The following is a 56,726-nucleotide window of genomic DNA, read 5'->3' as shown; positions in this document are numbered from 1 at the left end:
ACACGCCGGACGGCGTGCGCGCGTTGTCCTCCAGCACGTAGAACGCGTTTTCGGCGGTGCGCACGATGTCGACGCCGATGATGTGCGTGTAAACGTTACCGGGCGGCCGGAAATCGATCATCTCCGGGATGAACGCTTCGTTGTGCGCGATCAGGTGCTTCGGCACGATGCCCGCGCGCACGATTTCCTGGCGGTGGTAGATGTCGTCGAGGAACGCATTGAGCGCCATCACGCGCTGCTCGATGCCGAGCGACAGCCGGCTCCATTCGGCGCCCGAGATGATGCGCGGGACGATGTCGAACGGAATCAGCCGCTCGGCGGCCTCCGCGTCGCCGTAGACGGCGAACGTGATGCCCGTCTTGCGGAACACGCCTTCCGCGTCGTGGGCCTTCTGGGCGAGGCTCGCGGGATTCTGCGTGTCGAGCCACTGCTTCAGGCGCGCGTAGGGCGCCCTTACCATGTCGCCGGATTGCAGCATTTCATCGAATGGCTTCATCGATCTTTTCTCCATCGATCGTTTTCCCCGGCATTGCGCATGCCGGACCGGCGTAATGAATGCTTTGCAAGGAACGTGCCTTGCGCGATCCCCTCGATATCCCCCCGTTTTCGCGCCGCGCCGGGCACGCCCGCGCGGCATTGCGCACCATCACGGTGCAGCGCCCGACGCGACGGGCGACGACGGTGCGTCGCCGGCGCGCACGGTTCATGCTGCGCCGCGTCTTTCGAACATAGTTCCCCCGCGTGTCACGAATGTGCAATCTGCACTGCACAAAAAACGGCCCGCCCGGGCCTCGGACCACCGGAACGAAAGGACGGGAAGGCGGGCCGGTACGCGCACGGCGCAACCGGCCCTGGGGGGAAGTACCGTCTGCGGCCGCACCGGCAGTTCGACGCGATGAACTGTCCGGTTAGTCGGGTCCGGCACCTCAACGCTATGCAGCCTTAATCCCGCCGACAACGCCCATGCATATTTCGACTGACACCCATCGAAAAAAAACATCGGGCCGACCGGCGCGATGCGCGGTACGCTAGAACGTTCGTGCAGCAAACGGTGCCGCCGCCTTTCAGGCGCCCGACTATAAAAAGCGAAGATCGAAATGGAAGCAAAGTGGCTGGAAGATTTCCTGAGCCTGGCGGATACCAAGAGCTTTTCCCGGGCCGCGCGTAACCGGCACCTCACGCAATCGGCATTCAGCAGACGAATAGCCGCACTCGAAACCTGGATGGACGCGAAGCTGGTGGACCGGAGCATCAACCCGATCACGCTGACGCCGGCCGGCCAGATGTTCCGCGGGCTCGCCGCGGACATCCTGCGCAGCATGTATGCGGCGCGCAATCTCGTGAACGGCTACGACCAGTTCGCGGCCAGCGATCAGGTCGTGCGTTTCGCGGTGGCCCATACGCTCGTCTTCACGCTGTTTCCCGAATGGCTCAAGCAGCTCAACGGCGAGGTCGGCCACGTCACCGCGCGCGTCAACGCGGTGAACGTGCCGGAAGGCGTGCAGCAGCTCGTCGAAGGGGAATGCGACCTGCTGCTCGGCTATCACCATCCGCAGCTGCCGATCGTGCTCGACCCGAACCACTTCCCGTTCGTCAGCCTCGGCGTCGAACGGATCCTGCCCGTGTCGTCACCCGATGCGCGCGGCAAGCCCGTGTTCCAGCTGCCGGGCACCCCCGACGCGCCACTGCCGCTGCTCGCGTATTCGTCGGGCGCCTTTCTCGGCAATATCGTCGAGATGCTGCTGCTGAACGCCACCGAGCCGTACGTCCTGCACCGATGCTTCGAGACGCACATGTCCGAGGCCCTGAAGGGCATGGTCGTGGCCGGGCACGGGATCGGCTGGCTCCCGGAAAGCTGCGTCGCGAAAGAACTCGCGGAAGGCACGCTCGTGTGCGCGGGTTCCGGCGACTGGATCACCGAGCTCGAAATCCGCCTGTACCGGTCGGCCCGCAAGCGCGGGCTCGCGGCCGAGCAACTGTGGACCTACATCATGAACCGGCCGCGCGCGGCGGTCGAAGGTGCAGCCGGCGCGGCCGAGCCCGCGGCCGCACCGGCGATGCGCATCGCCCGACGCAGCGCGGGCGGCAGCCGCTGATCGTCGCGTTCGCGTCGTTCCCGCGGACGACGCGAACGCAAGCCCGGTTCGCGACAATCCGGTGTGCGCAGGCATTCGCGCCGCGCCGCTTCCCGGCGAACGCGCCCCCTTCTCCGGTAGCAAGCAACGATCCCGCTTTAGCCTGAATAATTACCGCGCCGGACGCGCAATCGATATCAGACGAATCGCAATCGTTTGCATTCCCGGGTTGAACTTTTTACGTCCGGCATAGCACATGGGCATTTTCCGTCTGATTATCTGGGCAGAAATACCCTGTTACAGAACAAATTAAAAGTTTCGATTTACCTGTAACAATCTAAAATACCAACAACGCCTCCCTCGCATTTCATATCGTGCGACCTGTATCTGGATCGATATCAATTCTGCTGGGACACAGTCGCAAAAATTCCTTTTATCAGTCGTTATTTTTCGGCATGAATGTCGATACGTCTGACGTGATTCAATGCGTGCAGGATCATCGCTACCGAGTAGCAATTTTCATATTCGGCAATATCGACTTTCTTCATAGTTAAGAGAAGTCATACGAATCCGTCGTTATCCTATTTAAATAGGATATTTAACGCCGTCCCATTCAGGCCACACGCGGTTGTTCGTTCAAAAACCATCGTGTATCAATAGCGTGTCGCAAAAAGAACGTTGGCAAATCTGACTCGGAATAAATGCTCGCCATTGATTCCGGACGGGAGGTTGCAATGTCTTCCTCGTTTCGACAGCATGCGCGCCCTTTGGTGGGCGTCTTCATCTGCACGCTCTGCATGAATGCAACGGCCCAGACGCTCACGTCCCAGCCACCCGCGTCCGCCGCCGCCACCGCGTCCGGCCCGGGTGCGGATCGCTACGTCATTTCGTATATCTGCGGCGATGCGCGGATCGACGGTACCGCGCCGCTGCCGCCCGACGGGCGGCCGTACAACCTGGGCGTGTCGTTTGCTTCCGCCAAGACGGGGCAGCCGCTCGCCAACGTCCAGGTGCGCCTGCGGCGACATGGCCGCGTACTCGTCGAATTCAATGCCTCGGGGTCGCGTTGCCTGTTCAGCGTGCCCGATGCGAGCTACCGGGTCGAAGGAACCTATGAGGGAGCGACCCAGTTCGCGATCGTCGAAACGGGGGTGCTGACCACGCAGTTGAAATGGTGAGCGCCACCTGAGCGCACCCCATCACGTCTTACAACACAACGTATCGAATCGAGGAGACATGAATGACTCGTGCAGAACGACAGGACGACTCGCCCGCCCACCAGCCGAAACCCTCCTGGGGTCCCGGAAAGAACGCGGCGCTCAGCTTCGTCGCATTCGCCGCGATCTTCGGCATCTTCGCGTACGCCGAACGGGACACGACGGTCGGCCATGCGAGCGTGACGCACGACATCTCCAGCGCGATCGGAACCGCCGTCGGGAAAACCCGCAACGCGGTCATGGCCCTTGCCTCGCGTGCCACCGCAACCGGTACGTCCGGGACATCGGCCGAGCCCGGGCCGGCCCCGACACGCACGCAGGCCGCGCCGCCCGCACCGGCGCCGCAGGTCGCGTCGACGTCGGCTGCGCCCGAGCTATCCACCGTGCCGCCCGTCACGCTCGCGGCCGGACCGGAAGCCGCGCCGCAGCCCGCCCCCCGTGCCGTCGCGAAACACCGGCAGTCGGCGCATGTGCCGCCCGTGACGCTCGCGGCTGGTACGCATCCATCGGCCTACGGTCGCGCCGCCACGCGGCACGGCGCCGCGCACCGTGCGCAGCGTGCCGAAGCGCTGGCTGGCACGAGCCGGCGCATGGACTTCGCGCCCAGGCCCCGGCCGTATGGCACCGACACCATGCGGATGCAGACGGCAAGCATCACGCACGCCGAGCTGGAAAGCGCGCGTGCGCTGGCGAAGGCGCGCTCGTGCGCGGTGATCGACGAATGGGACTGTGTGGAACAAAACGCGAGCCGGGCGCTCGCGATCGACCCCAAGAACAGCGAATCGCGTGCATTGCTCGGTCAGGCGATCCGCAACCGGCTGTAAGCCCGGGTCCGCATCGCCGGGCCCTCGCAGCCCGGCCGCGCGACGTGCGAAGACGTGCGTCGTCAAGCGGCCAACTGATGTGATCGTGCCAACAGGAGACAACTCGTGGACAACAATCGGAAACAACAATTCACCACCGTCGCGCCGTCCAACCGACGGCTCCTCCTGCATGCACCGCTGGTGCTGCTGCTCGTCGCGTCCAGCCCCTGCTTCTCCGCCGACGGCGATCCGGAAGCAGGCCGCGTCAACGAATTCGCCGGAACCCACGGCGCCCCGGATGCGGGGCCGCGCGGTGGACAGCCGACGGTCGTGTCGATCCAGATTGCCCTGGCCGAGGTCGCCCCGCCACCTCATGCGACGACGCCGATCGCGCGGGCTTCGGACGAATCGATGCAGATCGCGCAGGCATCGAACCCGCAGCAGCCGACCATGCCGACCACGGTCGTGGTGGAACCGGAGGCGCCGCGATCGAGCGCCGCGGTGCCGGATGCGCGATCGCCGGATACGGCGGTTACGCCGGCACCGGTCGCGCAGACACCGGCAGCGCCGATGCTGCTTGCGCAGGCCGAGAACGCCAGCCCACCCGAAGCGTCGACGATGTCCGACACTTCCGCCTCCCCTTCGCCGACGCCGATCGCGCCGCCTTCGGACACCCCGCCGAAGATCGAACCAGCCGCACCCGCCACGCCGCCGCTCGCGCCGACGCAAACCGCGCAGGCCTCCGGCACCCCGATGCCGAACTCGCCCACGCCCGTTCCCCAGATGCCTGGCTCGCCGCCGCCGTCGTCCCCGGCGCCGAACTCGCAGACGCCCGGCGCCCAGCTACCCGGCGAGCCGACACAGCGATCGCAGGGACCCGACGTCGAAACGCCGAATGCCCAGGCGCCGAATCTGCGTACCGCCGACGTCGAGACCGTGCGCAATGACGTGTTCGGCCTCGCGGCGAGCGGTGGCGCGGTCAAGGCGCTCGAGGAAGCGAAGGCCCGGCCCGATGCGTTCTCCGCCGTCGACATCGCGCAACTGGAAGAACTGTCGATTCGCCAGCAGGTGCGCGGCGGCCGCGACAAGTCGCGCTCGATGACGAGTTCCGACCGCTTCGACGGGATCGACAACGCGCTGCGCGCGGCGGACGACCTCGACAAGCGGATCCCGGCCACGCCCGAGTACACGCCGGTCAGGACCGCGCTCGCGGGCGACCGGACGATTGCCCTTGCGGCACGCGGCGACATGAAGCAGGCCGTCGCGACGTTCGAGACGATTCCGTCCAACGCGGAAATCTCGATCGACGCGCTGGCAGCCGTGGGGGACGCCTACCTGTACCTGAGCGAACCGGGCAAGGCGAATGCCGTGTACCAGCGCGCGCTGAAGCAGGCGACCGCGTCGCCGACGGATCGCGCGACCCGCGGCTTCCAGTACGGCGAGCGCACGCGTCCGATCGAACTGCGCGAAGGGCTGTTCTGGTCGTACGTCGACCAGGGACGCGCGGCGGACGCAAAGAAGGCGCTCGACGACATGGGCGCGACGCTGCCGCCGGCCAAGCAGGTGACCAACGTCGGTCCGGGAGAAAGCGACTATCTGCGCTACTACCGGCTGCGTGCGCAATACCTGATCTTCACGGGTCACCCCGATGAAGGGATCGCCGCACTCGAAGAGCTCGAGAAGGAGGTGCCGTTCAACGCGGAGGTGCGCGCCGCGCACGCCGACGCGGTGTCCGGCCAGGCGCATCCGCGCCAGGCGATCGCGATGTATCGCGCGTCGCTGACCGACCACCCCGACAGCGTCGAGATGCTCGCGGGCCTCGGTCGCGCATCGCTCACGGCAGACGACTACGCGACCGCGAAGTCCGTCGACCAGACCCTCGACAACACGTTCCCGGACAGCGGCGCCGTGCGGACCTTCAAGCGCGACTACAAGGCGTACCGCAGCCCGGTGTTCACCACCGACCTGAGCTTCGAGCACGGCAACAGCGCACTGGCCGACAACAGCTTCACGTCGGACAGCTACCTCTATTCGCAACCGTTCGGCGACAACTGGCGGGTCTTCGCGCACACGTTCTACGGCCATGCGCAAACCGACAGCGGCAGCGTCAGCCGCACGCGCACGGGCATCGGCGGCGACTACCGGCACGGGCCGCTCACCGTGCTGGGCGAAGTCACGCGCTCGCTCGGCGGGGACGGACGCACGGGCGGCCGCGGATCGATCGCGTACGCGCTGAACGACTACTGGACAGTCTCCGCCGGGCTCGACTCCAACGACAACTCGCTGCCATGGAAGGCGTATGCCGCGCACATCTGGGGCCGCTCGGCGAACATGTCGGTCGTGTTTCGCCAGAACGACCGTCGTGAGGTCAAGCTGAGCTACGGCGTGAGCCGCTACAGCGATTCGAACTTCCATCAGGAGATCGCGGCAACCGCCACGCAGCGCGTGTACACGACCGCCACCCAGCAGGTCAACGTATCGCTGGATCTCGGCACCGACAGCAACACGCGCACGGACGCGCCCTACTTCAGCCCGGGCCGCGACTACGCGGCCGCGGCCACCGTCATGCACCAGCTGACGCTGTGGAAGAAGGGCGACATGGGGCTGCAACAGCGCGTCTCGGTGTCCGGCGGCATGTACAACGAGCGCGGCTTCGGCACCAGCGCCCTGTGGAGCGCGCGCCTCGAGCACGCGTGGACGTTCAAGCACGACATCACGCTGAGTTACGGCGTCGAGGTCAGCAGCCACGCGTACGACGGCCAGCGCGAACGCTCCGAAACCGGCTTCATGTCGGTCAACCTGCCGTTCTAGCAAGGAGATCGAGCAATGCTGCAATCCAGACGGACCTTCATGTGCGGATGCATGGGCGCATTTGCCGCCTGTTCGCTGTTTCCGGGCGTGACCAATGCCAAGATGATCGACCTGCTACCGCCGTCCGATCCGGCCGACGGCAAGACGTTTCGCGTGATCTGCATGCATGACGTGCGTGACAACCTGATGCAGACGTTCAACTCCGGTACGGCGATGGTCGACGCGTTCGCGGTCGATACCGGCACGCTGACCGCCATCTTCTCGTGGCTGCAGACCAACAACTACCACACCATCACGGTCAAGCAGATCGAGGAGTCGCGGCACGGCGGCAAGCCGCTGCCGCCGCGCTCGGTGCTGCTCACGTTCGACGACGGCTTTCGCAGCCACTACACGAAAGTGCTGCCGCTGCTCGAGCGCTTCAAGTATCCGGCCGTGATGGGCCTCGTCACCGCGTGGATCGACACACCGCCGGATACGCCGATCCGCATCAGCGACAAGGTTCAGGTGCCGCGCGACTATTTCCTGTCGTGGGACGAGGTGAAGAAGCTCGGCCAGTCGCCGTACGTCGAGCTCGGTTGCCACACTCACAACCTCCATCACGGCGCGGTCGCGAATCCGCAGGGCAACGAATTGCCGGCGACCACGTCGCATCTCTACCTGCAAGACCAGAAACGCTATGAAACCGACGCCGAATTCCACGCACGCGTGCACGACGACCTGCAGACTTGCGTGCGGCAGATCCGCGAACGCACGGGCATCGTCGCACGCTCGATGGTGTGGCCATACGGCGCGGAAAACCAGCCCGTTCGCCAGATCTCGACGTCGCTCGGGATGGACATCCAGTTCAGCCTCGATGCCGGCCCGAATACGCCGGACGTGCCGCTGGACCGGCTGCGGCGGATCCTGATGATGTACGACGTCGACATCGGCGGGTTCGAGCGATCGATGCGCGAGCCGGCGTCCAACCGCGGCGACGTCGACGTGCCCGAGCGCACCGTGCAGGTCGACCTCGACCAGGTCTACGATCCGGACCCCGCGCGGCAGGAAACGAACCTCGGCAAGCTGATCGAACGCATCTACCGGATGCAGCCGAAATCGGTGTACCTGCAGGCTTATGCGGACCCGAAAGGCACGGGCGTGGCCGAAGCGGTGTATTTCCCGAACCGGCACCTGCCGATGCGCTCCGACCTGTTCTCGCGCGCCGCGTGGCAGCTCAACACGCGCGCCAACGTGCAGGTGTACGCGTGGATGCCGGTGCTCGCGTTCCGGCCGCCGGCCGACAAGCTGCGCGGGCTCGAGGCCGTGAGCGCCTACGGCGGCGCGCCGGCTCGCGAGAACGGCACGCGCACGTTCCGGCTGAGCCCGTTCGATCCGGAAGCACGGCTGACGATCCAGCAGGTCTACGAGGACCTCAGCAAGCACGCGTCGTTCAGCGGCATCCTGTTCAGCGACGACGCGGTGCTCGACGACTACGAGGATGCGGGCCGGCATGCGCTGCGCATCTATTCGCAGTGGGGGCTGCCGGCCGACGTCGGCAAGATTCGCGAGAACCCCGAGCTGCTGAAGCGCTGGACACGCCAGAAGTCGCGCTACCTGATCGACATGACCAAGCAGCTGGAACAGATCGTGCTCGCCCATCAGAACGTGGGCGACGTGCTGACCGCGCGCAACATCTTCGCGATGCCGGTGCTCAAGCCCGAATCGGAAGCGTGGTACGCGCAAAACTACGACGATTTCCTCGCCAGCTACGACTACGTCGCGCTGATGGCGATGCCGTACATGGAGCAGGCGAAGGACCCCGACGGCTGGCTGGACCAGCTCGTGAAAGCCGTGCGCGCGAAGCAGCGCGGGCTGCAGCGCACCGTGTTCGAACTGCAGTCGTACGACTGGCACGCACAGAAGCAGGTGCCGGCCAGCAAGCTGCTCGCGCAGATGCGGCGGCTGCGCAGCGAAGGCGCGGTGAATTTCGGCTACTACCCGGACAACTTCCTGAACGGGCAGCCGGAACTCGACGTGATGCGCGACGTGATGTCGCTGAAGTCCCGCCTCGACCCGACCTCGATCAACGCGCTGATGCAACAGCATACGCAGGGAACCAAGACGCCATGACCACCCACAGCATCATCCAGCGCCTGCAGGATTTCGTCTTCTACTATCCGTTCTTCATGTCGTACCTGTGGATGATCGGCGGCGTCGTGCACTACTTCCTGCTCGAGGAAGGCCGCGAGATGTCCGCGCGGACGATCGCGTCGAGCGGGATCCCGAAGATCTCGATCGTCGTGCCCTGCTTCAACGAAGCCGCGAACGCGCGCAGCGTGATCAGCCACCTGGACCGGATGCAGTATCCGAACTACGACATCATCGCGGTCAACGACGGCAGCAAGGATCGCACCGGCGAGATCCTCAACGAGCTGGCCGTCGAGATCCCGCGGTTGCTCGTGATCCATCACGCGCGCAACGAAGGCAAGGCGGTCGGGCTCACGACCGCGGCGGCCGTGTCGAACGCGGAATACCTGCTGTGCATCGACGGCGACGCGCTGCTCGCGCATGACGCGATCGGCTGGATGCTCGAGCATTTCCTGACCGATCCGGGCGTCGGCGCCGTGACCGGCAACCCGCGCATCCGCACGCGCACGTCACTGCTCGGCCGCATGCAGGTCGGCGAATTCTCGTCGATCGTCGGGCTGATCAAGCGCACGCAGCAGGTGTACGGCCGCATCTTCACGGTATCCGGCGTGATCACGATGTTCCGCAAGACCGCGCTCGCCGACGTCGGCTACTGGAGCTCGGACATGCTGACCGAGGACATCGACATCAGCTGGAAGCTGCAGTGCCGCGACTGGCGCGTCGTGTACGAGCCGCACGCGCTGAGCTGGATCCTGATGCCCGAGACGGTGAAGGGCCTGTACCGGCAGCGGTTGCGCTGGGCGAAGGGCGGCATCCAGGTACTGATGAAGTACGCGGGCTCGCTCGCGCGACCGACGCAGATGATGATGTGGCCGCTGTTCGCCGAGTACCTGATCGGCATCGCATGGGCGTACTCGATGACGTTCATCCTGCTGCTCGCGCTCATCAACGTCGTGTACCCGCTGCCGCAAGACTGGCACGTATCGGTCGTGCCGCACTGGCACGGCATGCTGCTGGTCGCCACCTGCATCCTGCAACTGATCATCGGCAGCATGATCGATCGTCGTTACGACGAAAAACTCCTGATGTATTTCCTGGACACCATCTGGTATCCCGTCGCCTTCTGGCTGATCAGCATGATCACCACCGTCGTCGCCCTGCCTGCCGTCGTGCTGCGGGGCCGCGGCAAGCGGGCCGTATGGGTCAGCCCCGACCGAGGCATTCAACATGAAGAACGCACCGATTATTGACCTTTCCCTGCGCGCACCGCGCGAAATGATCGCCGAGCGCGGCCGCATCATCGGGTCCGTGCTGATCGTCTGGTTCCGGCTCTTGCGGCCGGCGCTGGTGGGGGCCGTGTGGGCATCGATCTGCATCTACACGTACCGCTACCTGCTGCCGTTCAATCCGGCCGAGATGCCGATCGAACAGATGGTGTTCTACGCGACCAGCATCGCGCTCATCGCGGGCACCATCGTCATGTGGCTGATCGCCGGACGCGTCGTGCATCCGCTGGCCTACCGGCTGCGCGTATCGAAGATACTGCGGCGCTCGGCCAGCGCGAAGGTGCGCTCGGTGCCGCCGACCGTGCTGGCAAGCGCCCGCCGGCGCGGCGCGCGGCGCACGACGCGCATTCTCGTCGCGTCGCACGACGCGAACGGTTCGATTTCCGACATCGAATGGGTAGCCCACGCGGGGCCGCAGCCCCGCGAGTAGGTCAGCGGAGCCGCGTCGCTGCGCACGGGATGTCATTCGTGCGACGCGGCGCCACTCCAGATACCGCGCTGCCGCACTTTGCCGGCAGCCCGGCAACCTTTGTGGACGAGGTGAAACATGTGCGGAATCGTCGGAGCAAGCGGCCTGAACAATCAAGTGCCGCAACTGGTCAATGCGCTGAGCAGGCTCGAGTATCGCGGCTACGATTCGTGCGGCATCGCCGTACAGGACGAAGGCCGCCTGCGCAGCGAACGCACGTTGCGGCGCGTGACCGACCTGCAGGCCCGCGTGCTGACGCTGGGTCTCGAAGGGCAGACCTGCATCGCGCATACGCGCTGGGCAACCCACGGCGCACCATCCGAAATGAATGCGCATCCGATCATGTCCGGCGACACGATCGCGGTCGTGCACAACGGCATCATCGAGAACCATGACGCGCTGCGCGTGGAGCTGCGGGAGCGCGGCTATACGTTTCGCGGCCAGACCGACACCGAGGTGATCGCGCACCTGATCCACAGCCTCTATCGCGACGACCTGTTCGACGCGGTCGTGCGCGCCGTCAAGCGGCTGCACGGCGCGTACGCGATCGCGGTACTGAGCGCGAAAGAGCCGCAGCGCCTCGTCGCCGCGCGCGCCGGCTCGCCGCTCGTGATCGGCATCGGCGCCGAACAGAACTACCTCGCGTCGGACTGCGCGGCGCTCGGCGACCTGACCGACCGCTTCGTCTACCTGGAAGACGGCGACGTCGCACTGATCACGCCGGACCGGATCGCCGTGGTCGACTCGGGCGGGCACGAGGCCCAGCGCCCGCTGTGCCATGTGAAGGCGCGCGAAGACGACGCCGCGCTCGGCCCGTACCAGCACTTCATGCAGAAGGAGATCTTCGAGCAGCCGAAGGCGATCGCCAGCACGCTCGACGGCATCGACACGATTTCGCCCGCGTTGTTCGACGCGACCGACGGCACGCGCGCGCAGCTGTCGCGAGTGAGGAACGTGCTGCTGCTCGGCTGCGGCACCAGCTACTACGCGGGGCTGACCGCGAAGTACTGGCTGGAGGCCATCGCGGGTGTGCCCGCCCAGGTCGAGATCGCCAGCGAATTCCGCTACCGCGAGACGGTGGCCGATCCGCGCACGCTCGTCGTCGGCATTTCGCAATCGGGCGAGACGGCCGACACGATCGGCGCGATCGAGCAGGCGCGCGACATGGGCCAGGAACTGTCGATGGCGATCTGCAACGTGGCGACCAGCACGATCGCGCGCAACGCGCCGCTGCGGTTCCTGACGCGAGCCGGCATCGAGCTCGGCGTCGCGTCGACCAAGGCGTTCACGACGCAGCTCGTCGCGCTGTTCGTGCTGACGCTGACGCTCGCGCAGCTGCGCGGCCGGCTCGACGCGAAGCAGGTCGCGCTGCACCTGAAGCAGCTCCATGCGCTGCCCGAGCGCATCGGCCACGCCCTCGCGCTCGAAACGCAGATCATGGGCTGGGCCACGAAGTTCGCACGCACCGAGAACGCGCTGTTCCTCGGGCGCGGCATTCATTTCCCGATCGCGATGGAAGGTGCGCTGAAGCTCAAGGAAGTGTCGTACATCCACGCGGAAGGCTATGCGGCCGGCGAACTGAAGCACGGCCCGCTCGCGCTCGTCACGAGCGCGATGCCGGTCGTCACGATCGCGCCGGACGACCGCCTGTTCCAGAAGCTGAAATCCAACATGGCCGAGGTACGCGCGCGCGGCGGACGGCTCTACGTGCTGGCCGGCGACCAGCTCGGGATCGACGCCGACCGCGACACGCACCTGATCCGCGTGCGCGAATCGGGTGACGTGCTGTCGCCGATCGTCAACGTGATTCCGCTGCAGCTGCTCGCCTATCACGTCGGCTGCGCGCGCGGCGCCGACGTCGACAAGCCGCGCAACCTCGCGAAATCGGTGACCGTCGAATGAGCGGGCGAACGCGCCCGGCACAGGCGGTCGCGCGGTGCGTCGCGACCGCGCTGTGCGGCGCATGCGGCATCGTCACGGCGATGCCGCACGCCTTCGCCGCCACGCCGGCCGTGCATACGGTCACCGTGCAGGGCGACCCTTCATCTCACCCGGCCGTCGATCCGCGCAGCTTCATGCACGGCATCGGCGTGGCCGACGCCGGCAACGGCAAGCGCTGGGTGTTCTTCAGCAGCTCGGGGACCGTGCCGCGCGGCGCGATGCGCGGCGGCAGCTGGCCGCATGACGTGTACGTCGGCGAATGGCTGCCCGGCAAGCCGAACCTGCTGCACGTCCGCACGTTCATCAGCCGCCCCGAGGCGCAGGAGCCCGTGTCGATCGCGCAGAACGCGCGCGGCGACATCTTCGTCACGTTCGAGGACGGCTGGAACGCGCCGCAGGAAGTCAGCCAGCGCTACGGCGTCTACCGCCGTGACCTGAAGCCGATCAAGCCCTATCCGAACGACGTCGAATCGGGCGGCCACTCGGGGCACGTCGCCACGGCGGCCGACCGCTTCGTCGTGTTCTATTCCGCCGACTGGATCGACGGCGGCGGCGTCGACAACCTCGGCACCGGCAACGGCGTGTACGTGAAAACCTATGACGCCGCCGGCCGCATGCTGAACCATGTCGCGGTCGCGCCGCGCCGCCGCGAGTGGTGGCCCGTCGTCGCGGGCTCGCCGCACACCGCGCTGCTCGTCTGGCAGAAATACATCGAAGGGAGCACGGACGCGACGCTCGAATACGCGATGTTCGACCCGGTCACGGCGAAGCTGGACAAGCTGGGGACGCTGAACGACGCGATCCAGTACTACGTGTATTCGTCGGCTTACGTGCCGGAGATCGACCGCTTCATCGTCGTCACGACGACGGCGGACGATCGCGGCGTCGCGATGCTGATCGCGCCGGACGGCCGCCGCACGGCGACGCTCGACTGCCTGCCGGCGTCGGTGCGCGAATCCGGCATCGGGGTGTCGGGCACGCATGCGTACGTACCGATCCGCGACGGGCGGCTGCTGACGCTGGCGCTCGGGCCGGCGGGCATTTCAGTGAGCGGCGTGCAGCGTTCGCCGATTCCGTGGGGTTCGACCGGTATCGCCGGCTTCCCCGGGAACGGCACGGCGATGCATTTCGTGTCGCTGACGCCGTCGGGCACGCGCGAAGCCGATTTCGAACCGGCCCGGGAAACGCCGATGCCGAAGAGCGCCGTGCCTTGCTCGAGCCATTGACGGCGGCGTGGTAACGGGCAGGATCACCGTGAACGCGGCGGGCCTGCATGCTCTCGTCCCCGCCTGCCCGCCGCCCCGCTCCCCGCGCTCCACCCCCCTGCCTCTTCCGCCCCTTCGCGCTCAAACCACGCCGCGCCACGCCACATCCTTCGCGCAGCCCGACTGCAAGGCACGCTGCCGGCGGCTTGCCCGATCAGGAGCGGCCGCTCCCTACCCGCGCAGCAGTCGCCAACGCCGCGCGTACCGGATAGACTGTCGCCCGATTCCTTCCATCGGCCGCGGCCTGCGCCTCCTGTCGCCGCCGGAACGCCCTTTCCCGGAGAACGAATGCTGAAGCGCCGGTGGTTTTCGCTTTTGCTGCTGACGGTTTGCCTGATCGGACAACGCGCGTCGGCCCAGTCCGCGCTCGAACTCGAGACCGACGGCACGGCCCGCGCCCTCACCCGGCAGACGCTGCTCGCGCGCCCCGATGCCGCCGACATCCACGTGCCGCGCGACATCGCGTACGGCCGGCCGATGACGTTCCGCGCGGTGCCGTTCGCCGCGCTGCTCGGCGACAGGCTGCCGGCCGACGGCGTGCTCGAAACCCGTGCGGCCGACGGCTTCGCCGCGCAACTGCCGCTGGAGCTCGTGCGCCGCCGCACGCCGGCCGGCGCCACCCCGTGGCTCGCGATCGAGGATCCGGCGCATCCGTGGCCGAAGCTGCCCGGCAAGCCGGTCAGCGCCGGGCCGTTCTACCTGGTCTGGCTCGGGCCGGACGCGTCGTCGGTGCGCGGCGAGCAGTGGCCGTACCAGATCGTGCGCGTCACGATCGAATCGTCGCCGCTCGCGCGCTGGCCGTCGCTCGCCGTCGATGCCGCGTTGCCCGCGAACGATCCGGCTCGCGCGGGCCAGCACCTGTTCGTCATGCAATGCCTCGCATGCCACCGCCTCGACGGCGCGGGCAGCAGCCATGCCGGCCCCGACCTGAACGCGCCGATGAATCCGGTCGACTACTTCCAGCCCGCCGCGCTGCGCCGCTATATCCGCAACCCGGCTTCGGTGCGCGACTGGCCGGGCCGCAGCATGCCGGCGTTTCCGCCCGATCAGCTGAGCGACCGCGAACTCGACCAGATCGTCGCGTATCTCGCTTTTATGGCGCGGCGCAAGGCCGCTCAGTAACGCGCGGCTGAATCGAATGACTCAAGGAACGTTGATGACGTCAGGCGACACGCTGTTCACCATCGCACCGATCGATGCCGCGCAGACGCACCCGCTCCGCGCGATGATCCTGCTGAATGGCGATCTGGATGCGAGCGCGCTGGCCGGCGACCATGCGCCGACGACGCTGCACGTCGGCGTACACGATGCGTCGGGCATCGTCGCCGTCGCGTCGCTCTGCGAGGAGGTGCGCGACGACGATCCTGCGCGACCGGCATGGCGGCTTCGCGGGATGGCCGTCCACCCTGCCGTCCGTGGCATGGGCTTCGGGCGTGTGCTGGTGCAGGTCTGCGTACGGCACGCGGAAGCACACGGGGCCGCGCTCGTGTGGTGCACGGCACGCGAAACCGCGTACCGGTTTTATGAAAAGCTCGGCTTCACGGCCGATGACGCGACGATCACGATGCCGGGGCGCACCGATATTGCGTTCCATGTGATGCGGCGATACATCGATCGGCAATCGCCGGCGGGCTGACGCGAACCGGGCGTGCGCGACATCAGGCGGAACGCGACGCGGCCCGGTCCGGCCCGGGGAACACCCTCGCGCCGGACCACCACCGCCCCCTCAGGCTCAGCGTTCCTGCGCACTCTGCAGCACCGCACGCAACAGCACGTCGGCGCCCGCCGCCGCCCACTCGGGCGTAATCGCTTCGGCTTCGTTGTGGCTCAGCCCGTCGACGCACGGCACGAAGATCATCCCCGTCGGCGCGACGCGCGCGACATAGCACGCGTCATGGCCGGCGCCGGACACGATATCCATGTGCGACAGCCCGAGCGCCTGCGCCGCATCACGCACCGTCTCGATGCAGCGCGGCGCGAACGGGATCGGCGCATACGTGAAGATCTGCTCGATCTGCGCACCGAGGCCCGTTTCGTCGGCCACACGCGCGAGTTCCGCGCGCAGTGCCGCGTCCAGTTCGTCGAGCACCGCGTCGTCGGGATGACGGAATTCGACCGTGAAGAAGCACCCGCCCGGCACGGTATTACGCGAGTTCGGCCGCGCCTCGATCATCCCGACGGTCGCCCGCGCGTACGGCGCATAACGGCGGCCGAGCACTTCGACGAACGAGATCATCCGTGCGGCGCCGACCAGCGCATCGCGACGGAATTCCATCGGCGTCGTGCCCGCATGTGCGTCGACACCGGTGAGCGTCACCTCGTACCAGCGCTGCCCCTGCCCGGCCGTCACGACGCCGATCGTCTTGCCGGCCCGTTCGAGAATCGCGCCCTGTTCGATATGCAGTTCGTACGCCGCATGCACCGGATAGCCGCCGACGGGCTCGGCGCCCGCGTAGCCGATCCGCGCCAGTTCCTCGCCGATCGTCCTGCCTGCGCCATCGGTGCGCGACAGCCCGTATTCGAGCGTATAGACGCCCGAGAACACGCCGGCCGACACCATCGCCGGCGCGAAGCGCGAGCCTTCCTCGTTGGTCCAGATCACGACGTCGATCGGGCGCTCGGTCTCGATGCCCGCGTCGTTCAGCGCGCGCACGACCTCGAGCCCGCCGAGCACGCCGTAGATGCCGTCGTAGCGGCCGCCCGTCGGCTGCGAATCGGCGTGCGAGCCGGTCATGACCGGCGCGGCGTCGGGGTTGCGCCCCGCGCGGCGCGCGAACACGTTGCCCATCTGGTCCACGCGCACCGTGCAGCCGGCGTCTTGCGCCCATTGCACGAACAGGTCGCGCGACTCGCGATCGAGATCGGTCAGCGCGAGGCGGCAGACGCCGCCCTTCGGGGTTGCACCGATCTGCGCCATCCGGTCGAGCGACGCCCACAGGCGGTCGCCGTCGACGCGCGGCGCGCTCACGCTTTCAGCAATCGTGTTGTCGTCACGCATCGCCGTTCTCCGGCGCGACCTGCAGCGCGTAACGGAAATCGCAGCGCTTGCCGCCCTGCATGATCGTGCTCGTCCGCGTGAGCGCGATGTCCGGCGCATAGCCCTGGATGAAATAGCTGTCGCGCGCGCAGCTCAGCAGGTGCCCGATCTCGCCGAGCCCCATCGCGTGATACATCTCCGCGTAGCTGCAGCGATGCACGTCGTAGTCGTAATGCGCGTCGTCCGCGCGCCGCACCTCGACGTCGAGCGCATCGTCCTTCTCCCACAACACTTGCAGCGCGATGAACGACTTCACGCTCGTGCCATCCGGTTCCTGCGCGGCAAACGTGCGGCCGGCGTCGACCGCCGCGCCACGCACGGCTTCCGCGATCACGGCCTGCGCGCGCTCGGCGCCGAATTCGCGCTTCATGATCTCGTAGATCGGCTTGATGATTTCCGCTTCGATGCGGCGCCGCGCGAGGATCCCGAGGCGCGTGTCCTCGGGTGCGGCGGCGGATGTCTGGGTGGCTTCGGTCATGGGGATCGTCTTCGTCGTTTTATCGCTGGGTCACGCTGGGTCGCACTGTGTCGTTTACTTGGTCGCGGTGCGCGAGCCGCCGAGCACGTCGACGACGCTCCACTTGCCGCCGCGCGCCTGGTAGATCGTGAAGGCCGGATCCTTCAGGTTGCCTTCGGCATCGAACGCGATCCGCCCCGTCACGCCGGGCCGGTCGATCGCACGCACCGCCGCGACCAGTTTCGCCGGCTGCGTCGTACCGGCCTTCTGCGCAGCCGCGATCAGCGTGGCGGCCGCGTCATACGCGAACGGCGCATGCAGTTCGATCGGGGCGCGGAAGCGCGCCTGGTATTGCGTGTCGAACGCCTTGCCGCCCGGCATCCGGTCGAGCGGCAGGCCCGGTTCGAGCGCCGTCACGCCGTCGCCGTCCTTGCCGGCAAGCGACAGGAAGGTCTGGCTCACGAAGCCGCCCGCGCCGAGCAGCGGCGCGTTCACGCCGAGCTGGCGCATCCGGCGCGAGATCGGCGCGGCCTGCGCATCGAGGCCGCCGAAGAACACGAGATCCGCGCGCTTGCCCTTGATCGCCGTCAGCACGCCGCTGAAGTCGGTCGTCTTGTCGTTCACGTACTGGCGATCGACGATCGTGCCGCCGTTCGCCTCCACGCCCTTGATGAACTGGTCGGCGAGCCCCGAGCCGAACGACGTGCGATCGTCGATCACCGCGATGCGCTTCGCCTTCAGCGTCTTCACCGCATACGCGCCGGTGAAATTGCCGCCCGCATCGTCGTGACCCATGATGCGGAAGGCCGTCGCGTAGCCCTGCTGCGTGTATTGATGGCCGGTGGACGCCGGCGCGATCTGCGGGATGCCCGCATCGCGGTAGACGCGCGACGCCGGCACGCTGCAGCCCGTGTTCCAGTGGCCGACGACGCCGATCACGTGCTTGTCGACGAGTTGCTGCGCGACCGCGACGGCCGTGCGCGGATCGGATTGATCATCGGCCGCGACGAGCTTGTAGACGACCGGCTTGCCGCCGATGGTCGGATGCTTCGCGTTCGCGTCGTCGATCGCGAGTTGCGCGCCGTTCTGCAGATCCTTGCCGATCCGCGCGGACGGGCCGGTGAGCGGCGCGGCGAGACCGATCAGGATCGTCTGCGGCGCGGATTGCGCGAACGCGGGAACGGAGGCGACCAGGGCGGCCGCCGAGAATGCGAGACTGGCGTGGATAAAAGCGATTTTCATGTGCGGGGATCGGTGAATCGGATCAAAACATGAAAAATATTAAATATTTAGCACCCAAACCCCAAATATCCAATTGTTGGATGCTTATGCCGTTCCCGACACATTAACCTACATCACTGTAAATGCAGGGCATTTTCATGTTGTCGCTTACCCTGATTTTTCGATAAAATTCGACACATGAAAAATATCGAACAATTGCCGCACGATCCGCCGCTGCGCGCGGTGCGTGCGTTCGAAGCGTTCGCGCGCCTCGGGTCGGTCACGGCGGCGGCGGGCGAGCTCGACATCACGCCGTCGGCGGTCAGCCATCAGCTGCAGCTGCTCGAAGCGTTCATCCAGACGCCGCTGACCGTGCGCGAGGGCCGGCTGCTCGCCCTCACCGACGAAGGCCGCGACTACTACCGCTCGATCAGCGCCGCGTTCTCGGTGCTGCGCAGCGCGACGCGCTTCGTGCGCGACCGCTCGTCGCTGCGGCAGATCACCGTCAGCCTGATTCCGCTGCTCGGCATCGGCTGGTTCATTCCGCGGCTGCACGCATTCCTGGCCGACAACACGGACGTCGACGTGACCGTGCTGTACGCGCATCACCGCAACTACCGCAGCGATGCATCGGACCTGTCGATCCGCTTCGGCACCGGCGACTGGCCCGGCTACCGCTGCGAACGGCTGCTGCCGGGCGCGATGGTGCCGATGTGCAGCCCGTCGTTCCTGAAGCGCCACGGGCCGTTCCGCACGCCGGCCGATCTCGCGCGCGCTCCGCTCGTGCACGACGAGGATCGCAGCACGTGGGTCAACTGGCTGCAGGGCGCGGGCGTGAAGCATGTGTCGCATGCGGTGGGGCCGATGTTCGAGGACGGCCAGCTCACGCTGAGCGCCGCGCGCGCGGATCTCGGCGCGGCCTTGCTGCGCGCGCCGCTGGTCGAGCGCGAGCTGGCGAATGGCGAGCTCGTGAAGCTGTTCGATCACGTGCTCGACGACGGGCGCGATTACTACCTGTGCACGCGGGAGGACGCGGACATGCCGGACGGGGCGAGGCGGCTGGCGGCGTGGTTGAGGAAGATGGCGGGGATTTGAGCTAAGCACGAAGACGCCGCTCCGACAACCGGCCGAATCGGGAAGCCGCATTCGCATCGGACGTGCCGCGCACTTGCAGTTGGCCGACCGGATCGCCACGATGGTCGTGTCCCGTCACGGAGGTTGAAATGAACAGAATTCCGGTCGATCTATCGGATGACCAGCATGCCGCGTTGACCCGCATCGCCACGCACCAGAACAGATCCTCAGCCGAGATCGTCCGGGACGCGATCGACGTCTACATCGCGCTACGGAACCGGACACTTGCTGACAATGTGTTCGGCCTCTGGAAGGGGCGCAATGCCGTCACCCAGGAAGACTTGCGCTCGGAGTGGTGAACGCGCCCCCGGACGACCTTCGGTGCCGCCTGGAGTCGATCCACCGCGGCTTTTGACTTTCGACGCATTCCCGCTCGCCGCATCTCCGCCCGGCAACCGCTCCACGCGTCAATGACCTCCCCCGCACACCCCACCCAATCAAGGGCCGGAAGCAGATAGAAAATCCCGATGCCCCGGATTGAAACAAGCAATTTCACAAGCTCAGGGTGAACCCGGATACTGGCAACACTCCACTCACCACTGACGAAAAGGAATTGTCCAGATGCCGATCATCAACACCCAAATCAAGCCGTTCAAGGCAACCGCTTACCACAATGGCGATTTCGTGCCCGTCTCGGAAGAGAACTTCAAGGGCAAGTGGTCCGTCGTCGTGTTCTACCCGGCCGACTTCACGTTCGTCTGCCCGACCGAGCTGGGCGACCTCGCCGACCGTTACGCGGAATTCCAGAAGCTGGGTGTCGAAATCTACGGCGTGTCGACCGACACGCACTTCACGCACAAGGCATGGCACGACACGTCGGACACGATCGGCAAGATCAAGTACCCGATGATCGGCGACCCGACGCTCACGCTGTCGCGCAACTTCGACGTGCTGATCGAGGAAGAAGGGATGGCCCTGCGCGGCACGTTCGTGATCAACCCGGAAGGCGAGATCAAGCTGTGCGAAATCCACGACAACGGCATCGGCCGCGACGCAGGCGAACTGCTGCGCAAGGTGCAGGCGGCGCAATACATCGCGGCGCACCCGGGTGAAGTGTGCCCGGCCAAGTGGACGCCGGGTGCGGAAACGCTGACCCCGTCGCTCGACCTGATCGGCAAGATCTGACGATCGCGCCGCGCGCCTCGCACGAGGCGCGCGAGCCTCCCGATGACGGGCCGCCGCGACATGCGGCCCGCGCCCTCCTCCGGCACGACGTGCCCGACCAGAATCATTAATACGGAATCCGAAACGCCATGCTCGACGCCAATCTCAAGAACCAACTCAAAGCGTACCTCGAAAAGATCACGCGCCCGATCGAACTCGTCGCCTCGCTCGACGACAGCGCGAAATCGCAGGAACTGCTGGCGCTGCTGAACGAGATTGCGTCGCTGACGGATCGCGTGACCGTGACCGAACGCCGCGACGACGCCGAGCGCAAGCCGTCGTTCTCGATCGGCGAGCCCGGCAAGCCGGCCGGCATCCGCTTCGCCGGCATCCCGATGGGCCATGAATTCACGTCGCTCGTGCTCGCGCTGCTGCAGACGGGCGGCCATCCGATCAAGCTCGACGACGACGTGATCGAACAGATCCGCGCACTCGACGGCGACTACGCGTTCGAGACGTATTTCTCGCTGTCGTGCCAGAACTGCCCGGAAGTCGTGCAGGCGCTGAACGTGATGTCGCTGATCAACCCGCGCATCCGTCACGTCGCGATCGACGGCGCGCTGTTCCAGGGTGAAGTCGAGTCGCGCCAGATCATGGCCGTGCCGACGATGTTCCTGAACGGCGCCTCGTTCGGCCAGGGCCGCAGCAGCGTGAAGGAAATTCTCGCGAAGCTCGATACGGGCGCCAGCGCACGTGCCGCGAAGTCGCTCGAGTCCAAGCCGGTGTTCGACACGCTGATCGTCGGCGGCGGCCCGGCAGGCGCGGCGGCGGCGATCTACTCGGCGCGCAAGGGCATTGCGACGGGCGTCGTCGCCGAGCGTTTCGGCGGCCAGGTGCTCGACACGATGGCGATCGAGAACTTCGTGTCGGTGCAGGAAACCGAAGGGCCGAAGTTCGCGACCGCGCTCGAACAGCACGTGAAGCAGTATGACGTCGACATCATGGACGTGCAGCGCGCCGATGCGCTGATTCCGGGCGACGTGCACCAGATCCGCCTCGCGAACGGCGCGGTGCTGAAGGCGAAGACGATCGTCCTCGCGACCGGTGCGCGCTGGCGTGAAATCAACGTGCCGGGCGAGCGCGAATACCGCAACCGCGGTGTCGCGTACTGCCCGCACTGCGACGGCCCGCTGTTCAAGGGCAAGCGCGTCGCGGTGGTCGGCGGCGGCAACTCGGGTGTCGAGGCCGCGATCGACCTCGCCGGCATCGTGAAGGCCGTCACGCTGATCGAATACGGCGCGCAACTGCGTGCGGACGAAGTGCTGCAGCGCAAACTGCGCAGCCTGCCGAACGTGACGATCGTCACGCAGGCGCAAACGACCGAGCTGACCGGCGACGGCAGCAAGCTGAACGGGCTCGTCTACAAGGATCTGCGCTCGGGTGACACGCAGCGCATCGATCTCGAAGGCGTGTTCGTGCAGATCGGCCTCGTGCCGAACACCGAATGGCTGAAGGGTACGGTCGAACTGTCGAAGCACGGCGAGATCGTCGTCGATGCACGCGGCGCGACGTCGGTACCGGGCGTGTTCGCGGCCGGCGACGTGACGACGGTGCCGTTCAAGCAGATCGTGATCGCCGTGGGTGAAGGCGCGAAGGCATCGCTCGGCGCGTTCGACCACCTGATCCGGCAGGACGTTGCACCGGTTGCCGCCGCGCAGCCGCAGGCCGAGGAAGCGGTCGCCGCGTAACGCGCGTCAACTCGTCGGCACAACAGTTTGTCTCTCTTGGCCCCGCATGCTTTGGTCGGCGTGCGGGGCCCTTTTTATGCCGAAGGCGTTCGCGGTTACTTGGTCGCGGTCGGGCCGCCGTCCGCTGGCGCAGGCGCCGTCGACTTAAAACTGCTCGACTGCCTGACCAGTTGCTCGGTCATCGCGGCCGCCACCGGATTCGCGCCGGACGACGAACCGCCCTGCCGGTACGAACCGGTGCTCGCCGGCATCGACGACACCGATGACATCGACGGCGGCGGCAACGACGGGTCGAGCTTCGCCGATTCCCTGACGAGCGCGGCCGTCTCCGGCGTTTCGGATTTCGTTGCGGAGGGTGCTGCGGCCGCGTGGCGTTCGAGGCCGTCGCGCTTGCGCGACGCGCGTTGCGTGACCTGCGCGGGTGCGGGTGCAGGTGCGGCCTGCTGCACGGGTTTGGCGGCCGGCGGCGGCGCCGGTGGGGTCGAATCCTGCGCATCGACCGTCACGACGTTGACCTTCGGCGGCGGTGCGGCCGGCTTCGTCACCGGTTGCGGCTTGTCGCTGACCACCGGAATGGCGGGAACAGCCGCCGGCGCGGCGTCGACGCGCGCGGTTGCAGCCGGCGCGGGCGTGGGTGCGGGTGAAGGCGGCGCGGCAGCCGCCTGCTTCGTTGCCGTCGCGGCGGCCGATGCCGGCGGCGAAATCGCGCCCTGCACCGCGTGATCGTTGCCCGCGGGTGCCGCGGCAACAGGCGCGGCCGAATCGCCGATGCCGGCATCTTCGATCGCACGGTGGTCCGCGCGCAGCAGCATCACGTACGCGGTGCCCGCCGCGGCGACCAGGAGCCCGCCGGCGATCATCATGGTTTTACGGGTACTTGTCATGCTTGCTCACCGATCATATCCACGTGAACAAGCCATCATACGCGGCCAGCGTCCGTTGATCTCGTCCGAATACATTTGGTTGCATTGATGACGGCGGAGGTCGCCGGTACCGTGCGCAGCCCTATCGTCAGACGAAAAACCGCCCGCCCCACCCGTCAGATGCAGAAGATCGCGACCGCTATCCCGCCGAACAGCAGCCACTTGACGGTGTAGTACACGGTGCGATTCCACGCCTTCAACCGCTTGCCGGCGCGGCGAATCGCATACAGGTATCTGAATGCACGATTGAGCCCGCCGGTACGGTCACCGGTTTCATTCGGCGACGCGGCCGCGCGCATCAGCAGTTGCCCGAACGCGTCGTTGACGCGCTGCGCCCAACGATATTTCATCGGGCGGTCGATGTCACAGAACAGGATCACGCGATCGTGCGCGGTGCGATTTTCGGCCCAGTGCAGGTACGTCTCGTCGAACATCACGGCCTCGCCGTCGCGCCACGCATACGATTCGCCGTCGACGACGATCCGGCATGCGTCGTCGTTCGGCGTATCGAGCCCGAGGTGGTAACGCAGCGAGCCCGCATATGGATCGCGATGCAGCCCGAGCCTCCCGCCCGGCGGCAACTGCGCGAACATCGCCGCCTTGATCGACGGAATCCGCGACAGGATCTCGACCGAGCGCGGACACAACGCCTGCGCGGACGGATGCGGCGCGTCGTACCACTTCAGGTAGAAACGTTTCCAGCCGTGGCGAAAGAACGAATTGAAGCCGATGTCGTTGTACTCGCCCGATGCCTTGATCCGGCTCGCGTCGCGCAACGCGAGCGCTTCGCTGCGGAACGTGCGCCATTCGCGCTGCAGCACCGCGAGTTCCGGAAAGTGGTCCGTGTCGAGAAACGGCGTGGTCGGCACCGACGAGAACGCGTACGAAAAGCAGTTCAGCGGCGCGGTAAAGGTCGAGTGGTCGGATAGTTGCCTGAACAACCGGTGCCGAACCTTGCCGCGCCGATGCGTGTACACGACACACGCAACGAACACGATCAACAGGACCCAGCGCATCGATATTTCCCCCGTAAGCTGTTTGCCAGAATTCTAGGTACGGGGAAAATTTCCTGCGCTGACGCGCAGGTCATGCGGTGTGCGTTGTCACGGCGTAGCGAGATGCCGGATCGCGCCATGCCGAAACGCCGAAAAGCCCGTGAATACGGGCTTTTCGGGCAATCCGGACGCGCGGACGGCCTACCGCCGCCGCACGCGCCGGCAGCGATTATTCCGGAAACGGCAAATCAGTTTGTCCGTCTGCGCGCATGCCGAACGTGTTCAGCGTCATCGCGACGAGCGCGTAGTAGCCGAGCAATGCAACGAGATTGACGACGGTTTCGTGGCCGAAGCGCGCTTGCGCACGCGCGAACGTCGCGTCGCTCACGCGCCGCGTGTCGTACAGCTCGCTCGCGAATGCATGGATCAGCGCATCGTCGTCCGACTCGAATGCGGGTGCGACGCCGCGCCGGATCGCGTCGGCCGTCGCGGCCGGCACGCCCGCCTCGAGTGCGATCGGATGGTGGATGTGCCACTCGGCCTGCGAGCGCCAGCGTGCGGCCGTCACGAGAATCGCGAGTTCCGACAGGCGCAGCGACAGGCCCGTGCGATAGCGGCAGAACGCGCCGAGCTTCTGTGCGTGCTGCGCCAGCTCGGGGCTCGCGATCCAGCCCAGAAACGGCCCGTTCAGGTTGCCGCGCGGGCCACTTAGAATGTCGGCCAGCACGGCCTTTTGCTCATCGGTGGCCGATGCGGGATCGAACGGAGGCAATCTGTTGGTCATGGCGAAGTCCGGACTAGGTTCGATGAATGCGGTCACGCGCCGGCCGACGCGAGCGCCGCACCGATCGCGCCCGACAGCCGCTCGACGATCGTATCGATCTGCTGCGCGGTGCAAATGAACGGCGGCGCGACCAGGATGTGATCGCCGTGAACGCCGTCGATCGTCCCGCCCATCGGATACACCATCAGGCCGCGCTGCATCGCTTCGCGCTTGACCGCCGCATGCAGCTTCAGCGCCGGATCGAACGTCGCCTTGCTGTCGCGATCGCGCACGAGCTCGACGCCGACGAACAGCCCGCGGCCGCGCACGTCGCCGATATGCGGATGCGCGCCGTAATGCTCGCGCAGCGACGCGCGCAGTTGCTCGCCGCGCGCCTTCACGTTGTCGAGCAGTTGCTCTTCGGCGATCACGCGCTGCACTTCGAGCGCGGCCGCGCATGCGGTTGCGTGGCCCAGGTACGTGTGGCCGTGCTGGAAGAAACCCGAGCCGTCGACGATCGTCCGGTAGATGCGGTCGCTGACGAGCGTCGCGCCGATCGGCTGGTAGCCCGCGCCGAGTCCTTTCGCGATCGTCAGCAGGTCGGGCGCGACGCCGTCTTCATCGCATGCGTACAGGTAGCCCGTGCGGCCCATCCCCGACATGATCTCGTCGAGGATCAGCAGCACGCCGTACTTGTCGCACACCGCGCGAATCTTCTTCAGATACGTGCGCACCGGCGGCACCGCGCCGGCCGTTGCGCCCACCACCGTTTCCGCGACGAACGCCGCGACGTTTTCCGCGCCGAGTTCGACGATCTTCTGCTCGAGTTCGTCCGCCAGGCGTTGCGCATACGCTTCGTCGGTCTCACCCGCCTGCTGGTCGCGGTACGCATAACACGGGCTCACGTGGTGCGCCTCGATCAGCAGCGGCAGGAACGGTTCGCGCCGCCACGCATTGCCGCCGATCGCGAGCGCACCGAGCGTGTTGCCGTGATAGCTCTGGCGTCGCGCGATGAAATGGCGGCGCTGCGGCTCGCCCTTCTCGACGAAATACTGACGTGCGAGCTTCAGCGCGGCCTCGACCGCCTCGGAGCCGCCCGACACGAAATACACGTGTTCGAGGCCGGCCGGCGCGGCGTCGACGAGCCGGTCGGCCAGTTCCTCCGCCACGTCGGTCGTGAAGAACGACGTATGGGCGTATGCCAGTTGCTGCGCCTGCCGCTTGATCGCGTCGATCACGCGCTGGTTGCTGTGGCCGAGACACGAAACGGCCGCGCCGCCGCACGCGTCGATATAGTGTTTGCCGGTCGAGTCGATGATCTCGATACCGTCGCCTGCGACGGCAACGGGCAAGGTGGCGCGCGGAGCGCGATGGAAAACGGTCGTCATGCGTTGCCTCATGGATCAGGACGCGTCGTGCGCGCGTCCGGACGGCACGATGCGCGTCGCGAAACGCTGCGTGCCGTGTTGGTGAAGGGTGAAATCGATCGATGCAGCGCCGATCGCGAACACGGCGGTGGCCAGCGTGTTCTCGTCGTCGGGGTCGGCCGGATCGTCGCGGTAGATCGGCAGCCCTTCCGGCGCGCGATCGCCGAGCACGCGCAGCAGCGCGGCTTCGTCGATCGCGTCGATGGCGGGCGTGAGCGCATCGACGCGACGCTGGCGGTCGGCCGACGATTGCGTGACGATCTGCGCTTCCGCGTCGCAGCCCGGGTGCACGAGATGGTTCGCATGCCCCGTGAGCCGCGCGACGTCGACCACCGAACAGCGCGCGACGCTCGCCTCGATGCTCAGCAGCCGCGCATCGCCGGTCGCGGCCAGCGTGTGATGAAAGCCGCTCGCGCGCGCATGGCCGCGCAGCACGTCGGCCGCCGCGTCGAGCGACGTCGCATCGAGCACCGCGCGCGCGAGGATCATCCGCGGCACGCCCGCTGCCGGCGTGCGGATCCGTAGGTTGTTGATCGCCTGCGCGATGCCCGCGCGGTTCGCGGCAAAGGTATGGCCCGGCAGCGAACCGGGGTAATAGAAGCTGATGAAGCCGGGCTTGCCCGCCGGTTGCACGTCGACGAGCAGGCAGCGCTCGCGCAGGTACGGATCGCCGTCCTCGTTGTGCGCGATCCAGCGCGTGCCGGCCGCGTCACGCGCGGCAAGCGTCGTGCAGCCGTCCGGCGCGTTGTGGATCAGCTCGCCGCGGCAGTTCCACAGAAAGATGTCCTCGGCCGGCCAGCCGACACCCGCCGCGATCCCGTCCAGCTCCGCGACGAGATCCGGATACGCGGCCAGCGCAGCCTGCCGCAGCGCGGCGACGAACGGATGGCCGCGCCAGCGGCGCACGGCCTGCCACGCGCTGCTCTGCTGCATGTATTCGTCGAACACGGGGCGGGCGAGCTCGCCGAGGCGCACGCCGATGTCGAACGGCGCACCGGCGATGACAGGGGAAAGGGAAAGCGGCATGTCGGTATTTCGGTTTCGTTCAGGACACGTGTTTCAGGAATTCCTTCAGGCGTGGCGTCGGCGGCCGGTCGATCAGGTCGACCGGATGGCCGTCCTCGGCAATCCCGCCCTGATCCATGAACAGCAAGCGTGTGCCGACCCGCTTCGCGAAGCCGATCTCGTGCGTGACGACGATCATCGTCATGCCTTCGGTCGCGAGATCCTGCATCACTTTCAGCACTTCGTGGCGCAATTCCGGATCGAGCGCCGACGTCGGCTCGTCGAACAGCATCAGCCGCGGCCGGATCGCGAGCGCACGCGCGATCGCGACACGCTGCTGCTGGCCCCCCGACAGCTCCGACGGATAATGATTCGCGCGCGATTCGAGGCCGACCTTGTCGAGCAGCGCCATCGCCTGGTCGCGCGCGTCGGCGCGCGACGCGCCGCGCACCTGCATCGGCCCGAACATCACGTTCTCGAGCGCGGTCATTTGCGGGAACAGGTTGAACTGCTGGAACACCATGCCGGCTTCGAGCCGGATGTTGCGGATCGTCGTCGCGTTGCCGCGCACGCTCTGGCCGTCGACCAGCAACTCGCCGCCGGTGATTTTCTCCAGCGCGTTGATACAGCGCAACATCGTCGATTTGCCCGAGCCCGACGGGCCGACCACGACGACCACCTCGCCCGCGTCGATCTTCAGGTCGATGTTCTTCAGCACCGGCACGTGGCCGAAGCTCTTCGACACGTTCTGGAATTCGATCATGCTCATAGGATACGCATCCTCTTCTCGACGAGCCGCAGCGTCAGCGTCATCACGCCGGTCAGTATCAGGTAGATAACGGCCACCGCACTCCAGATCTCGACCGCCTGGAAATTGCCCGCGATGATCTCCTGTCCCTTGCGCGTCAGCTCGCCGACGCCGATCACGATGAACAGCGACGTGTCCTTCAGGCTCACGATGCACTGGTTGCCGAGCGGCGGAATCAGCCGCCGGAACGCGAGCGGCCCGACGATCTTCAGCAGCACACGCGGCATCGACAAGCCCATCGCGAGCCCCGCTTCCGTCAGCCCCTTTGGGATCGACAGCAGCGCGCCGCGCACCACTTCCGCGAGATACGCGCCGGAATTCACCGTGATCGCGATGATCGCGGCCGTCAGGCCGTCGATGCGGATATGCGCGAGCAGCGGCAGCGCGAAATACAGGAACATCACCTGCACGACGATCGGCGTGCCGCGAATCAATTCAATATAAACCTGCGCGAGCACGTTCATCGCCTTCGGTCCGTATGCGCGGAACATGCCCGCGACCATCCCGACGATGAAGCCGCCCACCAGCCCGAAAAATGCGATGAACACCGTCAACCGGACCCCATCCATCAGGTCCGGCAACGCCGCCCAGATCGCCGACCAATCGAAATTCACTTGTCGCTCCCCGTTCGAATCAAGACCGGCGCGGCCACTCGGCCGCACCATGGCGCGTGGTCACGCTCACATCTTCGGCGGCTCGGCGCCGAACCACTTCTTGTAGATCTGCGCGTAGCGGCCGTCGGCCTTGATCTTCACGAGCGACGCATTGACCTTCGGCACCAGCGCGCTGCCCTTCGGGAAGCCGATCCCGTACTTGTCGCCGCTGACCGGCTGGCCCGCGACCTTCACCTTGCCCTTGCCTTCGTTGTTCACGAAGAACAGCACGTTCGGCGTGTCGTGCATCGCCGCGTCGACCCGGCCGGCTTCGAGCGCGAGGTAGGCCTGGTCGATGTTCGGGAACTGGCGGATCTCCTTCGGCTTCAGGTGCGCCTTGATCCAGTCGATCGTCGCGGTGCCCGTTTTCGCGGCGATCACCTTGCCGTTCAGGTCGTCGATCGACTTGATCGTCGTGTTGCCGGTCTGCACCATCGCCGCGAGGCCGCTGTCGTAGTACGGCGCGGAGAAGTCGATCGCCTTCTTCCGCTCCTCCTTGATCGTCATGCCCGACAGCGCGACGTCGATGTTCTGCGTCTGCAGCGCCGGGATCAGGCCCGCGAAATCCATCGGCTGGATCGTGTATTTCCAGCCCTGGTCCTTCGCGATCTCCGCCCACAGGTCGAGATCGAAGCCGACGTACTTGTCGCCCTGCTTGAACTCGAACGGCATGAACGACGTGTCGGTCCCGACGACGAGCGTCTTGGTATCCGCGTGCGCGAGGCTGGCGCCGAGCGCGGCAACGACCGCGACGGCTTTCAGGAAGGAACGGCGACTCATGGTTTCTCTCCGCATGATTGAGCGATGTGACCGGCCAGCCGGCCGGCGGAACGACGACATCAAGCCGCACCGCAACATGCGATGTCGAATTAGACCTTAGTGCAACAAGTGTTGTCAATGGCGATACTACGACAACAAAAAAGTCCGCAACGGATAAATGCATCGAGACAAACCCGCGGCGCGCGGGGCGGATAAATCGGAGGAAAGGGAAAGCGGCTCGGGGGCGAAGCGGCCGGGCTGGATCGTGCTGCGCCGGCCGACGGCGGCGTCTGATGGGCAGTTGGCAGTGACTGGGGACTGGCCGGGAGGGTTTGCCGTCAACGGCACATCACGCGCGAGAGGAGCATGACGGCGCGACTGGCCGGACAACTGCCGCCGCCGCGCATTTGTCGGCGCATTTGTCGGCGCATTTGTCGGCGCGTTTGTCGGCGCGGATCGTCGGCGCTTCGGCGCGGCGTCGTGCCGTGCCGGTGTGGCTGCCCCCGCGACGCCGGCAATCGCCGGCGCGGTTCAACGCATGTTGCGGAATGCGCGCGGCCCAGCCGGCCGCGCGCCTCCGATGCAGCGTCGCTTACGCCGCCACCCCGCTCGCCTGATGCGACACGAGCCGCGCATACGCGCCCTGCCGCGCCATCAGGTCCGCATGCCGTCCGGCCTCGATCACGCCGCCGTGCTCCATCACGAGAATCAGGTCGGCATTGCGCACGGTCGACAGCCGGTGCGCGATGATGATCGACGTGCGCTGCGTCATCAGGTCTTCCAGCGCCGCGCGGATCTGCTGCTCGCTGATCGTGTCCAGATGGGACGTCGCTTCGTCGAGGATCAGCACCGGCGCATCCTTGAGGAACGCGCGTGCAATCGCGACACGCTGGCGCTGGCCGCCCGACAGCTGCACGCCGCGCTCGCCGACGCGCGTCGCGAGCCCGTCCGGCAGCCGCGCGACGAAGTCGCCGAGCGCCGCATGGTCGATCGCGCGCTGCACGTCCGCGTCGGACGCATCGCCCGCGGCGAGCCGGATGTTCGCTTCGAGCGTGTCGTTGAACAGGTAGGTATCCTGCGCGACCAGCGCGATGTGCTGCCGCAGGTCGTCGAGCCGCAGGTCGCGCAGGTCGACGCCGCCGAGCGTCACGCGGCCCTGCTGCGGATCCCAGAAGCGCAGCAGCAGGCTCGCGACCGTCGACTTGCCGGCGCCCGACGCACCGACCAGCGCGACCGTGCTGCCGGGCGGCACCTCGAAGCTCACGCGGTCGATCGCGGGCACGCTGCGGCCCGGATACGTGAAGGACGCGGCCTCGAAACGCACCGCCGGATCGGCAGGCATCGCTTGCGTGCCGTCCGTCACCGGCACCGGCTCCTTCTCCAGCGCACGCAAGCGTCGCGTCGATGCAATCGTGTCGGCGAGCTGGCGCGCGACCTGCCCGATTTCGGCCACCGGCATGAACGCGGCCACCGCCACCAGCACCAGCAGCGGCAACGACTCGCGCGGAAACCAGCCGCGTGCGCACAGCAGCGCACCGAGCGCCGCGACGACCAGCCCGCCGAGCCCGCTCGCGATTTCCAGCGCGGCACTTTGCGCCGACAGATCGTCGAGCAGCTTTGCGCGTTGCTTGCGGTACGCGTCGACTTCGGCCACGAACGCCGCGCGCCGGCGCGCAACGGCCTGGAACGCGGTCAGCTCCGCGAGCCCCTGGATCGTTTCGGTCAGGTGCGCGCCGAGCTGGCCGAGCGCTTCGCGCGCGCCGGTGCCGAGCCGGTCGACGTCGCGCCGCGCCAGCACCGGCGCGAGCCCGGCCCACAGCAGGAACGGCAGCAGCACGAGCGCGAGCGGCCAGGCAACCGACGCGAGCAGCACCAGCACGGCAGCCGGCACGAGCACCGCGACGAACGCGGGCGCCAGCGTGTGCGCATAGAAATATTCGACGGTCTCGACGTCCTGCGTCGCGAGCGACACGAGATCGCCGGAACGACGGCGCAGCAGCCCGGCCGGCGCGAGGCGTTCGAGCGTCGCGAACAGCGCGATGCGCATTTCCGCGAGCAGCCGGTACGCCATGTCGTGCGCGAGCCACGATTCGAGCCAGTGCAGCACGGCCGCTACCGGCGCGATCACGAGCAGCGCGGTGACGAGCGTCGGGCTCACGTGGCCGCCGGGTACCGCACCGACCACCAGCGCGCTGATCACGCCGACGCCGATGAACGCGAGCACGCGGCCGATCCCGAACAGCACCGTCAGCACGACCTTGCCCGTCCACGGGCGCACGAAGCGCAGCAGCGTCTGCAGGGTTTCCGGCCAGCCGATCTCCGCCGCATCGTCGTTCAACGGCCGCACCTGCGGGCCCGACGACGCGCGCGCGGTCGCGCCGGCCGTCGCCGCCACACCGACCGATTCGGCGACCGCTTCCAGTTGCGGCCCCATCAGCCGGCGATACGGGCCGTCGCGCGCGATCAGCGCCGCGTGCGTGCCCTCGTCGACCACCTGCCCCTGGTCGAGCACCAGGATGCGATCGGCGCCGATCACGCTGGACAGCCGGTGCGCGAGCACGAGCGTGGTCCGCCCGCGCGTGAGCCGGTCGAGCGCCTGCTGGATCAGCGCTTCGTTCTCCGCGTCGACCGACGACAGCGCCTCGTCGAGCAACAGGATCGGCGCATCGCGCAGCAGCGCGCGGGCAATCGCGAGGCGCTGGCGCTGGCCGCCCGACAACATGAGCCCGCGTTCGCCGATGCGCGTCGCGTAGCCGTCGGGCAGCGCCGCAATGAAATCGTGTGCGTTGGCGGCACGCGCGGCGGCGATCATGTCCGCATCGCTCGCGTCGGGGCGGCCGAGCCGCAGGTTGTCGGCCACGCTGCCGTCGAACAGCGTCGCATCCTGCGCGACGACCGCGATCATCTCGCGCACCTGGCCGGCATCGAGCGTGCGCACGTCGCGGCCACCGATGCGGATCGCGCCGCCCTGCGCATCGTGCTGGCGCAGCAGCAGGCGCACGATGGTCGACTTGCCCGCGCCGCTCGGCCCGACGATCGCCACCGTCTCGCCTTCGCGAACCGAGAAGCTCAGTGCCGCATGCGCGTCCGCGCGGCGCCCCGGATACGCGAAGCTGACGGCGTCGAACGCGATCTCCGGCCGCAGTCCCGTCACACGCGGCGCGTCGGCGGCCGGTGCATGGCTATCCGCGTCGAGCAGCGCGTGGATCGCATTCGCCGCCGACTGGCCGATCATCCCCTGGTGCAGCACGGAACGCAGGTCGCGCAGCGGCCGGAAGATTTCGCTGCCGGCCATCAGCACGATCAGCAGCGCCTCGAGGCTCATGTCGCCGTGCCGCACGCGCCACGCGCCGACCGCGATCGCGGCGGCCGCGCCGAGGCCGGTGCCGAGATCCGTGAAAAGCCGCGTCAGCAGGCCGAGCGCGAGCACCCAGAACGTGCTGTCGGACAGTGCGCGCGCCTTCGCGGCCAGCTTCGCGCCGAATGCCGTGCTTTGCCCGAACGCCTTCAGCGTCGGCAAGCCTTGCACCGCGTCGAGAAACTCCTCGCCGAACGCCTTGAAGGCGGCCGAGCGCGCGAGCGCCGCACGCTTGTCGGCGCGATGCACGAGCTGCGGCAACGCGAGCGTGACGAGCGCCGCGACCAGCAGGACCGCGGCCGTCGGCACGTCCCACCACGCGAGCACCGCGAAGATCATCACCGGCGCGCAGGCGGCGATCACGAGTTGCGGCAGGTAGGTGCCGAAAAAGGTCTGCAATTGCTCGACGCCATCGACGACGGCCAGCATCACGCCGCCCGTGCGTTCGCCGCTGAACCACGCGGGGCCGAGCGCGGCGATCCGGTCGAACAGCCGCGCGCGCAACGTGGCCTGCACGCGCCCGGCCGTGTGCTGCGCGAGCACTGTGCGGCGATGGTCGAGCCACGCGCGCAGCAGCACGCAGGCCGCCGTTGCAACGACGGCTTCGCCGATGCTGCGTGCCGGCGCGCCGGAAAAGACCCCCGCCAGCACGCGGCCGAGAAAGACGAAACGCAGGATTCCGACACCCATCGCGAGCAGGCCGAGCGCGACGGCCGCGGCAACCCGCCAGCGCAGTCCCGCCATCATTGCCCATAGTCGTCGGTCGAAATACATGAAGCCCTCCGGTCGTGTCCGATGATGTTTTTTCTTGACCGGATCGAGGCTACCCGCGCGGCCCGTGCGCGGCAAAAGATGATTTTTCAACGGGTGTTGAGTCAACTACAATACCCCGCATGTCGCACCTCCCTCCCCTCAGCGCATTGCGAGCTTTCGAGGCGGCCGTCCGCCTCGGCGGGTTCGCGCGCGCGGCGGCGGAGCTGAACGTGTCGACGAGCGCCGTCAGTCACCAGATTCGCGCGCTCGAGGAATCGCTCGGCGCGCGGCTGCTCGAACGCAGCACGGGGCTCGGCGGCATCAGCCTCACGCCGGCCGGCGCCCGCCTGCTGCCGGCTGTCAGCGATGCGCTGTCGCGGCTGACCGACGCCTGTGCCGAGATTCGCGGCACCGCGCAACGGCTCACCGTATCCGCCAACGCGCCGTTTTCGGCGATGTGGCTCGCACGCCGCCTCGCGGAATTCTCGTCGCTTCATCCCGACACGCCGCTGCATGCCGTCGTGCTCGACGACGAACCGGATTTCGCGCGCAGCGGCGTCGATCTGGCGATCGTGCACGTGCCCGCGCACCGGCTGCAGGCCGACGACGACATCCTGCTGCAGGAAACGGTGTTCCCGGTATGCAGCCCCGAACTGCATCCGTATGCCTCGGTGAACGTGTGCCGCTCCCGGCTGCTTCAGGAGATGCACGAACACAGCCCCGAGATCGACTGGCGCAACTGGTCCACGGAGTTCGGCCTGCCGGGCGACTTCGAGACGAAGATCGTCCGCTACAGCAGTTTCAGCCAGGTGATCGGCGCGGCGGTCGGCGGCGCGGGCATCGCGCTCGGCCGCGCGCCGCTGATCGAGCCCGAGCTGCGCAGCGGGCGCCTCGTGCCGCTGAGGCCGGGCCTCGCACGCGCCGCGTCGTGGCGCTTCGTGCTGCGCCGCAACCCGTCGACGCGGCACCGGCTGCTCGATCCATTGATCGCGTTCCTGCGCCGCGAAGCCGAAGCGGACGCGGACGCAACGCCGATCGCGAGCCCGATCGTTGCGCCCGCATCCAACGACAGTCTCGTGCGCGGCACGGGCGGCGCGACCGGCAAGTAACGCACCGGCCTCGCCCGCATGCGCCGCTTACGGCGCAGCGAAGAACAACGCCACCACGCATGCCATCCCGCCGAACCACACGAGCGAACGCAGCGACGCCCAGTTCAGCAGGTACATCAGCGTGTAGACGATGCGGATCGCGACGAACGCCATCGCCAGCTGGTCGACGCGATGCACGTTCGCGCCGTTGTGCCATGCCACCACCAGCGCGGCCGTGAACAGCGCGAGCGCCTCCCATGCGTTCTGGTGCGCGGCCTGCGCGCGGGCGCGCCAGCCTTCCAGCTTCGCCAGGTAGTCGCGCGGTGTGCGGTTGTCGTAGCCCTTGCAGGCCTTCGCGAGAAACGTCATCGGGAACGGCAACAGCGCCACGATGAACAGGCACAGCTGGGACGTCGTCATCAAAAGTCTCCTCCTTTATGATTACATTGAGCAATGACAAGATCGCCGAGAGCTTAGCATTGCGTCGCGCTGTTCGCGCACCGGTTTTCTAGACGGGAGACTCGGCGACGCGGCCCGTCGACAGCCGCGACGCACTGGGTTCGACACCAAAACTTCCACCAAATCATCGATAAAAACGTTAATTAAAACTGGTCGAACACCAATAAGATAGCGTTCAACACTGGCCCGGCGCGTTGTCGCGCCAGGCCGCCGAACCCGCGCCGTCGCGCGCGCCGAACGACATCCGATCCGAGACATCGCCATGCCCCGTCCCATCGTCGCCCATATCCGCCCTGACGCCGTCCGCCACAACCTCGACTTCATCCGCCGCACCGCCGCGCAATCGCGCGTGTGGGGCGTGGTCAAGGCCGATGCGTACGGCCACGGCATCGAGCGGATCTACCCGGGGCTCGCGGCCGCCGACGGCATCGCGCTGCTCGATCTCGACGAAGCCGTGCGCGTGCGCGAACTCGGCTGGGACAAGCCCGTGCTGCTGCTCGAAGGGATCTTCGAGCCGGCCGACGTCGAGCTGGCCGATCGCCACCGCCTGACGGTGGCCGTGCACTGCGACGAGCAGCTCGACCTGCTGATCGCCGCAAAGCCGCAGCAGCCGATCGACATCCAGCTCAAGATGAACTCCGGGATGAACCGGCTCGGCTACCGCCCCGCCGTTTTCCGTGCCGCGTGGGAACGTGCGGCAAGCGCGCCGTCGATCGGCAAGATCACGCTGATGATGCATTTCGCGAACGCCGACGAAGGCGAAGTGGACTGGCAGCTCGACCAGTTCGATGCGACTACCGCGGGGATTCCGGGCGAGCGCTCGACGTCGAATTCGGCCGCCGTGCTGTGGCATCCGCGCGCGCACCGCGACTGGGTGCGGCCCGGCACGATCCTGTACGGTGCATCGCCGACGGGAGCGGCGCGGGATATCGCCGATACGCCGCTGATGGCCGCGATGACGCTGACGAGCAAGATCATCGGCGTGCAGACGCTGTCGCCGGAAGAGACCGTCGGCTACGGCCGCCGCTTCACGGCCGACCGGCCGATGCGGATCGGCGTCGTCGCGTGCGGCTATGCGGACGGCTATCCGCGCCACGCACCGACCGGCACGCCGATCGCGGTGGACGGCGTGATGACGCGTGTCGTCGGCCGCGTGTCGATGGACATGCTGACCGTCGATCTCACGCCGTGCCCGAACGCGGGCATCGGGTCGAGTGTCGAGCTGTGGGGCGACCAGGTAAAGGTGGATGACGTGGCGGAAGCGAGCGGCACGATCGGCTACGAGCTGATGTGCGCGCTCGCGCGCCGCGTGCCGGTCGTGATCGTGCCGCCGGGTGCGTCGAGCGAACAGCCGACGCTGCGGACCGGGAGCTACGGGCGCTGACCGGCGGAGAGGCGGCGACGCACACGCTGTTGCGTCGCCTGACGTGCGCTTCGGTTGCGGGTCGCCTTCGGGCGGCCCGTTTGCATTTCAGTGTGAGCGAAAGGCCTGGGTGACGGCCCTTCCGCTTCGCTCGCCACGCTCCGCAGGTGAAGCACTACGAACGCCATGTCGGCTTGCGCTTCTCGAGGAACGCGTCGATGCCTTCACCCGCATCCTCCTCCATCATGTTGCGCGCCATCACGTCGCCCGCATACGCATAGGCTTCGTCGAGCGGCAACTCGCGCTGGCGATAGAACATCTGCTTGCCGTACCGCACCGCGGCCGGGCTCTTCGCGACGATCTCCGCGACCTTGCGCGCAACGGCCGCATCGAGCGCATCCTCGGGCACGGCCTCGTTGACGAGGCCCCACGCGGCGGCCGTTGCCGCGTCGACGAAGCGCCCGGTCACGAGCATGTCGAACGCGCGCTTCGCCGTGACGTTGCGGCTCAACGCAACGGCCGGCGTCGAACAGAACAGTCCGACGTTGATGCCCGATACCGCGAAGCGCGCGGTATCGGCCGCGATCGCGAGGTCGCACGCGGCGACGAGCTGACAGCCGGCCGCCGTCGCGATGCCGTGCACGCGCGCGATCACCGGCACCGGTAACGCGCGCATTGCGAGCATCACGCGGCTGCACTGCGCGAACAGCGTGCGGTAGTAATCGAGTTCGGGCTTGCTGCGCATCTGCCGCAGGTCGTGGCCCGCGCAGAACGCCTTGCCCTCCGCGGCCAGCACGACGCAGCGCACGTGCGGATCGGCAGCCAGCGACTCGAACGCATCGTGCAGGCTCGCCAGCATCGCCTCGGACAATGCGTTGAACTGCTGCGGGCGGTTCAGCCTCAGCGTGACGACGCCGTCGTGCGCGTCGCGCAACAGGATCGGCTCGGCAGTGTCTTGATCGGATTTCATGATGTTCCGCTCGATGGGGTTCGGCAGGATTCGGGGCGATGCGAACGAGCGGCCATCGCGCCCGCCCGCGGCATGTCGGGGAAATGGTCCTCCACATTCGGCACGACGTCCAGCCGCGCCGCCGCATGCGCATGCGCGGCGGCCTGCCGGCCACTGCGCAACGACCATGCCGCGCGCGCGTCAAGCGTCAACGGACCCGCTGCGCGGCTTCCGCACGGCCTGCCGTCCTCGCGGCCAGCGCGGCAATCGCGTAGGCGACACCCCCGAGCGCCGCGACCGCCCACAGCGCATCGGTCAGATCCGGCAACAGTATTGTCGCGGCGCCTGCGACGGCCACGCCGAGCAGGCTGCCGGCCTGCCGCGCCGCGTTGAGGAACCCGGACGCGACGCCCGCCGCGTCGGCAGGCACCTGTTCGAGCACCGTCGCGATCATCGGCGCGACCGACAGCGCGGTCCCGGTGCCGAAGGCGGCCATCGCCGTCCACACCACCGGCCACGGCGCATGCAGCGCAAGCGCAATCGCGATCGCCGGAATGGCCAGCGCGGCCATCGCGAGGCCGTTCGCCATCAGCGTGACCGGACGAACGTGACCATGCAGTTTTCCCGACAGCAGATTACCGAGCGACAGACTCAGCGCGAACGGCAGCAGCGTCAGCCCGATCTGCCGCGCGCTCATGCCGAAGCGCCCGTGCAGGTACAGACTCAGCACGAACAGCAGCCCGAAGTAGCCGACATAGACGAGGCTGCCCATCAAGTTCATCGCGACGAACACGCGGTTGCGAAACCATGCAAGCGGCACCATCGGATGGCGGGCGCGCCGCTCCACGACGACCAGCACGGCGGCGGCGAGCACGGCGATCAGCAACGCGGCACGGACCTCCGTGGCGCCGGCGCCGCGCGTCGGCAATTCGATCACCGCGAAACACAGTGCGCCGAGCGCCGCCGCACTGACGCACTGGCCGGCCCAGTCGAAGTGGCGCACATCCCGCGCGACCGATGCGCGAACGAGCGCCGCCGCGCCGGCAAAGGCGACCGCGCCGGTCGGCACGTTGATCAGGAATGCGCTGCGCCAGCCGAAATCGTCGACCAGGATCCCGCCCAGCACCGGCCCCACGGCGACCGCGACCGACGCGATGCCGGCCCACACCGCGATCGCCCGCGCGCGCTCGGCCGGCACGTCGAAGGTGCTGCGTACGATCGCGAGCGACGCAGGCAGGAAGAGCGCGGCACCCATGCCCTGCACGAAGCGCGCGACCACGAGGACGGCCACCGACGACGCGACACCGCATGCGGCCGACGCGCCGACGAACAGCGCCAGCCCGGCAAGGTATACGTGCTTCGCGCCGAACCGGTCGGACAGCGCGCCGCCCGCGAGGATCAGCGCGGCGAAGCTGAGCGTATACGCGTCGACGATCCATGCAAGCTCTGCGACCGTCGCGCCGAGGCTCGTGCGCATCGCGGGCAGCGCGACATTGACGATCGTCGAATCGAGCACCGCCATGAACATCCCGATGGCGACGAGCGCCAGCGTCAGGCGCTGCTCGCGCGCCGTCGCGCGGCTCGATGCCGCGAGCGCGACGGGGGAAACGGGGACGGAAACGGAATGGCAATCGGACATGACACCTCCATGCAGATGCCGGGAGTCTAGGACCGGGCGCGCGATGCGGAAAAGTGATAATTTCGCATCTACCTGATGCAGATCTGCATCACCTCTTCCCGTGCGTCGCCGCCTGCCCGATGACACAATCGATTCGCATGAACTGGGACAACGCCCGCTTCTTCCTCGCACTGGCGCGCACCGGCACGCTGCGCGGCGCCGCGTCGCAGCTGAATGTGGACCAGGCGACGGTCGGACGCCGGATCGCCGCGCTCGAGGAAGAGCTATCGGCCCGGCTGTTTCTGCGCACGCCGTCCCTCTATGTGCTGACGACCGCGGGCGAAGCGCTGCTCGAACCGGCCGAAACGATGGAGCGCGCATCGCTGACGATCGAACGCCGCGTGATGGGGCTCGACGAACAACTGGCCGGGTCCGTGCGCATCGCGACGACCGACACGCTCGGCAAGCGCTTCGTCGTGCCCGCGATCGCCAACTTGCGGCGCAAGCACGCCGGCATCGACGTCGTGTGCGTGACGTCGGCGCAAATCACCAACCTCACGCGCCGCGAAGCGGATCTCGCGATCCGCACGTTGCGGCCGGAATCTCCGGACCTGATCGTCAGGCGGCTCGGGCATCTCGAAACGGGCATCTACGCATCCCGCCGCTACCTGGCCGAACGGGGCGAACCCGTCGCGGGCAGCGCGTTCGACGGGCACGATCTGGTGATGTATCAGCAGCCGGTGGTGCCGACGATGTGGGACGCGCTGTGCGGCGAGCCGACGTCGCGCGGCCGCGTGATGTTCCAGACGTCGTCGACGATGATGCTGGTGGAAGCCACGCTGGCGGGGCTCGGCATTGCGGAGCTGCCGTGCTTCCGCGCCGACACCGAGCCGGAGCTGGTGCGGCTCATGACGCAGCGGTGCAATCATTTCGACGTGTGGCTCGTCGCCCATGCCGATCTCTACAAGACCGCGCGCGTGCAGGCGGTGATCGAAGCCGTCGTTGATGAATTCGCGACTGCGGCGGCGGGCCGGTAGTAGCCCGCCGGTAGTGGCCTGCTAACAGGCCGGTGCGTCAGCGCGGCTGATACTCGCCATCGGCAGCAGACCAGCGAAACGTCTGACGCCATTTGCCGCCGCGCTCTCGCAACTGCAAGTCGTGGAAGCCGTCCGTCGAGGACGACAGCACACTGAGCGCATTGCTGCCTTCCGTGATCTCGTGATCGCGCGTGCCGTTGCGATGCCAATCACCGGCGATATCCCGGTAGAACATCATCGGCTGCGCGAACACGATGCGCAGCGTCTTGCCGTCGATCCGGAACAGGTACAACGCCTCGAACGATGCGCCGCCGCCGGAATAGCCGATCGACCAGCCCGCCCGCACCCCGAACGCAGCGTCGCCGGCCCGGAGCGCATACGGCGCGAGATCGAACCGCGACCACCGCTCGGGCCGTAACGCGCGATCAGCCGGCTGTGTCGCCTGTTCGAGGTAGTCGGGACTGTCGAGATTCGTGCTGCTCCAGTCTGTCGCCTGGTCGAGCGGCTGTTCGGTACGCGCGACGAGGCGCGGCACGCCGTCCGGGCCGCGCTCGAACACGCCCAGCCAGACCAGTGCTTTCTGGTCATCGGCATCGGCGCCGCGCTGGAAGCCTTCGCAATCGGTGGGCGCACGGAAGCGCAGCGTCTCGCGCGCAGACTCGTCGGTCGGTGCCACGCACACGATCGCGACGAACGCACCGGGGCGTTGCGGCCACGGTTTCGCGCCGACCAGCACGACACGCGCAAGCGGCTGGCCCGGTGCAAGCTGCGCCGCCAGCCCCTCCCGCGTGAAGCCTGGCGGCAGGTGCACACCGAAACCGTCCACTTCCGCGCCGCTCATGTCGCGCGCGTACGCGGCGCGTGTTTCGGGCGAACCGAGCTTCCCGGGCACCTGGTCAAGCGAATGCGCGGTGCCGGCCGCGTACGCGGCGAAGCCCGCGAATGCAGCGCCGATCGCGACGAGCCACGGCATCAAGCGAATTGTCATGCTGGAATGATCCTGTGAAGTAACGAGGCAACGTACTGCGGCGCCGCACACGCGATCGTGTGCGTGACGACCGGATCGGCCCGCAGTGCCATCTGAGTTCCATGATGTTCTACTTGCCGGGTTCGACAAGTTTCGGTGAGCAATGGGTGGTCACCTCCGCTTGCGCCCGCTGCGCCACATGCGCACGCCCGACCACAACTGTCCGACACCCCCGACGAAAAAGACCACGCCCATCCCGCCGATTGTCAGCGCATCGCCCCAGATTGCCCCGAACGTATTCATCCGCGCCGTCATATGGGGTGCGTCGGGCGCGTAGCGCACCTCGACCGTCGCGCCATCCTCCACGCTGACCTCGCCGCCCTGCGGGTATTCGACGTGCTCGCCCGCGAGCGTCGTGAACGCGATCTCCGGATGATGCGGGCCCGCGTTCAGCTTGATGACGCGCCCCGGCACGACGACCGACGTCCGCAGGAATTCGCGCGTCGACTGTGCGTACAAGGCAGCGCCGATCAGCAGGCACGTACCGACGACGGTAAAGACGACGCCCTTCGCGATCAGCGTTTCCATCTGCTGCGCGTCGGTGCGGCCGGATCCCGATACCATTCCGTTCACCTCAAGGACGCGACCGATAGAACGACACGTCGATCTTCGACTGCGTCCTGCATCGGTACATCACGCCGCGCCCCGTTTCGTCGGTCACGCCTTCGTACGGGCCGTTGCATGCGCTGCGCACGAGCGCCGCCCGATCGATCCTGATTGTCATGGGAAGGTGTCCCGTTCCTGATTGTTGTGGATGCCGTGCGTGCTGCGCAGGTCGCGCAGGCACGCCGCCCTCGGCATCCGGCAGGATACGGAGATCGCGGCACGCTGTAAATTGCATGCGCCCCGCCGGCCACCCCGCGCGGCTACCCGCCGCTCGCGACGCGCGCGATCGTCTGCCGCAACCAGATATGCGCGGCGTCGCCGTGCCGGCGCTCGTGCCAGTGCTGCGCGAACTCGAAGGCATCGATCGGGAACGGCGGCTCGAACATGCGCAGGCGTGCATCGTCGCGCACACGGTCGAGGTTGCGCCGCGCGACGGTCAGCACGAGGTCGGTGCCGGCGATCAGGTCGTTCGCCACACCCCAGAACGGCAGGATCACCGCGATGCGCCGCTCGCGCCTTAGCCGCGCGAGCGCGCGATCGACTTCGTTGTCCATCCCGTCGCGCATTGCGACGAGCGCATGCGGCCGCGCGAGCCACGCATCGAGCGCGAGTTCGCCGCGGCGCGGCAGGCGGCTCGCATCGGCCACGCACGCGAACGATTCGACGAACAACGGTTGCGCGTGCAGGTCGCGCTGCATCGCGGGCAACACGCCGAGCGCGAGATCGACCTCGCCGTCCATCAGTTGCATCCGCATCGCCTCGCGGGTGGCCTGCGACACGATCAGCTCGATGCCGGGCGCGTCGGCGCGCAGCGTCTTCACCAGCGCCGGCAGCACGATCCGCGCGCCGTAGTCGGACATCGCGATGCGAAACACGCGTGAGGCCGCGGACGGATCGAACGCCGGCGGCTCGATCAGCGCGCCGAGCCGGCCGAGGACGTCGTTCAGCGGTTCGACCAGTTCGTTCGCACGCGCGGTGAGCGCGAGCCGGCCCGCGCGCCGCACGAGCAACGGATCGCCGAAGATTTCGCGCAGCCGCGCGAGCGCATGGCTCACGGCCGGCTGGCTGCGGTGCAGCCGGACGGCGGCGCGCGAGATGTGTTTTTCGCTCAGCAACACGTGAAGCGTCACGAGCAGGTTCAGGTCGATACGGGCCAGATTATTCATGGAAGGAATATGAAGCATCCGAAGAACGAATTTCCATTCGCGATCTTAATGGACAACAATCATTTCAACCTCCTTTCACGACCGACCCAGATGACGACTTCCCTGTCCTTCGCCACCCTTCCACTCGCCGTCGCGGCCTTCGTCGCCGGCGCGCTCGTGCCGCTGCAAGGCGGCAGCAATGCCGCGCTCGGGCGCGCGCTCGGCCACCCGCTGTGGGCGAGCGTCGCGTCGCTGACGGTCAGCCTGCTCGCCGTGCTGCCCGTGCTGCTGGCCACCCGGGCGAACGCGCCGCTCGTCGGCGACGCGCTGCAGCGCCCGCTGTGGATGTGGCTCGGCGGCCTCGCGGGCGTGATCTACATCACGCTCGCGCTGATCCTGACGCCGCGGCTCGGCGCGACGACCTTCATCGTCTGCGTCGTCGCCGGGCAAATGCTCGCGTCGCTGCTGATCGACCACTACGGGCTGATGGGGCTCGCGCAGCGGCTCGCGACACCCGGCCGCATCGCGGGCGTCGCGCTGATCTTCGCGGGGATGATCGTCGTGCAATGGCAGACGCCCGCGCCACGCGTGCCGGCCGCTACCGGCAACGCGGCAGTCGCGCAACCCGAACCGCAGCGCTGAATGCCCGGGCGGTCGCGGGTGCGCCGCGGCCCGACGGGCGTCAGCCCGCGAGCTTCTTCAGCGCGTCGAGCACCGCGTCGCCCTTGAACGGCTTCACGATCCAGCCCTTTACGCCGGCGGCCTTGCCGCGCTCCTTCATCGCCGGGCTGCTTTCGGTCGTCAGCATCACGACGTTGACCGTCGCGTTCGCCAGTTCGCCGCGGATCTTCTCGACCATCGTCAGGCCGTCCATGTTCGGCATGTTCACGTCGCTGATCACGAGGCGCACGCCGGGCGTCGCCTTGAGCTTCGCGAGCCCGTCCTTGCCGTCGACGGCCGTCGCGACATCAAGCCCGTGATTGCGCAGGAAGCCCGCAACCTCGTCGCGCACCGTGCCCGAATCGTCGACCACCAGAATCTTTGCCATGTCGTATTCCCCTTCCTTTCCTTGTTGCTGACTTCAGTATTCAAAACAGTTCGAGTTCGCCCGATTCGACCATCGGCCCCACGTCCTGCACCGATTCGCGGAAATCCTCCGGCGACCAGCTCAGGCTGAACACGAAGCGCTGGTCGAGACAGACGGAGCGCCCCGATGCCGGATCGGTCATCCGGTACTTGAAGCAGAGCTGCGGACAATCGCCGCCGAACGAGATGAACTTCTGCTTGTGATTGACGACGAGCGGCACCTGCACCGGATGGCGCGCCAGCGCCTCGGCGTCGCCGAGATAGCGGTTCTTGAACGCGCCCCAGACGAGGTTGGTCAGCTCGCCGAGCACGTTGTTCACGTCGCGGAAATCCGGCGCGCGACCGTCTTCGCGCGTGCCGCCGATCATGTCGAGCAGCGGCTGCTCGCTCGTCTGCAGCAGCATGTAGCCGCGGCACCACGCGCTTTCGAGCGCGATCAGGCTGAACACTTCGCCGAAGATGATCTGGTCGCGCACGATGCACGGCGTTTCGTGCTCGATCGTCATGCCCGGAAACAGGCTGTCGATGCGCGCCTCGGTGATCTCCGAGATGCCGCGCACGAGTGCGTTCGGATAGTCGCGGCCGAACAGGTATTCATCGACCGCGCGCTTGAGCGGCGTCATGTCGTCCGCGACGTAGGCCGCGCATGCGACACGCGCGAGCGCCTCTGGCAGCCCGTCGCGCGATGCGAGCGATTCGCGGCGCAGGATGATCGGCAGCTCGGGGCGCAGCGCATCGATCTGCGTCGCAATGATCGCGCTCTCGGCCGGCGAACCGCCGTAATCCTCGGCCAGCAGGATCGCGCCGAGGTCGATGTTCGAGCGCAGCACCTTCAGCAGCCGGTTGCGCCGCACGGTCAGGCCGACCAGGTTGTGCTCGTCGCAGAAACGCTTGATCGCGTCGGCGTGCGCGCGACTGTCGTCGAGTACGAGCACCTTGCTGACGGGTTTATCCAAGGTCATCTCAAGGTTTCCTCATGGTCGGTCAGAACAGTTCGAGCTCGCCGCCGGTATCCACCGTGGCCGTTTCCGGCACATGGAAATCGACCGGCGCGTTCGCGCACACGCACAGCGTCGCGCCGACCCGCACGTCGCCGTCGAGCGTCAGGTCGTAGGCGGCCACGTGATTCGGTGCCAGCGCGGGCAGGTAGTCGATGCTCGATCCGCTCAGCAGACAAGGCGTCGACATTCCCAGGTCGGGAAACGGCACGGTCAGCGCCTGGTTGATCGCGCCGCAGCACAGGTTCGCGACTTCCATGAACGCTTCGGGCAGCGGCCGCTGGCTGCTCGTGCCCGCCGTCGCGCCGGCGAAATAGCGGCGCGTCGCGTCGTCGTCGCTGAAGCGCAGGGCGAGCAGCAGGCGGAAATGCAGCGCCGAGATCGTCAGCACCGCGACATGCTCGGGCACCGTCGGCTTCGTGCGCGACTTCGCGGGCGCGTGATCCTGCCCGTCGTGTGCGGGGCCGGCAGACGGCCGGATGTCGCACGCGCCGCCGGATGCGAGCCGCGTGCGCGCCGCATCGAAGAAAATCCGGTCGAAGCCGGCCAACGCCCGCGCACTGATCACGCCGCGCCTCCTTCGATCCGCGCGTGCAGTTGCCCGGCCAGCGTCTCGACGGTCGCGAGCGCGGCCGTGATCATCTTGCCGCCGGCCTGGATGTCCTGGAACGTCGCTGCCGTCACGAGATCGTTGCGGTTCAGGCTGTCGCGATAGCTGTTCGACAGTTGCTGCGAGCGCGCGGCCAGCCCGCGCACCTCGCTCGCGACGATCGAGAAGCCGCGCCCGGCCGCGCCGGCGCGCGCGGCCTCGATCGACGCGTTCAGCGACACGATCGACACGTGCGCGACGATCGCCGACAGCTCCTGGTTCTTCGCCCGCATGTCCTGGTTCTGCGTGGTCAGCGAGATCATCTGCTCGTGCCAGCGCTCGAACGTGCCGGCGAGCCCGCGCAGGCGCGCGGCTTCGTCGGCGATCTTCATTGCATGCTGCGCGAGCGCCGTTCGATCGGCCGACAGCGCCTGCATGGCGTCGCGCTGCGTGCCGGCGGCGGACGTCTCGCGCGCCAGCGCATCCTCGAGCTGCGCCTCGCGCTGCGCCCATGCGTCGGCCGCCTCCGCATGCGCCGACTTTACGTCCGCGATGCGCGCATCGGCTGCGGCGAGCGCGCCGCGCAACTGTGCCGCATCGCGCTCGAGCGCCGCGACGAGCCGCTTGCGCGTCACGCGAAACACGACCGCCGCCACGATGGCGACGACGACACCGCCCGCCAGTGCGGCGGCCATCTGAATCATCCACGCCTGCCCGATCACGTCGTCACTCCGCCGCGCCGATATCCGCGCTGCGCGCACGTTCGTGCACGACGCCCTGGGCGGCACCGTCCGCCGCGAAGCGGGCCGGCAGCGACACGATCGTCTCGAACGCGCGATACGGCGCGCCGACGCGATCGTCGGTGAAACGCAGCGCGATGTCGCCGCCGTCGCGCTTCAGGAAGTTGCGCACCGCGTCCATGCCGACGCCGCGCCCCGACACTTCGGTCACCGTCTGCGCGGTCGAGAAGCCCGGCCGGAAGATCAGCTCGGCCACCTCTTCGTCGGACAGCGCCGCGTCGTGGTCGGCATCGATCCAGCCGCGCTCGCGCGCGATGCCGCGAATCCGGTCGAGCGCGAGGCCGCGGCCGTCGTCACTCAGCACGAACCACAGCTCGCCGCCGCCCACGCCGACCGCGATGTCGATCGTGCCGGATGCCGCCTTGCCGGCCGCGCGCCGCTCGTCGGACGATTCGATCCCGTGGTCCATCGAATTGCGCAGCAGGTGCATGAACACGTTCTTCAGCGTCGCGGCGATTTCGCTGCGCACGCGGTGGCCGTGGCTGTCGATATGCACGACCGGCGCCGGCTTGCCGAGTTCGGCCGCGAGCGACGGCAGCGACTCGATCACGCCGCCGAGCGCATCGCCGATGCCCTGCGTGCCGAGCTGGCTCAGCATGCGGCGCACGGCATCCCGGGCCGCGTGCCAGTCGGACGCATTCGCGGGATCGGCGCCGTCGAGCACGCGCAGGCTCTCGCTGATGTGCGCGCGCTCGACCATCAGGAAGTCGTCGCCCTGCACCGCTTCGCCGCTGCGGCCGAGCGTGACCGCGTTGATCGTCGCGTAATGCTCGACCGCGTCGCGTACGCGGGCCAGGTCGTCCATCAGCGCATCGCGGTTCCACTCCGGGCCGCCGTCCGCGCGGCGCAGCGAGTCGTACGCCTGCTCCGCTTCGTGGACGATGTTGGTCAGGTGCTGGAGGCTGTACGTGCGCGCATTGCCCTTGATCGTGTGCATGTTGCGGAACAGCGCCGCGACGATCGAGTGATCGGCGCGCTCGTGCTGGCGGATCATCCGCTCGTTCTCGCTGAGGAAGCCCTTCGCGCTGTGCACGAAGTCGTGGAACTTGTCCTGGCTGATCGACAAAATCTCGCCGATCATCTCGAGGCGGCGCTGCTGCTCGCCGGCCTGCGCGGTAAGCTCGCGAATCTCGGTCACGTCGCGCACGCACAGCATCAGGCGCACGACCGTGTCGGTCTCGTCGGTGATCGCCGACCAGCTCAGGTCGAGCCACTTGTCGCGGCCGTCCGGCATCCGCTTCGCGACTTCGTTCACGAGCAAATGCTCGTTGAACGCGAAGTTCATGCTGTCTTCGCCAAGGCATGCGTGCACGGCCGCATCGACCTGCGAGCGGGCGTCGGAACCGATGTTCGAGTCGTCGAACACGAGCGCCATCAGGTCGCGGCCCGCGATGTCGTTCGTCTCGAAGATGGTTTCGAGGTACGCGGAATACTCCGCATGCACGACACCGCCCTCGATGACGGTCAGGATCCCCTGCTGCATGTTCTGCAGCATCGCCTGGATGTCGGCCGTCTTCTGCTTGAGCTGCGCCGAGTTCTCCTGGATCTTCTCGATCATCCCGTTGAACGCGACGATCGAATGGCCGATTTCGTCCATCCGGCCCACCGGCACGCGGCGCGTGAAATCCTGGCTCGTCGCGATCTCGCTCATCGCCGTCTGCATCCCGATCAGCGGGCGCGTGATCTGGCGATACAGCAGCAGGCCGAGCGCGGTCAGCAGCACGATCACCGTGCCGGCGACGCCCGCGATCGCGGTCGCCGTGGTCGACAGCATCCCGTTCAGCGCGCTGATCGCGTCGTCCTTCTGGCGGTTCTTCTCGACGCGCAGCGTATCGACGATGCTTTCGAGTTCGTCGCGATACTGCGCGACGTTCGCGAACAGGTAGGCCTGCGCCATCTCGGGCTTGCCGTCGGCCTTCATCTTCACGGTGTCGTCGATCGCCGCGAAATAGTTCGTGGCGCTCTCCTTCGCCTGCGAGACGAGCCCGACCTGCGCCTGGCCGACCGCCGACTTCGCCTGCACGTCGAGCGCGGCGCGCAGCGCGCCCTGCTTCGCCTTCAGCTCGTCGCGCGCCTGCGCGGCAGTGTTCGCGTCGGGCGCATAGACGAGCGTCATCGTCGCGATCTGGATGTTCTTCACGTCGGCGACGAGATCCGCCGACGCGAGCGCGCTCGGCACGATTCCCTGGGTGACCTGGCGTACCTCGGATGCGCTCTTGCGCGTCTGGTACACGGCATAGATGCCGATCGCGGACAGCGCGAAGAACGTCAGGACGACTAGCAGCGTAATGCGATGACGGATGGTCATGAGTACAGCTCCCCGCAGCGATCCGGCTTCGATCGCCGTTTGGTCTATTGAAAGAATGTGAGCGCCGAATTATCGGGGATGGTGTATGACGCTCCGATGACCGAAAATCATTCATTCATTGATAAAAATGAAATGAATAATTGTGACGAAAGCGCCCTAAAGTATTGCCGGGATCTGCCGTTAACCTCGTGCCACGAGGCTTCGAATGACGATCCTGCGCGGCCTTTGAATTCCAGGTTCGGATATTTTATTTTTATTTATTTAATCCGCTGATTAGCCGCAATCGGGCTTTCGTAAAACGTTTTCGCATTATCGACGAATTCAGTCGAATTCGCGATTTTTTATTGCCGGAGCATGATTCGACGGACGGATGAAAACGATTCCGCCCGCCCCGGGAGCGACGATGCGATGGGCTGCATCGTCGGCCCCGGGGCGGGCGGGAGCGGCTAACGACCGGTCAGTGGCTGCTGGCGCGCGTCGCCCCCAGCCCCGTTTCCGAACGCACCTGCTGCGCGGCGAACGCGCCCTTCTCCGCCTTCGCGCGCAGGCTCGTGTCGAGGACCGAGAACAGCCATACGCCCACGAAGCCGATCGTCATCGAGAACAACGCGGGCGACGTGTACGGGAACCACGCCGAACCCTTCGGATAACCAAGCGTCGCCTCCCACACCGACGGCGACACGATCGTCAGCCCCACCGACGAGACGAGCCCGAGGAAGCCGCCGATGACCGCACCACGCGTGGTGCAGCCCTTCCACATCATCGACAGGAACAGCACCGGGAAATTGGCCGATGCCGCCACGGCAAACGCCAGCGACACCATGAACGCGACGTTCTGCTTCTCGAACGCGATGCCCAGCAGGACGGCGATCACGCCGAGCACCAGCGTCGTGATGCGCGACACCTTCAGCTCGTCGGCACTGTTGGCCTTGCCGTTCTTGAACACGGTGGCGTAGAGATCGTGCGACACCGCGGACGCACCCGACAGCGTGAGCCCGGCCACCACCGCCAGGATCGTCGCGAACGCCACGGCCGAGATGAAGCCGTAGAACACGTCGCCGCCCACCGTCTTGGCCACCAGCACCGCGGCCATGTTGGCCGTGCCCGCGCCGCCCTTGATCACGCCCTTGGCCACGTCGGCCAGTTCCGGATTGGTCAGCACCAGCGTGATCGCACCGAAGCCGATGATGAAGATCAGCACGTAGAAGTAGCCGATCCACGTGGTGGCCCAGAACACGGATTTACGCGCTTCCTTCGCATCCGGCACCGTGAAGAAGCGCATCAGGATGTGCGGCAGGCCGGCGGTGCCGAACATCAGCGCCATGCCGAACGAGATGGCCGAGATCGGATCCTTGATGAACCCGCCCGGCGACATCACCGACAGCCCGATCCGGGTCGCGTCGTCCGGCGCCTTGCCGGCATTCGCGGCGATCGCGGTCTTGACTTCCACGGCATGGGCGAACAGCGCCTCCGGGCTGAAGCCGTACTGCGCAAGCACCATGATCGCCATGAAGGTCACGCCCGCGAGCAGCATGCACGCCTTGATGATCTGCACCCACGTGGTGGCCGTCATGCCGCCGAACAGCACGTAGACCATCATCAGCGCGCCGACGATCACGACCGCCACCCAGTAGTCGAGACCGAACAGCAGCTTGATGAGCTGCCCTGCACCCACCATCTGCGCGATCAGGTAGAACGCCACCACCACCAGCGTGCCGATCGCGGCGAAGCTGCGGATCGGCCCCTGCTCGAAGCGATAGCCCGCGACGTCGGCGAAGGTGAACTTGCCGAGGTTGCGCAGCCGCTCGGCCATCAGGAACGTGATGATCGGCCAGCCGACCAGGAAGCCGATCGAGTAGATCAGGCCGTCGTAACCCGACGTCATCACTGCCGCGGAAATGCCGAGGAAGGATGCCGCCGACATGTAGTCGCCCGAGATCGCCAGGCCGTTCTGGAACCCGGTAATGCCGCCGCCGGCCGTGTAGAAATCCGCGGCGGAACGCGTGCGCGACGCCGCCCACTTGGTGATCCACAACGTCCCGGCCACGAACAGCGCGAACAGGACGATGGCCGTGGTGTTGGTGGCCTGCTTGGCGGTCTGCCCGACATCGCCGCCGCCCGCGACGGCCACGCCGCACACGAGCGCGGCCAGCAGCGCGACCAGCGTCATCGAAAGTGTCTTCTTCATTGGGCGACGTCCTGCAGGATGTCCTGCGTCAGTTGATCGTATTCGTTGTTCGCGCGGCGCACGTAGATGCCCGTGATGACGACGGTAAACACGATCACCGCCATGCCCACCGGTACGCCGACACTCGTCACGCCGGTGCTCACCGGCTTCGCGAGGAACGACTTGTCGAATGCGATCAGCGCGATGTAGCCGTAGTACACGATCAGCATCAGCACGGTCAGGCAGACACCGAGCGTATTGCGCCGTCGCTTGAGCTGCGCATACTTCGGATGCGCTTCGATCTTTTTCACCAACCCATCATGCATCGCCTGTCTCCTGGTTTGCTTTTTGAATGAGTTCGGCGATTCTGAATAGCGAAGCTGACTGCGGGCTTACTCGGTCTTTCGCGAGTGCACTATGGTTTTCCCTAGCGATACCGGGCACTGTGTCGCTGTCGCGCTTGATGCGTGTACGCGACCGTGCGCATGGCGCGCTGGAACGTCGCCGCCGTTTCGGCATCGCGATGCGGGTTGGTCAGGACGCAATTTTTCGATAGTCCTCAATAAACGGATATTTCCGCGCAAGGACAGTCACTCGTATCGATCGAGTCGATGAAAAGATATGAACGTAGATCGAGCATGACATCGACGCCGCAACAACGAAGCCGTGACGACGGTGTGCTATCTCAGGCGGCGCGACAACTCACTGCACGCGCTGGAGAAATATACGGAGCTGAAATCGACGGTGATCCGGTTGCGGTGACGCGAAACGGGCGGCGCGCGCCCGCAGGACGAATCCGCTCCCGTTGCGGCATGACCGCCATGCGATCAGTTTTCATGCGCCTCGGCGAGCCAATCCTCGACCTGTAGCCCCGGGACTCGCACAAACTCGCGCACGTTATGTGTGACGAGCACCATACGCCGCGCGCGTGCCTGCCCAGCGATCAACGCATCGTACGGACCGATCGGGGTGCCCGCCGCAGTCAGATGCGCACGAATCTCGCCGGCGTGCTGAGCATCCTCCGCATCGAACGACACCACCTCGAACTGAAGTGCCTCGACACGTGCCACGTTCGCCGCCGCTCTCTGGCTCTTGTAGGCGCCGTAATAGAGTTCATGCGCGACGATCGCCGGCATGCCGAAATCTGCTGGCTGATACGTGCGCAGCCGAGCCAGCATGGCCGGCTCGCCTTTCATGATGGCGATTACAGCGTTGGTAGCCAGCAGAAATTTCATTCAAATACGTCCAGATCCGGGCGTTCCTCAGCGGCAGGCTCGGTCGTGGCGGCGGCTTCGAAATCGGCGTCGACCGGGCCGATCAGCGGCGTGAGCCATGCCCAGTCTTGCGGCACCGGCTCGAGAATGACGGATGAACCGTGGCGACGAATCCGGACCTCGGTCGTGTCGAAGCGGAAATCCTTCGGCAGACGGACAGCCTGCGATCCGCCATGCTTGAAAAGCTTGGCAGTATCCATCTTCGCCCCTCGCGTATCTACGAAATGTATCTACTTTAACCACTCCGCGCGCTGATGACGAGTCACCCGATCGGTATATGAACAACGAGCAACGGGCGTCGCGGAACACCCGATTCATTCCCGCGAGGAAATAATCAATCGCACGCCGGCGATTCACGTCGCCGGCCGCACGCCCTAGACTGTCGCATCGCTCCCCTTTCCGGACCCCACGCAATGACCGACGTCCTGCCGCTGACCACCGATCCCGAGTCGGGCCTCCAGTACCGGCTGCGCCCGGCCACCGGCCGCCCCGCTGCCCGCCTGTTGCTGCTGCATGGCGTCGGCGGCAACGAAACCAACCTGCTGAACCTGGCCGACGTCATCGATCCGCGCATCGAGATCGCCTTCCTGCGCGCCCCGCTCGCGTTCGGCCCCGACCAGCACGCGTGGTTTCCGGTGCGCTTCGGCCCGAACGGCCCCGAAATCGACGCGGCCCGCGCGGACGCGAGCCGCGTCAAGCTGATCACGCTGCTGCGCGCCTTCCACGCCGGCGGTGACGCGGGCGCGACCTTGCCGACGGTGATTGCCGGCTTCAGCCAGGGCGGCATCATGAGCGCGAGCGTCGGCCTCACGTCGCCGCAGGACGTCACCGCATTCGCGGTGTTGTGCGGGCGCATCCTGCCCGAAATCGATCCGCTGATCGCGCCGTGCGATGCCCTTCGCCCGCTCCATGCGCTGATCGTGCACGGCCGCGCCGACGACAAGCTGCCCGTCGCGTGGGCCGACACCGCCGACGCGAAACTCACGGCGCTCGGCGTCGCGCACGATACGCGGCTGTACGCGGCCGGCCACGAGCTGACCGCGGAGATGGCCGGCGATTTCGGCCGCTGGGTCGGCAAACGAGCCGGATTGAACTGACTGGCACGAGGCGCCGGGGCGCCGGCCGCGAACGACCCGGCGCGCCCGGCTCATCCCTTCTTCAGACGCCCCGCGCCGGATCGGCAACGGCGCGCGTGGCCGAAGATGCAAGCGCATCCGCCGCCTGCTCCCGCGCGGCGCCGCGCTTCGCCAGCTTCCAGCCGACCACCAACGCGAGCACCACGACCGGAATCGTCGCGATGGTCCACGTGCCGCCCGGATAGTCGAATGCCATCAGCACCAGCACGCCGACGAGGAAGGCCAGCGTGAGCCACGACGTGAACGGCGCGCCGGGCATCCGGAACGACACGGCCTTCAGCTCGCCGCGATCGACCGCGCGGCGGAACAGGATCTGGCACATGACGATGAAGCCCCACGTCGTGATGATCCCGAGCGACGCCATGTTCAGCACGATCTCGAACGCCTGCGCCGGCACGATGTAGTTCAGCGGCACGCCGATCGCATTGATCGCGACCGTGATCAGGATCCCGCCGTACGGCACGCCGCGTGCGTTCATCCGCGACACGAAGCGCGGCGCCGATCCGCCCATCGCGAGCGAGCGCAGCACGCGTCCGGTTGAATAGAGGCCGGAGTTCAGGCTCGACAGCGCGGCGGTCAGCACCACGACGTTCATCACGGTGCCGACGTACGGCACGCCGAGCTTGCTGAAGAACGTCACGAACGGGCTTTCGTGCGCGCTGTACGCCGTCCACGGCAGCAGCATCGTCAACAGCACGACCGAGCCGACGTAGAACAGCGCAATGCGCCACATCACGCTGTTGATGGCTTTCGGCAAGACCTTGCGCGCATCGGCGGTCTCGCCCGCCGCGACGCCGACGAGCTCGATGCTCGCATACGCGAACACGACGCCCTGCACGATCAGCACGGCCGGCAGGATGCCGTGCGGGAAGATCCCGCCGTGATCCGCGACGAGATGCAGCCCCGGCATCTGGCCGGCGACCGGATGGCCGCTCGCGAGAAACACGGCGCCGACCGCGAGGAACACCGCGAGCGTGCCGACCTTGACCAGCGAGAACCAGAATTCCATCTCGCCGAACACCTTCACGCCGATCATGTTCATCACCGACACGATCCCGAGCGCACCGAGCGCGAACACCCACTGCGGCACGTCCGTGAACACGGCCCAGTACTTCATGTAGATCGCGACCGCGGTGATGTCGACGATGCCGGTGGTCGCCCAGTTCAGGTAGTACATCCAGCCCGCGACGAACGATGCGCGTTCGCCCATGAACTCCCGTGCATACGACACGAAGCTGCCGCTGGTCGGCCGGTGCATCACGAGCTCGCCGAGCGCGCGCATGATCAGGAACGCGAACACGCCGCAGACGAGGTACACGAGCGCGAGCGCCGGCCCCGCGTGCTGCAGGCGTCCGCCCGCACCGAGAAAGAGGCCGGTGCCGATCGCGCCGCCCATCGCGATCATCTGCACGTGCCGCGGCTTCAACTGCTTCGCATAGCCGGCTTCGTGCGACGCGAACATCGCATCGGGGTCGGCATGTCGGGAATCCGCGCCGCCGGCCGGATCGGCCGGGCGCTCGCTGCTGTGGGTCATCGTGAGTCTCCGTTGTTTCTTGATGTGTTGCGTCCCGCGCGGGGACGCTCAGGGTGCAGCCGCACGCAAGCCGCCGGCGTCACGCACCGGCGGCCTGCGCAGCCGGCGTCAAAGCACGCGCGGCCGGATCAGCGCTTCGGGCTGCAGCGCTTCCTCGACCTGCGCGACGGTCATCCACGCGCGCTCCAGCACGACCTCGCGGATCGACTTGCCGGTCGCGTGCGCTTCGGCCGCCACGGCGGTCGCGCGCTTGTAGCCGATGTACGGGTTCAGCGCGGTTGCGAGCGCGACCGAGCGCTCCATCGTTTCGCGCAGCCGTTCGGGGTTCGCGGTGATCCCGCTCACGCAACGCTGCGCGAGCGTCGTGCAGGCGGCCGTCAGGTGGCTGAAGCTGCGGAACAGCGCGCTGGCGATCACCGGCTCGAATGCGTTCAACTGAAGCTGCCCGGCCTCGGCCGCGAAGGTCACGGTCAGGTCGTTGCCGAACACCTCGAACGCGACCTGGTTGACGACTTCCGGGATCACCGGATTCACCTTGCCGGGCATGATCGACGAGCCGGCCTGCACGGGCGGCAGGTTGATCTCGCCGAACCCCGCGCGCGGGCCGCTCGACAGCAGCCGCAAGTCGTTGCAGATCTTCGACAGCTTCACGGCGATCCGCTTGAGCACGCCCGACACCTGCACGAACGCGCCGCAATCCTGTGTCGCTTCGATCAGGTTCGGCGCGGTGCTCAGGTCGAGCCCGGTAATGCGCCGCAGCGCCGCCAGTGCCTTCTCCGCGTACTGCGGATGCGCGGTGATCCCCGTGCCGATCGCGGTCGCGCCGAGATTGATCTCGCGAATCAGCCAGCCGGCTTCCTGCAGGCGCGCGATGTCTTCCGTCAGCATCACCGCGTAGGTGGAGAACTCCTGGCCGAGCGTCATCGGCACGGCGTCCTGCAGCTGCGTGCGCCCGAGCTTCAGCAAACCGGCGAACGCGTCGGCGCGCTCCGCGAACGCATCGCGCAGGCGCGCCATCGCTTCGAGCAGGTGCTCGACCGCGAAGCAGGTCGCCACGCGGATCGCGGTCGGATAGACGTCGTTGGTGCTCTGCGCGAGGTTCACGTGCTCGTTCGGATGCAGGTATTCGTACTGCCCGCGCGCGTGGCCCATGATTTCGAGCGCGCGGTTGCAGATCACCTCGTTCGCGTTCATGTTGGTCGACGTGCCGGCCCCGCCCTGGATGATGTCGACGACGAACTGGTCGTGCAGGCGCCCTTCTCGAATCTCGACGCACGCGGCGGCGATCGCATCGCGGTACGGCCGCGGCAGCAGCCCGAGCTCGCAGTTCGCGTCGGCCGCGGCCTCCTTCACCGCGGCGAGCGCCATCACGAAGTACGGCAGCGACGCGATGGTGCGGCCCG

General features: G+C 67.1%; 51 protein-coding genes (2 of these 51 cut by a window edge). 20 read left to right on the top strand and 31 right to left on the bottom strand.

All coding sequences use genetic code 11. The features are described 5' to 3' along the window. A protein-coding gene (locus CFB50_RS24210) for a circularly permuted type 2 ATP-grasp protein (RefSeq protein ID WP_179254218.1) crosses the window boundary here: on the bottom strand, positions 1–496 show its start. Its footprint begins 920 nt before the window's first position; only the first 496 of its 1,416 coding nucleotides appear in the window; its start codon is at positions 494–496; its stop codon lies beyond the left edge, outside the window. Between the two features lie 601 nt (positions 497–1,097). Here CFB50_RS24210 and CFB50_RS24200 point away from each other — a divergent pair. The 11 genes from CFB50_RS24200 to CFB50_RS24145 all read left to right on the top strand — a co-directional run bounded on the left by CFB50_RS24200 (position 1,098) and on the right by CFB50_RS24145 (position 15,630). Beyond that, complete coding sequence (locus CFB50_RS24200) at positions 1,098–2,096, top strand: LysR substrate-binding domain-containing protein (protein WP_069251304.1); 999 nt, start codon at positions 1,098–1,100, stop codon at positions 2,094–2,096. Between the two features lie 713 nt (positions 2,097–2,809). Continuing rightward, positions 2,810–3,253: a hypothetical protein gene (locus tag CFB50_RS24190; protein ID WP_089447454.1), complete on the top strand. Its 444-nt coding sequence runs from the start codon at positions 2,810–2,812 to the stop codon at positions 3,251–3,253. A gap of 62 nt (positions 3,254–3,315) precedes the next feature. Continuing rightward, positions 3,316–4,116, top strand: coding sequence for a hypothetical protein (locus CFB50_RS24185; protein ID WP_089447453.1), 801 nt, complete (start codon positions 3,316–3,318; stop codon positions 4,114–4,116). 105 nt (positions 4,117–4,221) lie between these two features. Further along, positions 4,222–6,906, top strand: coding sequence for a poly-beta-1,6 N-acetyl-D-glucosamine export porin PgaA (pgaA, locus tag CFB50_RS24180; protein WP_089447452.1), 2,685 nt, complete (start codon positions 4,222–4,224; stop codon positions 6,904–6,906). An 18-nt stretch (positions 6,907–6,924) separates the two neighbouring features. After that, complete coding sequence (pgaB, locus tag CFB50_RS24175) at positions 6,925–9,015, top strand: poly-beta-1,6-N-acetyl-D-glucosamine N-deacetylase PgaB (RefSeq protein WP_089448406.1); 2,091 nt, start codon at positions 6,925–6,927, stop codon at positions 9,013–9,015. Further along, positions 9,012–10,283 carry a poly-beta-1,6-N-acetyl-D-glucosamine synthase gene (gene pgaC, locus CFB50_RS24170; protein WP_089447451.1) on the top strand — a complete coding sequence of 424 codons (1,272 nt, stop codon included), beginning with the start codon at positions 9,012–9,014 and terminating at the stop codon, positions 10,281–10,283. The genes pgaB and pgaC overlap by 4 nt, the downstream gene beginning before the upstream one ends. Continuing rightward, positions 10,261–10,749, top strand: coding sequence for a Biofilm PGA synthesis auxiliary protein PgaD (locus CFB50_RS24165; RefSeq protein ID WP_089447450.1), 489 nt, complete (start codon positions 10,261–10,263; stop codon positions 10,747–10,749). Before pgaC ends, CFB50_RS24165 begins: the two co-directional genes overlap by 23 nt. Before the next feature lie 117 nt (positions 10,750–10,866). Beyond that, positions 10,867–12,690 carry a glutamine--fructose-6-phosphate transaminase (isomerizing) gene (gene glmS / locus CFB50_RS24160; RefSeq protein ID WP_069251298.1) on the top strand — a complete coding sequence of 608 codons (1,824 nt, stop codon included), beginning with the start codon at positions 10,867–10,869 and terminating at the stop codon, positions 12,688–12,690. Continuing rightward, entirely contained in the window at positions 12,687–13,955 is a 1,269-nt protein-coding gene (locus tag CFB50_RS24155; protein WP_089447449.1) for a hypothetical protein, read from the top strand. Before glmS ends, CFB50_RS24155 begins: the two co-directional genes overlap by 4 nt. 327 nt (positions 13,956–14,282) lie before the next feature. Then, entirely contained in the window at positions 14,283–15,116 is an 834-nt protein-coding gene (locus CFB50_RS24150) for a c-type cytochrome (RefSeq protein WP_089447448.1), read from the top strand. A 34-nt stretch (positions 15,117–15,150) separates the two neighbouring features. Continuing rightward, a complete protein-coding gene (locus tag CFB50_RS24145; RefSeq protein WP_089447447.1) occupies positions 15,151–15,630 on the top strand; it encodes a GNAT family N-acetyltransferase in 480 nt (159 codons plus the stop codon). Between the two features lie 96 nt (positions 15,631–15,726). On the opposite strand, the gene CFB50_RS24140 is transcribed toward CFB50_RS24145, so the two are convergent. The 3 genes from CFB50_RS24140 to CFB50_RS24130 are packed head-to-tail and all read right to left on the bottom strand — an operon-like array spanning position 15,727 to position 18,730. Continuing rightward, positions 15,727–16,992: a Zn-dependent hydrolase gene (locus CFB50_RS24140; protein WP_089447446.1), complete on the bottom strand. Its 1,266-nt coding sequence runs from the start codon at positions 16,990–16,992 to the stop codon at positions 15,727–15,729. Next, positions 16,985–17,509 carry an L-2-amino-thiazoline-4-carboxylic acid hydrolase gene (locus tag CFB50_RS24135; RefSeq protein ID WP_089447445.1) on the bottom strand — a complete coding sequence of 175 codons (525 nt, stop codon included), beginning with the start codon at positions 17,507–17,509 and terminating at the stop codon, positions 16,985–16,987. Before CFB50_RS24135 ends, CFB50_RS24140 begins: the two co-directional genes overlap by 8 nt. Before the next feature lie 54 nt (positions 17,510–17,563). Beyond that, entirely contained in the window at positions 17,564–18,730 is a 1,167-nt protein-coding gene (locus CFB50_RS24130; protein ID WP_089447444.1) for a branched-chain amino acid ABC transporter substrate-binding protein, read from the bottom strand. Between the two features lie 177 nt (positions 18,731–18,907). On the opposite strand from CFB50_RS24130, the gene CFB50_RS24125 reads away from it, so the two are divergent. The 4 genes from CFB50_RS24125 to ahpF all read left to right on the top strand — a co-directional run bounded on the left by CFB50_RS24125 (position 18,908) and on the right by ahpF (position 22,695). After that, positions 18,908–19,804: a LysR substrate-binding domain-containing protein gene (locus CFB50_RS24125; RefSeq protein ID WP_069251291.1), complete on the top strand. Its 897-nt coding sequence runs from the start codon at positions 18,908–18,910 to the stop codon at positions 19,802–19,804. 128 nt (positions 19,805–19,932) lie between these two features. Next, on the top strand, positions 19,933–20,142 hold the full coding sequence (locus CFB50_RS24120; RefSeq protein ID WP_089447443.1) for a hypothetical protein: 210 nt from the start codon (positions 19,933–19,935) through the stop codon (positions 20,140–20,142). A 262-nt stretch (positions 20,143–20,404) separates the two neighbouring features. After that, entirely contained in the window at positions 20,405–20,968 is a 564-nt protein-coding gene (gene ahpC, locus CFB50_RS24115) for an alkyl hydroperoxide reductase subunit C (RefSeq protein WP_006488685.1), read from the top strand. Positions 20,969–21,096: 128 nt separating this feature from the next. Then, positions 21,097–22,695, top strand: a complete 1,599-nt coding sequence (ahpF, locus tag CFB50_RS24110) for an alkyl hydroperoxide reductase subunit F (RefSeq protein ID WP_089447442.1) — start codon at positions 21,097–21,099, stop codon at positions 22,693–22,695. Between the two features lie 95 nt (positions 22,696–22,790). On the opposite strand, the gene CFB50_RS24105 is transcribed toward ahpF, so the two are convergent. From CFB50_RS24105 to CFB50_RS24065, 9 genes are all read right to left on the bottom strand, one after another. Further along, entirely contained in the window at positions 22,791–23,579 is a 789-nt protein-coding gene (locus CFB50_RS24105; protein ID WP_069251289.1) for an extensin, read from the bottom strand. Positions 23,580–23,734: 155 nt separating this feature from the next. Beyond that, entirely contained in the window at positions 23,735–24,634 is a 900-nt protein-coding gene (gene lpxO, locus CFB50_RS24100; protein ID WP_069251288.1) for a lipid A hydroxylase LpxO, read from the bottom strand. A 208-nt stretch (positions 24,635–24,842) separates the two neighbouring features. After that, a complete protein-coding gene (locus CFB50_RS24095) occupies positions 24,843–25,397 on the bottom strand; it encodes a carboxymuconolactone decarboxylase family protein (protein WP_089447441.1) in 555 nt (184 codons plus the stop codon). Between the two features lie 32 nt (positions 25,398–25,429). Beyond that, on the bottom strand, positions 25,430–26,764 hold the full coding sequence (locus tag CFB50_RS24090; protein ID WP_069251286.1) for an aspartate aminotransferase family protein: 1,335 nt from the start codon (positions 26,762–26,764) through the stop codon (positions 25,430–25,432). A 15-nt stretch (positions 26,765–26,779) separates the two neighbouring features. After that, entirely contained in the window at positions 26,780–27,829 is a 1,050-nt protein-coding gene (locus CFB50_RS24085) for a C45 family autoproteolytic acyltransferase/hydolase (protein WP_069251285.1), read from the bottom strand. 19 nt (positions 27,830–27,848) lie between these two features. Further along, positions 27,849–28,577, bottom strand: a complete 729-nt coding sequence (gene glnQ, locus CFB50_RS24080; protein ID WP_011547980.1) for a glutamine ABC transporter ATP-binding protein GlnQ — start codon at positions 28,575–28,577, stop codon at positions 27,849–27,851. Next, on the bottom strand, positions 28,574–29,281 hold the full coding sequence (gene glnP, locus CFB50_RS24075) for a glutamine ABC transporter permease GlnP (protein WP_174946568.1): 708 nt from the start codon (positions 29,279–29,281) through the stop codon (positions 28,574–28,576). Before glnP ends, glnQ begins: the two co-directional genes overlap by 4 nt. 15 nt (positions 29,282–29,296) lie before the next feature. Beyond that, positions 29,297–30,049 carry a glutamine ABC transporter substrate-binding protein GlnH gene (gene glnH / locus CFB50_RS24070; RefSeq protein WP_069251283.1) on the bottom strand — a complete coding sequence of 251 codons (753 nt, stop codon included), beginning with the start codon at positions 30,047–30,049 and terminating at the stop codon, positions 29,297–29,299. Positions 30,050–30,620: 571 nt separating this feature from the next. Continuing rightward, positions 30,621–34,160 (bottom strand): ABC transporter ATP-binding protein/permease, encoded by a 3,540-nt coding sequence (locus CFB50_RS24065; protein ID WP_089447440.1) that lies wholly within the window; start codon positions 34,158–34,160, stop codon positions 30,621–30,623. A 119-nt stretch (positions 34,161–34,279) separates the two neighbouring features. Here CFB50_RS24065 and CFB50_RS24060 point away from each other — a divergent pair, with 119 nt between their 5' ends. After that, positions 34,280–35,248, top strand: coding sequence for a LysR family transcriptional regulator (locus tag CFB50_RS24060; protein ID WP_069251281.1), 969 nt, complete (start codon positions 34,280–34,282; stop codon positions 35,246–35,248). Positions 35,249–35,275: 27 nt separating this feature from the next. On the opposite strand, the gene CFB50_RS24055 is transcribed toward CFB50_RS24060, so the two are convergent. After that, positions 35,276–35,647, bottom strand: coding sequence for an MAPEG family protein (locus tag CFB50_RS24055; RefSeq protein WP_069251280.1), 372 nt, complete (start codon positions 35,645–35,647; stop codon positions 35,276–35,278). 301 nt (positions 35,648–35,948) lie between these two features. Here CFB50_RS24055 and alr point away from each other — a divergent pair, with 301 nt between their 5' ends. After that, complete coding sequence (gene alr / locus CFB50_RS24045; protein WP_069251279.1) at positions 35,949–37,070, top strand: alanine racemase; 1,122 nt, start codon at positions 35,949–35,951, stop codon at positions 37,068–37,070. 154 nt (positions 37,071–37,224) lie between these two features. On the opposite strand, the gene CFB50_RS24040 is transcribed toward alr, so the two are convergent. Together CFB50_RS24040 and CFB50_RS24035 are read right to left on the bottom strand one after the other, a co-directional pair. Then, positions 37,225–38,019 carry an enoyl-CoA hydratase gene (locus tag CFB50_RS24040; protein ID WP_069251278.1) on the bottom strand — a complete coding sequence of 265 codons (795 nt, stop codon included), beginning with the start codon at positions 38,017–38,019 and terminating at the stop codon, positions 37,225–37,227. Between the two features lie 187 nt (positions 38,020–38,206). Further along, positions 38,207–39,637 (bottom strand): MFS transporter, encoded by a 1,431-nt coding sequence (locus CFB50_RS24035; protein ID WP_069251277.1) that lies wholly within the window; start codon positions 39,635–39,637, stop codon positions 38,207–38,209. Positions 39,638–39,774: 137 nt separating this feature from the next. Here CFB50_RS24035 and CFB50_RS24030 point away from each other — a divergent pair, with 137 nt between their 5' ends. Continuing rightward, a complete protein-coding gene (locus CFB50_RS24030) occupies positions 39,775–40,653 on the top strand; it encodes a LysR family transcriptional regulator (protein ID WP_069251276.1) in 879 nt (292 codons plus the stop codon). A gap of 37 nt (positions 40,654–40,690) precedes the next feature. Here CFB50_RS24030 and CFB50_RS24025 read toward each other — a convergent pair whose 3' ends face one another. The 4 genes from CFB50_RS24025 to CFB50_RS24015 all read right to left on the bottom strand — a co-directional run bounded on the left by CFB50_RS24025 (position 40,691) and on the right by CFB50_RS24015 (position 43,452). Further along, the gene (locus tag CFB50_RS24025; protein ID WP_069251275.1) at positions 40,691–41,641 is read right to left on the bottom strand and encodes a hypothetical protein; all 951 of its coding nucleotides are present in this window, start codon (positions 41,639–41,641) and stop codon (positions 40,691–40,693) included. A 150-nt stretch (positions 41,642–41,791) separates the two neighbouring features. After that, entirely contained in the window at positions 41,792–42,244 is a 453-nt protein-coding gene (locus CFB50_RS24020) for a DUF3592 domain-containing protein (RefSeq protein WP_069251274.1), read from the bottom strand. A gap of 10 nt (positions 42,245–42,254) precedes the next feature. Continuing rightward, a complete protein-coding gene (locus tag CFB50_RS39610; RefSeq protein WP_156814630.1) occupies positions 42,255–42,404 on the bottom strand; it encodes a hypothetical protein in 150 nt (49 codons plus the stop codon). A 142-nt stretch (positions 42,405–42,546) separates the two neighbouring features. Then, positions 42,547–43,452, bottom strand: a complete 906-nt coding sequence (locus CFB50_RS24015) for a LysR family transcriptional regulator (protein WP_069251273.1) — start codon at positions 43,450–43,452, stop codon at positions 42,547–42,549. A 90-nt stretch (positions 43,453–43,542) separates the two neighbouring features. Here CFB50_RS24015 and CFB50_RS24010 point away from each other — a divergent pair, with 90 nt between their 5' ends. Beyond that, on the top strand, positions 43,543–44,073 hold the full coding sequence (locus CFB50_RS24010; RefSeq protein ID WP_069252901.1) for a DMT family transporter: 531 nt from the start codon (positions 43,543–43,545) through the stop codon (positions 44,071–44,073). A gap of 40 nt (positions 44,074–44,113) precedes the next feature. Here the strand turns inward: CFB50_RS24010 and CFB50_RS24005 are convergent, their stop codons facing one another. From CFB50_RS24005 to CFB50_RS23960, 9 genes are all read right to left on the bottom strand, one after another. Beyond that, complete coding sequence (locus CFB50_RS24005) at positions 44,114–44,479, bottom strand: response regulator (RefSeq protein ID WP_031401467.1); 366 nt, start codon at positions 44,477–44,479, stop codon at positions 44,114–44,116. Between the two features lie 40 nt (positions 44,480–44,519). Further along, entirely contained in the window at positions 44,520–45,479 is a 960-nt protein-coding gene (locus tag CFB50_RS24000) for a chemotaxis protein CheX (RefSeq protein ID WP_069251272.1), read from the bottom strand. Between the two features lie 22 nt (positions 45,480–45,501). Next, a complete protein-coding gene (locus tag CFB50_RS23995; RefSeq protein ID WP_069251271.1) occupies positions 45,502–46,083 on the bottom strand; it encodes a hypothetical protein in 582 nt (193 codons plus the stop codon). Beyond that, the gene (locus CFB50_RS23990; protein ID WP_069252900.1) at positions 46,080–46,808 is read right to left on the bottom strand and encodes a methyl-accepting chemotaxis protein; all 729 of its coding nucleotides are present in this window, start codon (positions 46,806–46,808) and stop codon (positions 46,080–46,082) included. The genes CFB50_RS23995 and CFB50_RS23990 overlap by 4 nt, the downstream gene beginning before the upstream one ends. 22 nt (positions 46,809–46,830) lie before the next feature. Further along, on the bottom strand, positions 46,831–49,212 hold the full coding sequence (locus CFB50_RS23985; RefSeq protein ID WP_069251270.1) for an MCP four helix bundle domain-containing protein: 2,382 nt from the start codon (positions 49,210–49,212) through the stop codon (positions 46,831–46,833). Between the two features lie 457 nt (positions 49,213–49,669). Continuing rightward, on the bottom strand, positions 49,670–51,400 hold the full coding sequence (locus CFB50_RS23975) for a cation acetate symporter (protein WP_069251269.1): 1,731 nt from the start codon (positions 51,398–51,400) through the stop codon (positions 49,670–49,672). Then, complete coding sequence (locus CFB50_RS23970) at positions 51,397–51,705, bottom strand: DUF485 domain-containing protein (protein WP_069251268.1); 309 nt, start codon at positions 51,703–51,705, stop codon at positions 51,397–51,399. The genes CFB50_RS23975 and CFB50_RS23970 overlap by 4 nt, the downstream gene beginning before the upstream one ends. 501 nt (positions 51,706–52,206) lie before the next feature. Next, complete coding sequence (locus CFB50_RS23965; protein WP_069251267.1) at positions 52,207–52,614, bottom strand: type II toxin-antitoxin system VapC family toxin; 408 nt, start codon at positions 52,612–52,614, stop codon at positions 52,207–52,209. Continuing rightward, complete coding sequence (locus tag CFB50_RS23960; protein WP_069251266.1) at positions 52,611–52,853, bottom strand: antitoxin; 243 nt, start codon at positions 52,851–52,853, stop codon at positions 52,611–52,613. Before CFB50_RS23960 ends, CFB50_RS23965 begins: the two co-directional genes overlap by 4 nt. A 213-nt stretch (positions 52,854–53,066) precedes the next feature. Here CFB50_RS23960 and CFB50_RS23955 point away from each other — a divergent pair, with 213 nt between their 5' ends. Continuing rightward, positions 53,067–53,750, top strand: coding sequence for an alpha/beta hydrolase (locus CFB50_RS23955; protein WP_069251265.1), 684 nt, complete (start codon positions 53,067–53,069; stop codon positions 53,748–53,750). A 61-nt stretch (positions 53,751–53,811) separates the two neighbouring features. On the opposite strand, the gene CFB50_RS23950 is transcribed toward CFB50_RS23955, so the two are convergent. Both CFB50_RS23950 and CFB50_RS23945 read right to left on the bottom strand, forming a co-directional pair. Then, positions 53,812–55,323, bottom strand: a complete 1,512-nt coding sequence (locus tag CFB50_RS23950) for an amino acid permease (protein WP_069251264.1) — start codon at positions 55,321–55,323, stop codon at positions 53,812–53,814. 108 nt (positions 55,324–55,431) lie between these two features. Further along, a protein-coding gene (locus tag CFB50_RS23945) for an aspartate ammonia-lyase (RefSeq protein WP_069251263.1) crosses the window boundary here: on the bottom strand, positions 55,432–56,726 show its 3' portion. Its footprint extends 112 nt past the window's final position; the window shows 1,295 of its 1,407 coding nt (coding positions 113–1,407); the start codon falls outside the window, past its right edge; it ends in the stop codon at positions 55,432–55,434.

Source organism: Burkholderia sp. AU33423, from assembly GCF_002223135.1.
Taxonomy (GTDB): Bacteria; Pseudomonadota; Gammaproteobacteria; order Burkholderiales; family Burkholderiaceae; genus Burkholderia; species Burkholderia lata_D.
Note: the sequence above shows the minus strand (reverse complement) of the source record. Positions and strands in the feature narration are given on the sequence as shown.

What these genes read in the sequence shown, in the direction of transcription:
- CFB50_RS24200 (WP_069251304.1), top strand. Translation starts at nt 1,098, where the DNA reads ATGGAAGCAAAGTGGCTGGAAGATTTCCTGAGCCTGGCGGATACCAAG.
- CFB50_RS24190 (WP_089447454.1), top strand. Translation starts at nt 2,810, where the DNA reads ATGTCTTCCTCGTTTCGACAGCATGCGCGCCCTTTGGTGGGCGTCTTC.
- CFB50_RS24185 (WP_089447453.1), top strand. Translation starts at nt 3,316, where the DNA reads ATGACTCGTGCAGAACGACAGGACGACTCGCCCGCCCACCAGCCGAAA.
- pgaC (WP_089447451.1), top strand. Translation starts at nt 9,012, where the DNA reads ATGACCACCCACAGCATCATCCAGCGCCTGCAGGATTTCGTCTTCTAC.
- CFB50_RS24165 (WP_089447450.1), top strand. Translation starts at nt 10,261, where the DNA reads ATGAAGAACGCACCGATTATTGACCTTTCCCTGCGCGCACCGCGCGAA.
- glmS (WP_069251298.1), top strand. Translation starts at nt 10,867, where the DNA reads ATGTGCGGAATCGTCGGAGCAAGCGGCCTGAACAATCAAGTGCCGCAA.
- CFB50_RS24155 (WP_089447449.1), top strand. Translation starts at nt 12,687, where the DNA reads ATGAGCGGGCGAACGCGCCCGGCACAGGCGGTCGCGCGGTGCGTCGCG.
- CFB50_RS24150 (WP_089447448.1), top strand. Translation starts at nt 14,283, where the DNA reads ATGCTGAAGCGCCGGTGGTTTTCGCTTTTGCTGCTGACGGTTTGCCTG.
- CFB50_RS24145 (WP_089447447.1), top strand. Translation starts at nt 15,151, where the DNA reads ATGACGTCAGGCGACACGCTGTTCACCATCGCACCGATCGATGCCGCG.
- CFB50_RS24140 (WP_089447446.1), bottom strand. Translation starts at nt 16,992, where the DNA reads ATGCGTGACGACAACACGATTGCTGAAAGCGTGAGCGCGCCGCGCGTC.
- CFB50_RS24135 (WP_089447445.1), bottom strand. Translation starts at nt 17,509, where the DNA reads ATGACCGAAGCCACCCAGACATCCGCCGCCGCACCCGAGGACACGCGC.
- CFB50_RS24130 (WP_089447444.1), bottom strand. Translation starts at nt 18,730, where the DNA reads ATGAAAATCGCTTTTATCCACGCCAGTCTCGCATTCTCGGCGGCCGCC.
- CFB50_RS24125 (WP_069251291.1), top strand. Translation starts at nt 18,908, where the DNA reads ATGAAAAATATCGAACAATTGCCGCACGATCCGCCGCTGCGCGCGGTG.
- CFB50_RS24120 (WP_089447443.1), top strand. Translation starts at nt 19,933, where the DNA reads ATGAACAGAATTCCGGTCGATCTATCGGATGACCAGCATGCCGCGTTG.
- ahpC (WP_006488685.1), top strand. Translation starts at nt 20,405, where the DNA reads ATGCCGATCATCAACACCCAAATCAAGCCGTTCAAGGCAACCGCTTAC.
- ahpF (WP_089447442.1), top strand. Translation starts at nt 21,097, where the DNA reads ATGCTCGACGCCAATCTCAAGAACCAACTCAAAGCGTACCTCGAAAAG.
- CFB50_RS24105 (WP_069251289.1), bottom strand. Translation starts at nt 23,579, where the DNA reads ATGACAAGTACCCGTAAAACCATGATGATCGCCGGCGGGCTCCTGGTC.
- lpxO (WP_069251288.1), bottom strand. Translation starts at nt 24,634, where the DNA reads ATGCGCTGGGTCCTGTTGATCGTGTTCGTTGCGTGTGTCGTGTACACG.
- CFB50_RS24095 (WP_089447441.1), bottom strand. Translation starts at nt 25,397, where the DNA reads ATGACCAACAGATTGCCTCCGTTCGATCCCGCATCGGCCACCGATGAG.
- CFB50_RS24090 (WP_069251286.1), bottom strand. Translation starts at nt 26,764, where the DNA reads ATGACGACCGTTTTCCATCGCGCTCCGCGCGCCACCTTGCCCGTTGCC.
- CFB50_RS24085 (WP_069251285.1), bottom strand. Translation starts at nt 27,829, where the DNA reads ATGCCGCTTTCCCTTTCCCCTGTCATCGCCGGTGCGCCGTTCGACATC.
- glnQ (WP_011547980.1), bottom strand. Translation starts at nt 28,577, where the DNA reads ATGAGCATGATCGAATTCCAGAACGTGTCGAAGAGCTTCGGCCACGTG.
- glnP (WP_174946568.1), bottom strand. Translation starts at nt 29,281, where the DNA reads ATGGTGCGGCCGAGTGGCCGCGCCGGTCTTGATTCGAACGGGGAGCGA.
- glnH (WP_069251283.1), bottom strand. Translation starts at nt 30,049, where the DNA reads ATGAGTCGCCGTTCCTTCCTGAAAGCCGTCGCGGTCGTTGCCGCGCTC.
- CFB50_RS24065 (WP_089447440.1), bottom strand. Translation starts at nt 34,160, where the DNA reads ATGTATTTCGACCGACGACTATGGGCAATGATGGCGGGACTGCGCTGG.
- CFB50_RS24060 (WP_069251281.1), top strand. Translation starts at nt 34,280, where the DNA reads ATGTCGCACCTCCCTCCCCTCAGCGCATTGCGAGCTTTCGAGGCGGCC.
- CFB50_RS24055 (WP_069251280.1), bottom strand. Translation starts at nt 35,647, where the DNA reads ATGACGACGTCCCAGCTGTGCCTGTTCATCGTGGCGCTGTTGCCGTTC.
- alr (WP_069251279.1), top strand. Translation starts at nt 35,949, where the DNA reads ATGCCCCGTCCCATCGTCGCCCATATCCGCCCTGACGCCGTCCGCCAC.
- CFB50_RS24040 (WP_069251278.1), bottom strand. Translation starts at nt 38,019, where the DNA reads ATGAAATCCGATCAAGACACTGCCGAGCCGATCCTGTTGCGCGACGCG.
- CFB50_RS24035 (WP_069251277.1), bottom strand. Translation starts at nt 39,637, where the DNA reads ATGTCCGATTGCCATTCCGTTTCCGTCCCCGTTTCCCCCGTCGCGCTC.
- CFB50_RS24030 (WP_069251276.1), top strand. Translation starts at nt 39,775, where the DNA reads ATGAACTGGGACAACGCCCGCTTCTTCCTCGCACTGGCGCGCACCGGC.
- CFB50_RS24025 (WP_069251275.1), bottom strand. Translation starts at nt 41,641, where the DNA reads ATGACAATTCGCTTGATGCCGTGGCTCGTCGCGATCGGCGCTGCATTC.
- CFB50_RS24020 (WP_069251274.1), bottom strand. Translation starts at nt 42,244, where the DNA reads ATGGTATCGGGATCCGGCCGCACCGACGCGCAGCAGATGGAAACGCTG.
- CFB50_RS39610 (WP_156814630.1), bottom strand. Translation starts at nt 42,404, where the DNA reads ATGACAATCAGGATCGATCGGGCGGCGCTCGTGCGCAGCGCATGCAAC.
- CFB50_RS24015 (WP_069251273.1), bottom strand. Translation starts at nt 43,452, where the DNA reads ATGAATAATCTGGCCCGTATCGACCTGAACCTGCTCGTGACGCTTCAC.
- CFB50_RS24010 (WP_069252901.1), top strand. Translation starts at nt 43,543, where the DNA reads ATGACGACTTCCCTGTCCTTCGCCACCCTTCCACTCGCCGTCGCGGCC.
- CFB50_RS24005 (WP_031401467.1), bottom strand. Translation starts at nt 44,479, where the DNA reads ATGGCAAAGATTCTGGTGGTCGACGATTCGGGCACGGTGCGCGACGAG.
- CFB50_RS24000 (WP_069251272.1), bottom strand. Translation starts at nt 45,479, where the DNA reads ATGACCTTGGATAAACCCGTCAGCAAGGTGCTCGTACTCGACGACAGT.
- CFB50_RS23990 (WP_069252900.1), bottom strand. Translation starts at nt 46,808, where the DNA reads ATGATTCAGATGGCCGCCGCACTGGCGGGCGGTGTCGTCGTCGCCATC.
- CFB50_RS23985 (WP_069251270.1), bottom strand. Translation starts at nt 49,212, where the DNA reads ATGACCATCCGTCATCGCATTACGCTGCTAGTCGTCCTGACGTTCTTC.
- CFB50_RS23975 (WP_069251269.1), bottom strand. Translation starts at nt 51,400, where the DNA reads ATGAAGAAGACACTTTCGATGACGCTGGTCGCGCTGCTGGCCGCGCTC.
- CFB50_RS23970 (WP_069251268.1), bottom strand. Translation starts at nt 51,705, where the DNA reads ATGCATGATGGGTTGGTGAAAAAGATCGAAGCGCATCCGAAGTATGCG.
- CFB50_RS23965 (WP_069251267.1), bottom strand. Translation starts at nt 52,614, where the DNA reads ATGAAATTTCTGCTGGCTACCAACGCTGTAATCGCCATCATGAAAGGC.
- CFB50_RS23960 (WP_069251266.1), bottom strand. Translation starts at nt 52,853, where the DNA reads ATGGATACTGCCAAGCTTTTCAAGCATGGCGGATCGCAGGCTGTCCGT.
- CFB50_RS23955 (WP_069251265.1), top strand. Translation starts at nt 53,067, where the DNA reads ATGACCGACGTCCTGCCGCTGACCACCGATCCCGAGTCGGGCCTCCAG.
- CFB50_RS23950 (WP_069251264.1), bottom strand. Translation starts at nt 55,323, where the DNA reads ATGACCCACAGCAGCGAGCGCCCGGCCGATCCGGCCGGCGGCGCGGAT.